The organism is Leisingera aquimarina DSM 24565 (genome assembly GCF_000473165.1).
GTDB classification, from domain to species: domain Bacteria; phylum Pseudomonadota; class Alphaproteobacteria; order Rhodobacterales; family Rhodobacteraceae; genus Leisingera; species Leisingera aquimarina.
This window is the reverse complement of the sequence record NZ_KI421504.1, coordinates 3,210,131-3,263,386: the sequence shown is the minus strand read 5'-3', so window position 1 is coordinate 3,263,386 and position 53,256 is coordinate 3,210,131. Positions and strand designations below refer to the sequence as shown.

65 protein-coding genes and 2 pseudogenes (1 of these 67 running past the window's edge) are annotated in these 53,256 nt (G+C 61.8%); 47 read left to right on the top strand and 20 right to left on the bottom strand.

The annotated features are described in order from the left end of the window. The 7 genes from dapA to AQUI_RS0120275 form a co-directional block, all read left to right on the top strand. Positions 1–87, top strand: partial view of a 4-hydroxy-tetrahydrodipicolinate synthase gene (dapA, locus tag AQUI_RS0120305; RefSeq protein ID WP_211236039.1) — the 3' end only. Its footprint begins 804 nt before the window's first position; the window shows 87 of its 891 coding nt (coding positions 805–891); the start codon falls outside the window, past its left edge; it ends in the stop codon at positions 85–87. A gap of 58 nt (positions 88–145) precedes the next feature. Then, positions 146–1,393, top strand: coding sequence for an NAD(P)/FAD-dependent oxidoreductase (locus AQUI_RS0120300; protein ID WP_027259145.1), 1,248 nt, complete (start codon positions 146–148; stop codon positions 1,391–1,393). Between the two features lie 13 nt (positions 1,394–1,406). Continuing rightward, positions 1,407–2,882, top strand: coding sequence for an aldehyde dehydrogenase family protein (locus AQUI_RS0120295; RefSeq protein ID WP_027259144.1), 1,476 nt, complete (start codon positions 1,407–1,409; stop codon positions 2,880–2,882). 5 nt (positions 2,883–2,887) lie between these two features. Beyond that, the gene (locus AQUI_RS0120290) at positions 2,888–3,901 is read left to right on the top strand and encodes a proline racemase family protein (protein ID WP_027259143.1); all 1,014 of its coding nucleotides are present in this window, start codon (positions 2,888–2,890) and stop codon (positions 3,899–3,901) included. A gap of 891 nt (positions 3,902–4,792) precedes the next feature. Next, positions 4,793–4,990 (top strand): hypothetical protein, encoded by a 198-nt coding sequence (locus AQUI_RS0120285; RefSeq protein WP_027259142.1) that lies wholly within the window; start codon positions 4,793–4,795, stop codon positions 4,988–4,990. 288 nt (positions 4,991–5,278) lie between these two features. Next, positions 5,279–5,653 (top strand): hypothetical protein, encoded by a 375-nt coding sequence (locus AQUI_RS0120280; protein WP_027259141.1) that lies wholly within the window; start codon positions 5,279–5,281, stop codon positions 5,651–5,653. A gap of 92 nt (positions 5,654–5,745) precedes the next feature. Continuing rightward, complete coding sequence (locus tag AQUI_RS0120275) at positions 5,746–6,159, top strand: hypothetical protein (RefSeq protein WP_027259140.1); 414 nt, start codon at positions 5,746–5,748, stop codon at positions 6,157–6,159. A 421-nt stretch (positions 6,160–6,580) separates the two neighbouring features. Here the strand turns inward: AQUI_RS0120275 and AQUI_RS0120270 are convergent, their stop codons facing one another. The 7 genes from AQUI_RS0120270 to AQUI_RS0120240 all read right to left on the bottom strand — a co-directional run bounded on the left by AQUI_RS0120270 (position 6,581) and on the right by AQUI_RS0120240 (position 9,752). Further along, complete coding sequence (locus AQUI_RS0120270; RefSeq protein ID WP_027259139.1) at positions 6,581–6,763, bottom strand: helix-turn-helix transcriptional regulator; 183 nt, start codon at positions 6,761–6,763, stop codon at positions 6,581–6,583. Beyond that, positions 6,760–7,449, bottom strand: coding sequence for a hypothetical protein (locus AQUI_RS0120265; protein ID WP_035920123.1), 690 nt, complete (start codon positions 7,447–7,449; stop codon positions 6,760–6,762). The genes AQUI_RS0120270 and AQUI_RS0120265 overlap by 4 nt, the downstream gene beginning before the upstream one ends. A 78-nt stretch (positions 7,450–7,527) precedes the next feature. Continuing rightward, a complete protein-coding gene (locus AQUI_RS28495; protein WP_035920121.1) occupies positions 7,528–7,971 on the bottom strand; it encodes a beta-sandwich lipoprotein in 444 nt (147 codons plus the stop codon). Positions 7,972–8,024: 53 nt separating this feature from the next. Beyond that, complete coding sequence (locus tag AQUI_RS28490; RefSeq protein WP_051371947.1) at positions 8,025–8,399, bottom strand: hypothetical protein; 375 nt, start codon at positions 8,397–8,399, stop codon at positions 8,025–8,027. After that, positions 8,399–8,656: a hypothetical protein gene (locus tag AQUI_RS0120250; protein ID WP_027259137.1), complete on the bottom strand. Its 258-nt coding sequence runs from the start codon at positions 8,654–8,656 to the stop codon at positions 8,399–8,401. The genes AQUI_RS28490 and AQUI_RS0120250 overlap by 1 nt, the downstream gene beginning before the upstream one ends. 230 nt (positions 8,657–8,886) lie before the next feature. Beyond that, the gene (locus AQUI_RS0120245) at positions 8,887–9,168 is read right to left on the bottom strand and encodes a hypothetical protein (RefSeq protein WP_027259136.1); all 282 of its coding nucleotides are present in this window, start codon (positions 9,166–9,168) and stop codon (positions 8,887–8,889) included. A 323-nt stretch (positions 9,169–9,491) separates the two neighbouring features. Next, positions 9,492–9,752: a helix-turn-helix transcriptional regulator gene (locus AQUI_RS0120240; RefSeq protein ID WP_027259135.1), complete on the bottom strand. Its 261-nt coding sequence runs from the start codon at positions 9,750–9,752 to the stop codon at positions 9,492–9,494. A gap of 319 nt (positions 9,753–10,071) precedes the next feature. Between AQUI_RS0120240 and AQUI_RS0120235 the strand changes: the two genes are divergently transcribed. Beyond that, complete coding sequence (locus tag AQUI_RS0120235; protein ID WP_027259134.1) at positions 10,072–10,395, top strand: hypothetical protein; 324 nt, start codon at positions 10,072–10,074, stop codon at positions 10,393–10,395. Between the two features lie 2 nt (positions 10,396–10,397). Here AQUI_RS0120235 and AQUI_RS28485 read toward each other — a convergent pair whose 3' ends face one another. Further along, a complete protein-coding gene (locus AQUI_RS28485; RefSeq protein WP_156916885.1) occupies positions 10,398–11,018 on the bottom strand; it encodes a BRCT domain-containing protein in 621 nt (206 codons plus the stop codon). A 412-nt stretch (positions 11,019–11,430) separates the two neighbouring features. On the opposite strand from AQUI_RS28485, the gene AQUI_RS28480 reads away from it, so the two are divergent. The 11 genes and pseudogenes from AQUI_RS28480 (at position 11,431) to tig (ending at position 19,461) form a co-directional block, all read left to right on the top strand. Continuing rightward, complete coding sequence (locus AQUI_RS28480; RefSeq protein ID WP_035920115.1) at positions 11,431–11,970, top strand: hypothetical protein; 540 nt, start codon at positions 11,431–11,433, stop codon at positions 11,968–11,970. Between the two features lie 201 nt (positions 11,971–12,171). Then, positions 12,172–12,612, top strand: coding sequence for a helix-turn-helix domain-containing protein (locus AQUI_RS29430; RefSeq protein ID WP_156916884.1), 441 nt, complete (start codon positions 12,172–12,174; stop codon positions 12,610–12,612). After that, positions 12,557–13,087: a hypothetical protein gene (locus tag AQUI_RS29425; RefSeq protein WP_156916883.1), complete on the top strand. Its 531-nt coding sequence runs from the start codon at positions 12,557–12,559 to the stop codon at positions 13,085–13,087. Before AQUI_RS29430 ends, AQUI_RS29425 begins: the two co-directional genes overlap by 56 nt. Then, complete coding sequence (locus AQUI_RS0120210) at positions 13,084–13,380, top strand: hypothetical protein (protein ID WP_035920114.1); 297 nt, start codon at positions 13,084–13,086, stop codon at positions 13,378–13,380. The genes AQUI_RS29425 and AQUI_RS0120210 overlap by 4 nt, the downstream gene beginning before the upstream one ends. 1 nt (position 13,381) lies before the next feature. Next, positions 13,382–13,966: pseudogene (locus AQUI_RS32070) on the top strand (DNA translocase FtsK); the annotation flags it as partial. A gap of 177 nt (positions 13,967–14,143) precedes the next feature. Then, on the top strand, positions 14,144–14,416 hold the full coding sequence (locus tag AQUI_RS32065; RefSeq protein ID WP_027259132.1) for a DUF2312 domain-containing protein: 273 nt from the start codon (positions 14,144–14,146) through the stop codon (positions 14,414–14,416). A gap of 19 nt (positions 14,417–14,435) precedes the next feature. After that, entirely contained in the window at positions 14,436–14,837 is a 402-nt protein-coding gene (locus tag AQUI_RS0120200; RefSeq protein WP_027259131.1) for a DUF1064 domain-containing protein, read from the top strand. A 111-nt stretch (positions 14,838–14,948) separates the two neighbouring features. After that, complete coding sequence (locus AQUI_RS30215; protein WP_245596951.1) at positions 14,949–15,416, top strand: phage tail protein I; 468 nt, start codon at positions 14,949–14,951, stop codon at positions 15,414–15,416. Beyond that, positions 15,323–16,167 (top strand): annotated as a pseudogene (locus tag AQUI_RS32305) (IS66 family transposase); the annotation flags it as partial. The gene AQUI_RS30215 and the pseudogene AQUI_RS32305, both read left to right, overlap by 94 nt. Positions 16,168–16,815: 648 nt before the next feature. After that, on the top strand, positions 16,816–17,934 hold the full coding sequence (locus AQUI_RS0120190; protein ID WP_027259130.1) for a porin: 1,119 nt from the start codon (positions 16,816–16,818) through the stop codon (positions 17,932–17,934). Positions 17,935–18,129: 195 nt separating this feature from the next. After that, positions 18,130–19,461 carry a trigger factor gene (gene tig, locus AQUI_RS0120185; protein WP_027259129.1) on the top strand — a complete coding sequence of 444 codons (1,332 nt, stop codon included), beginning with the start codon at positions 18,130–18,132 and terminating at the stop codon, positions 19,459–19,461. A gap of 68 nt (positions 19,462–19,529) precedes the next feature. Here tig and AQUI_RS0120180 read toward each other — a convergent pair whose 3' ends face one another. The 7 genes from AQUI_RS0120180 to rpsF all read right to left on the bottom strand — a co-directional run bounded on the left by AQUI_RS0120180 (position 19,530) and on the right by rpsF (position 23,579). Continuing rightward, entirely contained in the window at positions 19,530–20,213 is a 684-nt protein-coding gene (locus AQUI_RS0120180; protein WP_027259128.1) for an HTTM domain-containing protein, read from the bottom strand. Then, the gene (locus AQUI_RS0120175; RefSeq protein WP_035920113.1) at positions 20,210–20,656 is read right to left on the bottom strand and encodes a hypothetical protein; all 447 of its coding nucleotides are present in this window, start codon (positions 20,654–20,656) and stop codon (positions 20,210–20,212) included. The genes AQUI_RS0120180 and AQUI_RS0120175 overlap by 4 nt, the downstream gene beginning before the upstream one ends. 163 nt (positions 20,657–20,819) lie before the next feature. Then, entirely contained in the window at positions 20,820–21,290 is a 471-nt protein-coding gene (locus tag AQUI_RS0120170; RefSeq protein ID WP_027259126.1) for a lytic transglycosylase domain-containing protein, read from the bottom strand. 639 nt (positions 21,291–21,929) lie between these two features. Then, positions 21,930–22,169: a hypothetical protein gene (locus tag AQUI_RS0120160; protein WP_027259125.1), complete on the bottom strand. Its 240-nt coding sequence runs from the start codon at positions 22,167–22,169 to the stop codon at positions 21,930–21,932. Positions 22,170–22,345: 176 nt separating this feature from the next. Further along, positions 22,346–22,957, bottom strand: a complete 612-nt coding sequence (gene rplI, locus AQUI_RS0120155) for a 50S ribosomal protein L9 (RefSeq protein ID WP_027259124.1) — start codon at positions 22,955–22,957, stop codon at positions 22,346–22,348. Between the two features lie 12 nt (positions 22,958–22,969). Further along, on the bottom strand, positions 22,970–23,197 hold the full coding sequence (gene rpsR, locus AQUI_RS0120150; RefSeq protein WP_005852865.1) for a 30S ribosomal protein S18: 228 nt from the start codon (positions 23,195–23,197) through the stop codon (positions 22,970–22,972). Between the two features lie 28 nt (positions 23,198–23,225). After that, entirely contained in the window at positions 23,226–23,579 is a 354-nt protein-coding gene (gene rpsF, locus AQUI_RS0120145) for a 30S ribosomal protein S6 (RefSeq protein ID WP_027259123.1), read from the bottom strand. Between the two features lie 303 nt (positions 23,580–23,882). On the opposite strand from rpsF, the gene AQUI_RS0120140 reads away from it, so the two are divergent. The 3 genes from AQUI_RS0120140 (at position 23,883) to AQUI_RS0120130 (ending at position 25,653) form a co-directional block, all read left to right on the top strand. Next, complete coding sequence (locus tag AQUI_RS0120140) at positions 23,883–24,416, top strand: hypothetical protein (protein ID WP_027259122.1); 534 nt, start codon at positions 23,883–23,885, stop codon at positions 24,414–24,416. Between the two features lie 154 nt (positions 24,417–24,570). Then, positions 24,571–25,149, top strand: a complete 579-nt coding sequence (locus AQUI_RS0120135) for a YceI family protein (RefSeq protein ID WP_027259121.1) — start codon at positions 24,571–24,573, stop codon at positions 25,147–25,149. A 180-nt stretch (positions 25,150–25,329) separates the two neighbouring features. Next, the gene (locus AQUI_RS0120130) at positions 25,330–25,653 is read left to right on the top strand and encodes a hypothetical protein (RefSeq protein ID WP_027259120.1); all 324 of its coding nucleotides are present in this window, start codon (positions 25,330–25,332) and stop codon (positions 25,651–25,653) included. 161 nt (positions 25,654–25,814) lie between these two features. Here the strand turns inward: AQUI_RS0120130 and AQUI_RS0120125 are convergent, their stop codons facing one another. Then, positions 25,815–27,080, bottom strand: a complete 1,266-nt coding sequence (locus tag AQUI_RS0120125; protein WP_027259119.1) for a cytochrome b/b6 domain-containing protein — start codon at positions 27,078–27,080, stop codon at positions 25,815–25,817. 176 nt (positions 27,081–27,256) lie between these two features. Between AQUI_RS0120125 and fabD the strand changes: the two genes are divergently transcribed. From fabD to AQUI_RS0120105, 4 genes are all read left to right on the top strand, one after another. Then, a complete protein-coding gene (gene fabD / locus AQUI_RS0120120; protein ID WP_027259118.1) occupies positions 27,257–28,189 on the top strand; it encodes an ACP S-malonyltransferase in 933 nt (310 codons plus the stop codon). An 85-nt stretch (positions 28,190–28,274) separates the two neighbouring features. After that, on the top strand, positions 28,275–29,012 hold the full coding sequence (gene fabG / locus AQUI_RS0120115; protein ID WP_027259117.1) for a 3-oxoacyl-ACP reductase FabG: 738 nt from the start codon (positions 28,275–28,277) through the stop codon (positions 29,010–29,012). Positions 29,013–29,431: 419 nt separating this feature from the next. Further along, entirely contained in the window at positions 29,432–29,665 is a 234-nt protein-coding gene (locus AQUI_RS0120110; RefSeq protein WP_005982462.1) for an acyl carrier protein, read from the top strand. 242 nt (positions 29,666–29,907) lie between these two features. Then, the gene (locus AQUI_RS0120105) at positions 29,908–30,651 is read left to right on the top strand and encodes a 1-(5-phosphoribosyl)-5-[(5-phosphoribosylamino)methylideneamino]imidazole-4-carboxamide isomerase (protein WP_027259116.1); all 744 of its coding nucleotides are present in this window, start codon (positions 29,908–29,910) and stop codon (positions 30,649–30,651) included. Between the two features lie 113 nt (positions 30,652–30,764). On the opposite strand, the gene AQUI_RS0120100 is transcribed toward AQUI_RS0120105, so the two are convergent. Beyond that, entirely contained in the window at positions 30,765–31,673 is a 909-nt protein-coding gene (locus tag AQUI_RS0120100; RefSeq protein WP_156916882.1) for a PilZ domain-containing protein, read from the bottom strand. A gap of 342 nt (positions 31,674–32,015) precedes the next feature. Beyond that, entirely contained in the window at positions 32,016–32,888 is an 873-nt protein-coding gene (locus AQUI_RS0120095) for a PilZ domain-containing protein (protein WP_027259114.1), read from the bottom strand. Between the two features lie 618 nt (positions 32,889–33,506). Here AQUI_RS0120095 and fabF point away from each other — a divergent pair. Then, positions 33,507–34,772, top strand: a complete 1,266-nt coding sequence (gene fabF, locus AQUI_RS0120090; RefSeq protein ID WP_027259113.1) for a beta-ketoacyl-ACP synthase II — start codon at positions 33,507–33,509, stop codon at positions 34,770–34,772. After that, a complete protein-coding gene (mltG, locus tag AQUI_RS0120085) occupies positions 34,772–35,926 on the top strand; it encodes an endolytic transglycosylase MltG (protein ID WP_027259112.1) in 1,155 nt (384 codons plus the stop codon). The genes fabF and mltG overlap by 1 nt, the downstream gene beginning before the upstream one ends. Before the next feature lie 93 nt (positions 35,927–36,019). Here the strand turns inward: mltG and AQUI_RS0120080 are convergent, their stop codons facing one another. Beyond that, the gene (locus AQUI_RS0120080; RefSeq protein WP_027259111.1) at positions 36,020–36,418 is read right to left on the bottom strand and encodes a hypothetical protein; all 399 of its coding nucleotides are present in this window, start codon (positions 36,416–36,418) and stop codon (positions 36,020–36,022) included. Between the two features lie 331 nt (positions 36,419–36,749). On the opposite strand from AQUI_RS0120080, the gene AQUI_RS0120070 reads away from it, so the two are divergent. The 18 genes from AQUI_RS0120070 to AQUI_RS0119985 all read left to right on the top strand — a co-directional run bounded on the left by AQUI_RS0120070 (position 36,750) and on the right by AQUI_RS0119985 (position 51,360). Beyond that, the gene (locus AQUI_RS0120070) at positions 36,750–37,172 is read left to right on the top strand and encodes a hypothetical protein (RefSeq protein ID WP_051371942.1); all 423 of its coding nucleotides are present in this window, start codon (positions 36,750–36,752) and stop codon (positions 37,170–37,172) included. Beyond that, entirely contained in the window at positions 37,165–38,451 is a 1,287-nt protein-coding gene (locus AQUI_RS0120065) for a DNA-packaging protein (RefSeq protein ID WP_027259108.1), read from the top strand. Before AQUI_RS0120070 ends, AQUI_RS0120065 begins: the two co-directional genes overlap by 8 nt. 227 nt (positions 38,452–38,678) lie before the next feature. Next, positions 38,679–39,908 carry a phage portal protein gene (locus AQUI_RS0120060; RefSeq protein WP_027259107.1) on the top strand — a complete coding sequence of 410 codons (1,230 nt, stop codon included), beginning with the start codon at positions 38,679–38,681 and terminating at the stop codon, positions 39,906–39,908. Next, positions 39,901–40,125: a GTA head formation protein, RCAP_rcc01685 family gene (locus AQUI_RS0120055; RefSeq protein WP_027259106.1), complete on the top strand. Its 225-nt coding sequence runs from the start codon at positions 39,901–39,903 to the stop codon at positions 40,123–40,125. Before AQUI_RS0120060 ends, AQUI_RS0120055 begins: the two co-directional genes overlap by 8 nt. A gap of 26 nt (positions 40,126–40,151) precedes the next feature. After that, a complete protein-coding gene (locus AQUI_RS0120050; protein WP_027259105.1) occupies positions 40,152–40,715 on the top strand; it encodes an HK97 family phage prohead protease in 564 nt (187 codons plus the stop codon). A gap of 2 nt (positions 40,716–40,717) precedes the next feature. Continuing rightward, the gene (locus AQUI_RS0120045; RefSeq protein WP_027259104.1) at positions 40,718–41,899 is read left to right on the top strand and encodes a phage major capsid protein; all 1,182 of its coding nucleotides are present in this window, start codon (positions 40,718–40,720) and stop codon (positions 41,897–41,899) included. Positions 41,900–42,076: 177 nt separating this feature from the next. Further along, positions 42,077–42,676, top strand: coding sequence for a head-tail connector protein (locus AQUI_RS0120040; protein ID WP_027259103.1), 600 nt, complete (start codon positions 42,077–42,079; stop codon positions 42,674–42,676). Next, complete coding sequence (locus tag AQUI_RS0120035; protein ID WP_027259102.1) at positions 42,673–43,005, top strand: head-tail adaptor protein; 333 nt, start codon at positions 42,673–42,675, stop codon at positions 43,003–43,005. Before AQUI_RS0120040 ends, AQUI_RS0120035 begins: the two co-directional genes overlap by 4 nt. Beyond that, positions 43,002–43,409, top strand: a complete 408-nt coding sequence (locus AQUI_RS0120030; RefSeq protein WP_027259101.1) for a DUF3168 domain-containing protein — start codon at positions 43,002–43,004, stop codon at positions 43,407–43,409. The genes AQUI_RS0120035 and AQUI_RS0120030 overlap by 4 nt, the downstream gene beginning before the upstream one ends. A 46-nt stretch (positions 43,410–43,455) precedes the next feature. Further along, complete coding sequence (locus AQUI_RS0120025; protein ID WP_027259100.1) at positions 43,456–43,869, top strand: phage major tail protein, TP901-1 family; 414 nt, start codon at positions 43,456–43,458, stop codon at positions 43,867–43,869. Positions 43,870–43,871: 2 nt separating this feature from the next. Further along, positions 43,872–44,192: a gene transfer agent family protein gene (locus AQUI_RS0120020; protein WP_027259099.1), complete on the top strand. Its 321-nt coding sequence runs from the start codon at positions 43,872–43,874 to the stop codon at positions 44,190–44,192. Further along, positions 44,189–44,404 carry a rcc01693 family protein gene (locus AQUI_RS0120015; RefSeq protein WP_027259098.1) on the top strand — a complete coding sequence of 72 codons (216 nt, stop codon included), beginning with the start codon at positions 44,189–44,191 and terminating at the stop codon, positions 44,402–44,404. Before AQUI_RS0120020 ends, AQUI_RS0120015 begins: the two co-directional genes overlap by 4 nt. Further along, entirely contained in the window at positions 44,397–45,056 is a 660-nt protein-coding gene (locus AQUI_RS0120010; protein WP_027259097.1) for a phage tail tape measure protein, read from the top strand. The genes AQUI_RS0120015 and AQUI_RS0120010 overlap by 8 nt, the downstream gene beginning before the upstream one ends. A 17-nt stretch (positions 45,057–45,073) precedes the next feature. Further along, complete coding sequence (locus AQUI_RS0120005) at positions 45,074–45,706, top strand: DUF2460 domain-containing protein (protein ID WP_027259096.1); 633 nt, start codon at positions 45,074–45,076, stop codon at positions 45,704–45,706. Next, positions 45,703–46,590: a DUF2163 domain-containing protein gene (locus AQUI_RS0120000; protein ID WP_027259095.1), complete on the top strand. Its 888-nt coding sequence runs from the start codon at positions 45,703–45,705 to the stop codon at positions 46,588–46,590. Before AQUI_RS0120005 ends, AQUI_RS0120000 begins: the two co-directional genes overlap by 4 nt. Then, the gene (locus tag AQUI_RS0119995) at positions 46,587–47,141 is read left to right on the top strand and encodes a C40 family peptidase (RefSeq protein WP_027259094.1); all 555 of its coding nucleotides are present in this window, start codon (positions 46,587–46,589) and stop codon (positions 47,139–47,141) included. Before AQUI_RS0120000 ends, AQUI_RS0119995 begins: the two co-directional genes overlap by 4 nt. Next, on the top strand, positions 47,141–51,055 hold the full coding sequence (locus AQUI_RS0119990; RefSeq protein ID WP_027259093.1) for a baseplate multidomain protein megatron: 3,915 nt from the start codon (positions 47,141–47,143) through the stop codon (positions 51,053–51,055). Before AQUI_RS0119995 ends, AQUI_RS0119990 begins: the two co-directional genes overlap by 1 nt. Beyond that, positions 51,052–51,360 (top strand): DUF7742 family protein, encoded by a 309-nt coding sequence (locus tag AQUI_RS0119985; RefSeq protein ID WP_027259092.1) that lies wholly within the window; start codon positions 51,052–51,054, stop codon positions 51,358–51,360. The genes AQUI_RS0119990 and AQUI_RS0119985 overlap by 4 nt, the downstream gene beginning before the upstream one ends. A gap of 354 nt (positions 51,361–51,714) precedes the next feature. Here the strand turns inward: AQUI_RS0119985 and AQUI_RS0119980 are convergent, their stop codons facing one another. Beyond that, complete coding sequence (locus tag AQUI_RS0119980) at positions 51,715–52,053, bottom strand: TraR/DksA family transcriptional regulator (RefSeq protein WP_027259091.1); 339 nt, start codon at positions 52,051–52,053, stop codon at positions 51,715–51,717. A gap of 84 nt (positions 52,054–52,137) precedes the next feature. Here AQUI_RS0119980 and cysE point away from each other — a divergent pair, with 84 nt between their 5' ends. After that, positions 52,138–52,959: a serine O-acetyltransferase gene (gene cysE / locus AQUI_RS0119975; protein WP_027259090.1), complete on the top strand. Its 822-nt coding sequence runs from the start codon at positions 52,138–52,140 to the stop codon at positions 52,957–52,959. Positions 52,960–53,256: the final 297 nt, after the last annotated feature.

The window sequence follows — 53,256 nt, the reverse complement described above, 5'->3', positions numbered from 1 at the left end:
GGCGAATGCCGTGCCCCCTTGGGTCCGCTGACCGACGAAGAAAAGGCCGCGCTGAAAGAGGCGCTGGCACCGATCCAGGCTATGTGATCCGAAGCTCCGGGAGCTGCTTCGGTGGCTCTCGGACCCCACTTACAAGGTGCGCGTCATGAGCACATCGCAATCGACATCCACAATTGTCATCGGTGCAGGGGTGATCGGCGCCGCCATCGCCTATGATCTGCAAAAACGGGGCCGTTCCGTTACCCTGATCGACCGGGATGCTCCCGGCTCTGGCGCATCTTTCGGAAACATGGCGTCGATTGCGGTGACCGAGTTCATGCCAGTCGCGCGCCCCTCGACCTGGAAACAGATCCCGGGCTGGATGATGGACCCAGAAGGCCCAATCTGGGTCAGCCCGCGCTATATGCCGCGCCTGATCCCGTGGTTTCTGCGGTTTCTGGCGGCCAGCCGTCCTTCGGCGGTGCGCAGATTGGAGGCGGCCGGGGCGGCCCTTTGTGAGCACGCGCTGGCGGACACGCAGGCGCTGATGCGCGAGATCGGGATCGTCGATCAAATGTCGAATGCAGGGTGTCTGTCGCTTTACGCCAATGAAGCGGAATTCCAGGCGGACCGTGAGCGCATCGACATGCTGGACCGGTTCGGATTCGACTACGATGTGCTGGATGCACCCGCGATCCGTGCGTTGGAGCGGGAAATCACCCAGAAAATCACCAAGGCTGTCTTGTTGCCGAACAATCGGACCGTGGCTGATCCGCAGAAGATCGTTTTGCGCCTTGTCGAGCGGTTCGAGGGGTTTGGCGGGGTGGTGCGCCGGGCTGATGTCACCGGATTTGAACGCGACGAGCGGATCACCGGGGTCCGTTTGGGCGCGGGGGTCTTGAGAGCAGATGAGGTGGTCCTCAGCGCCGGGGCTTTTACGGCGCGGCTGTCCAAGCTGCTGGGTGAGCTGATGCCGCTGGAAACGGAACGCGGCTATCATACTCAGATCATGGCGCCGGGGATCGAGATGGCGCATTCCATCATCTGGCCGGCCAAGGCCTTCATGGTCAGCCCAACAGCAGATGGCATCCGGGTGGGTGGCACGGTTGAAATGGCCGGGCTGGATGCAGCCCCGGACTATCGGCGCGCGAAAATTACCGTGAGGCGCGCCCGCGAGGCGTTGCCGAACCTGAAGGTCGAAGATTTCACCGAGTGGATGGGACACCGCCCGGCTTTCCCGGACACCATTCCCGTGATGTCGGCCTCGGCCAAAACACCGGGTCTGTTTTATGCGACCGGGCACGGTCACCTTGGCCTGACCTATGCGGCGACCTGTGCCCATCTGATGGGGGATCTGATCACCGGTGGCCAACCGGCGCTGGACATGTCCCCTTACCGAATTGACCGTTTCTAAAGGATCGCAAACGATGCAAAACCACTTGTTCATCAATGGCGCCTGGGTCGCGCCCGCCTCCGGAAAAATGTTCGATGTCGTCGATCCTTCGGATCGAAGCGTGTTCCATCAGGTCGCGGCAGGGAGTGCCCGAGACATCGATGCTGCCGTCGAGGCCGCGCGCGCAGCTTTTGACCATGGCCCTTGGCCACGCATGACCGGTGCCGAACGCGCCACCATCCTGCGCAAGATGGCCACCGAGATTACGGTTCGTACAGATGAACTGGCCCACATGGAAGTCCGCGACAACGGCAAGCCCCTGCCAGAGGCCGTTTGGGACATCCAGGACACCGCCGGGTGTTTCCACTTCTACGCCGACATGGCCGAACGGTTCGACAACAGCGCCGAACAGGAAATCGCGCTATCCATGGATGAATTCAAGTCCAAGGCGGTCAAGGACCCGGTCGGCGTTGCGGGTGCCATCATTCCGTGGAACTTCCCCATGTTGATGGCGGCTTGGAAGGTGGCGCCGGCCCTGGCTGCAGGCTGTGCCATGGTTCTAAAACCCTCGGAGCTGACGCCGCTGACCGCACTGGAATTGGGCGTCATTGCGCAAAAGGCGGGGCTACCAGACGGTGTCCTGAACATTGTCACCGGTTTCGGTCCGGATGCGGGCCAGCCGCTGACCGAACATCCGGATGTCGACAAACTGGCCTTTACCGGCTCAGTTCCCACCGGATCGCGGATCATGGCCACCGCCGCGCAGGACATCAAAACCATCTCGCTTGAATTGGGCGGGAAATCCCCGATGGTGGTTTTCGAGGATGCCGATATCGCCGAAGCGGTGGAATGGATCCTTTTCGGTATCTTCTGGAACCAGGGCGAGGTTTGTTCGGCTACCAGCCGGGTGCTGATCCACGAGGACATCTATCCCGCACTGATGGAACGGCTGGTGGCGGAAACCCGGAAGATCAAGATCGGCCATGGGCTGGACGATGGTGTTCTGCTGGGCCCCCTGGTCAGCCCGTCGCAACACGACAAAGTGCTGGCCGCCATCGAAAAGGGAAAGGCCGAAGCCACCTTGGCCACCGGCGGCGGCGTTCCCCAAGGGCTGGAACACGGCTGTTACGTGGAGCCGACGATTTTCACCGACGTGCCCACCGATGCCTGGATCTGGAACGAGGAAATCTTCGGCCCCGTCGTTTGCATCCGCAGGTTTGCAACCGAAGAAGAGGCGATTGATTTGGCCAACGCATCGCGCTTTGGCCTTGGGGCAGCGGTTCTCTCCAACGATCTGGACCGGGCGGAACGCGTCGCTCGCGCCTTCCGTGCCGGGATCGTCTGGATCAACTGCTCGCAGCCAACCTTCACCGAAGCGCCCTGGGGTGGCTACAAACAGTCCGGCATCGGTCGTGAACTGGGGGAATGGGGCTTCAACAACTACCTCGAGACGAAGCAGATCACGACCTACGACCGCTCGTCCCCGTGGGGCTGGTACATCAAGGAGTAAGAACCATGCGGTGGAAGCGCACGCTGCAGACCGTCGATGTTCACTGTGCAGGTGAGATCGGGCGGGTCATCACCGGCGGTGTTCTGGACATTCCCGGCGACACAATGGCGGCCAAGCTGGCCCATATCAACGAAGTGGACGACAGCTTGCGCCGCTGGCTCTGTTCCGAGCCACGCGCCGCCGCCAACCATTCCTTCGTGCTGATCCCACCGGCCTGCCATCCGGAGGCCGATTTCGGCATGATTGTGCTACAAAACGATCAGGCCCACGCCATGTCGGGGTCCAATTCCATGTGTGCTGTCACGGCCATACTGGAAACCGGGATGATGGAGATGGTCGAACCGGAAACCGTGGTGACGTTGGATACGGCCGCCGGATTGGTGCAAGCGACGGCCAGCTGCAGGGACGGCAAGGTCACGGGTGTCAGTCTGGACATGCCACCCTCGTTCGTAGCTGCATCAGGCGAAGTGGAGACGGCTGAATGGGGCCGCGTGGCTTATGACTTGTGCTATGGTGGCGTGTTTTATGCACTGGTCGATGTGGATCAAATTAGGCTGGCAATTGCGCCGGAGAACGCGCGTGCGCTTGCCGAGATCGGCGTCACCCTGCGGGACCAGATTGCCGAACAAACAGCAATTACGCATCCCGAGATCCCCGAAGTGCACGGGCTGGCCTACGTGATGTTCCGCGCGCGGGAAGCGGACGGGGCTATGCGCCATTGCACGACCCTCAAGCCGGCTCGCGCCGACCGCTCGCCCTGCGGAACCGGCACCAATTCCGCTATGGCCGTGCTGCTCGCCAAGGGAGAGATCGGGCCGGGTGATGAGATCACGACGCGCTCGATCATCGGTGGTGAATTCCGCGCCGAACTCTTGAGAGAAGCACAAATCGGGCCTTTCAGCGGCTGTCGTGTACGCGTGACCGGTCAGTGCTGGATCTATGGCATGTCCCAGATCGGACTGGAGCCCAGCGATCCATTTCCGAGCGGATTTATTCTGTCGGACACTTGGGGTGGGTGACGTGGATCAGCTGATACGGGCTTCCTCGGTGCTGTTTGTCGAGCGCGCAGCATTTGACTGAATGGGCTCAGAGCCGCCATGTGCCGCTGCGGAGCAAACCCGTAATCCATGATCGCCCGAGTGTCCGCTTTTATCGAGGTGGCAGGATCGTTTCGCGCGCACAGCGAAAGGCCACTGTCCGCCCTTCTTACAGGTCACCTTCGCTGATGCAGCGCCGATTGAGCCCTTGCAGGGAACGGCGGGAAAGTCCCGCGATTCAGTCGTCGGTTCGCCTCGCAGCTACACCTTTCAAAATTTTTTCGTTGAGGGGGCTTCGGTTTTCTCAGAATAGCCAATGTAATAGTCATGAGACAAATCAACCAAAACAAAAATGAGAAAAATACTGGATTGGGAAAGCTATTTGTCCTTTGTGGAATGAATTCCGCGGCTATCTTCTCACATCGACTTCGGTTTTTTCGTAGGTTCCCATGTATTGCGTTCAGCGTGAAAACTAAGAGCTGGGGTACGGTTCGCCGTTTGATGGATGTGCTACATAGAGTGACATGTGCGTTTAGGTTCGGATCGAGGTTTCGGCTGCCAACCCGTGAATGCTTCGCCTGACCTCCCTTCTTGACACTCGCGGAGCCTGCAATCTGAGGAACTGCTGTGAAATACCCACAACTTATGAGGTGAAAAATGTCAAACTCAAGCCATCCTGCCGTTATCTACGCCCAGTCTGCAACAGCGAACCCTTCCGCAATTCTCTCCCAGATCCAGGATTGCGAGGACAGGGCTGCTGATGCTGGGCTGATGATCGAGTGCACTTTTCAGAAACATGGTTGCGGAGCAAACGGCGAGCACCCCGCTTTTCAATGGATGACGCAGTTTTTACGTTCACAGTAAGGAAAGAAAATGATCGTGCTTACGAGCGATGCCGCGCGGATCGCGCGGCGATTTCAACAGTATCAGGAAATCCAGGCTGCTTTTGACGAGATGAACGTAGAATGTTGTTCGCCCCTACCTCCACGTGACCAAGCTGGAATGATGAAGGATCTTTTTGAGGCAGTGGATCTGCAACAATTTGAACAGACTGGAACGAATAGCCAATAAAAGTTCAAAGACGGAACCTGACTGGCAATTTGAGCAGGCCAGCGTTGAGTTGGTATTAGTGGCAATCGAACCTGATACACCTATTCTGTGAGTGTTCTTAGTTTTCATATTTTCTTTGTTTTGGGCAGTTTTTTCGAAGCCCCAAACAAAGAACAATTCAAACCAAAAAATGTGACCAGCGAGAGACAGCAGCCTCTCCGAACCGACATTAGCGCAAACCCAAGAAGGAAATCAGGCGCCCTTGAAACCCGAGCAAGAAAGCGAGGGTGCTGCGAAGGAGAACGAAAAATGTTCGACTTACACCACGACCCCCTGAAAGATCTCAGGGATTTTTTCCACCTGAAATCGGAAGCTCTGCAGAATGCGTCCGTCCTGCTCGGTGGCCAGCCCGGAGTTCGTTGCGTTCAGGCGCTGTTGGATGATTTGGAAATCCAGCCAAAGCTGACTCGCAGGATGGAGCGTAATCTGACCAGCCTCTACGATTTGCTGACTCTGGAAAACGTTCACGATCCGGACCGAATCGAGGCGGCGTGTTTCGCCGAGATCGATCCAACCTCGCCCATTGTGGAAAACATCTGTCTTCTGTCGGATGAACTATCCGATCACCTGCGAATGTACATCTCAGCTCAGGTTGATGCTCCCAATGCGCTGAAGCCAGTATGAAACAGCAAAGCCGGGGTCTGCCTGCCCACCTCGGCTTCTTGAGAGACAATGATGTCCCATTTCAGTGACCACCTCAGCAAAGGAGATTTTCCATGGCGAACGCAATCAATGAGCAGCTCGAGCAAGCCGTTCTTTCATCAATAAGGCAAGGACGATGGCTCGCCGAGGGATGGGAGGAAGTTGGTATCCGTCCCGCCCACAACCTCCGTCCGTTCCTGCCGCAACTGTTGCAGCGTCTGAAAGATGGGGACCCGCTGGCCATTAACGATGAAAACGCGTTGGATCTTATGGTGGTAGAAATCAGGACTGCACTGAACGAGCTCAAGCCTGGTTATGGTGACCTGGCTATGCGTATCGATACCTCGGAACATCTGATTTTTGACGAGAATAGGGAAAGGCTCCGCCAGTTGGCTGAGAGGTGGAAGAGTTTTCAGCGTATTCGCAGGCAAGTTCGAGACCTGCAAGCTGCTATGAGACAGCTAAAACTCGCTCTGCGCCGTGTTTAACTGTCCCAAAAAATGCCAGGTTAGAGATTGCACGCAGTCAAGCGAGTTTCAGAATTCAGAGCGATTTACTCGTGAGCACATTGATGTTCACAAGGTGTTCCCAAATTCAAAGTAGAGTTCCTATCTGCAAGTTCGGTTGGGGTCGGAGGGATATTTCCGCCCGAGAAAAGCAAACGACCTGGAAACCAGGTCGTTTTTCTTCGTGCATGGCATCTTCAGGTAGAGCTGATTGGAGCTAAACCGGCGGTACATTTTCCAATTTGAAGGCTTCGATTCTCTCTTCCCACTCAAGGAGTGCATCAATTAGAGTGTTCGAACTTTCTCTCTTTAGGCGCACCATTTACTCTCAATAGAACCCTTGTTTTTATGGCGCGGTGCGCGAGGTGAATTTGCTGGTTCCCCAGATGGCCCCCCAGGCAAATCAGTATAGGGTTTCGGCTTCAAGCCAGGCTGTCACTTCCTCGATTTTGACCACCGACATGCCGTTGCGCTTGTAGATCGGGAAGCACTTTTCCTTTGCGCGCCGGTATACGGTCGCCCGGCTCATGCCGAACAGATCGCGGCGCTCTTTGATCCGGGCATAGATTTTCATTTGAGCGCTCATACTGCTGCCTCTTGCCTTCTGGCCCAGCCGCCCCACTGGTCGGCTGCGGCATTCATCATTCCTGGGAAAGACCGGCTGCGCAGGCGAGCACGTTCCGCGCTGGGCGGCATGCGGTGGATCCGGTTCCATTTTTTCCATTCGTCTGTGCCCCGCTCAGGCTCCGGCAAGCGCTGTGTCTCGACCAGCTGGGGCAATCCGCGAATATACCAGCCTGTTGCCTTGTACGTCGGTTCGCCGAACCAGTGCGGCTGCACCATCTGCGGCGCGGGCAGATCGGCAGGCATCCTGTCGCGAGCCAGGTCGTTCATTTCAGGGTTCTCGATGGCAACGCGCGGGATGGGTGCTGTCCAGCAGGCGGTGAAGATGCTGATGCCGGGTTCGAACTCAGCGCGCATGTCGTCCCAGCTTTTGCCCTTGGGCAGTTGTTTCGGCTCAGTCCACTTTCCCGGGCCGCTCATCCAGCGGCGGCCAGAGCGGCAGAGGCGGGTGCAGGGTGGGTGCATTACTGCGAGCAGGTCCCAGCCCTCAAATAGGATGCCGTCGCGAATGTCGCAGCGGATATGGGGGTTCGATCCGTCTTCGGCCGCCGCGATGTCGCAGGACCATACGTTATGGTTACGGTCAGAAAAGGTGCGGCGGGCGATGCCGGAAGTCTCGCAGCCGATCAGAACTTTCAGGGGCTTCATTTCGATTCTACCAGTGTTTCTGTGGCGCTGGGCGCGGCCGGTTCGTGAGTGGTGGCTGCCGCGCCAGGGAAAAGTGGGCTACTGGTTTGCCTCGGAAGCGTTCTCTAGCAATTCTTCGCCACTGGTGTGCAGGTCGATATCCGGGAGAAAGCTTTGGGGCTTCCATGTGATGCGAGTGTGGAAGGTCGAGACGTCCGCGCCCACTGCCTGCACCGCGAAATAGGAGAGGTTCTCAGAGCGTCCAAGGTAGTGCTTCTTGAAGTCCCCCACACCGTCCTTGCAGACGGCCGCCAGCTTTTGCGTGTAATCCTCGATGGAGCATCGCCCCAAGACCGAAACCACTTCGGTGTCTGTCCACGTATTGTAAAACACAATGTTGCGGATGATTTCGAAGTTATCGGCAGCTTTGGATAGGTTGCGGGATGCAATTACAGCGTCATCCTCGTTACAAGCGGCCAGGGTCAGTGCGGCCAGGGGCAGCGCGGCCAAGCCATAGGCTGAGATGGATTTCAGTTTCTTCATCTGCGTTCCTTTCGGCGGGTACCATCCCGCGGGTGTTCAAAAAGGGCCGGGGGCTAACCCCGGGCCAGTTGATGCGTCGGCAGGTTTCTGGCCTCGGCAACAGGGAGTGTTTTGGGCAACGGCGCCTGGCCGCTGTAGGGGCAATCGGGCCGCCCATCGGTCGCGCCCCGGGAGCCGTCGAGCGTGTGATGGAGCCGGGCCGAGCGGATCCACGCGTCCAGAGCGCTGGGCATGTCGTCGCCGCTGGCCGTGATGCCCAGCAGGGAGACGTGCCAGCGCACGGCATCGTAATCAAAGCGGTCGCTGGGATCGGCGCTGCCTGGGAAAACCTTGCCGCCCAGCGTCTGCAGCAGCATCGCCTGGCGGAACGGGCAGCGGCTTTGCATATCCTGCGCCGCAGCGTAGATTTCTTGCCGGGTGGGTTCCACTACTCAGCCCCTGCAGATCCGGAATGAGCCAGGCGCGCCTTGGCGATCCAGTTGTCGATTGCCTCGTCTTCGCCCGTGCCGGTGGCGCAGATGCCGTGCAGCTGGATCTCGACCAGCGCCTGCGCTGGAGCCTGGTAGGGGTAAAGTCCGCCGGTCTCGATCACGGCGCAGGCGACGGTGTCGCGGCGGTCCCTGCCGATCATACCGGCGATGGTCTCTGCAAACCGCGCGGCGGTGTCTGCTTGCTCTATCGTCATGGCGTGTCCTGTTCATTGGTGGCGCGGGCGAGAATTTGGAGGATTGCACCGCCCGCGCCGGTCCGCGCCGCAAGGCAGTGGCGCAGATGCTCAAGAGAAACCGGCGCGTGCAATCCTCCTTCAGGCTCCGGTTTGTCAGTTATTTTTGTGCGGGCGGGCCGCGTGGGGCCGGGCGGCAGGCCGCTCCGGCGGCGGTCATGATATCAGAGGGCATGACAGCGAATGCAGGGTCAGGCTGCATCGCGGCGCGGCACCGTGATATTCTTTTCCGCGATTAGGCTGCGCACCCTGGCGCCGACACGGGCGAGGGTCTGGTCGGTCGGCTCCGGCGCGGGTTCGGGCCGGTCAATCAGATGCGCGGCGCGCAGGCGGGCAGGGTCAAAGCCCTGGCCGCGCGCAGCCTTCATGGCGGCCCATGCGGTCGTGAACAGGGTGGTGTCGTCAAGGTAGTTCTCGGGCGATCCGGCAATCTGGCGGGCATCCCGAAGCACACTGTTGGTTTGGTCTTGCATTCAATCCTCCATCGGTTGATACCGCCATCGATAAGCCAAGCAAAATGCGTAGCTCAAGATAAAAACTAAACAAAATGCTTAGTTCGCGTTAGTGCCAGGTCTACGATTTAGCGCAGCTATTGCCGGTGGGGGATTCTGAGATTGCAGATTTGGCGCAACTCATTGGTGGTCAGAGGCCAGTTGACCCCCGAAAACATCTCTAGCTGATGCGGAATAAGACCAATGAATACTGACGACGAAAGGTTCTTGCGGTTGCTAAAAGAGGCTCGCAAGCGTTCGGGGCTGCCCTTGGATTTCTGGGCTGATCTTACGGAAGGGTTGGATTACAGCTCTTTGGAGATTCTGGTGGGTAGGTCTTCGATCTTCCCGAAGTACATGAACTCGAGCGGCAAGCCGTAGCGTTTCCTTAACTTTTTGGCGGCGGTCAGGGATAGTTCACGCTTTGCGTTCTCGAAGGGGCCGTAGCCCTGTTCGGTCATGCCTGCCCGCTCCGCAAACTCCTTCTTTGAGAGGCCGAGTATCTCCCGGACCCGCCTCAGGCGCGCTGCTACGGCTTCAATATGGTCTTCCTGGTCTTCCAGCATGTTCAATATCTACCCTTGAAGCTGAATTGCAGCACTGAACAATTTGCGTATTTATAAACTAAACGTAATGCATAGTAACTGTACGCATGAATGAAGAGAATAGACCCCAGACAGTTGCTGAATTCCTCGAGGTATCTGACCGTGCCCAGTTTCAAAAGGAGACTGGGTTTTCGGTCCAGCTTGTCACACGCGCAAAACGTGTCGGCCTGTTTCCGGCTCACTGGTTTTGGAAGGTTCGCGAATACTGTGACAGGAGGGGAACCAAGGTTCCTGAGCACCTTTTCAAAGGCCATCCCGACGCCAGTGGAGAGGAAGCCGCATGAGCCGCCCCCGCCTGACCCTAATTGTGAACAATGATGTGCCATGCCCTGACACTGGGGCAGGCGCTGGGCAAACGTCTTGGTCAAAACAATTTGACCCCTACGCCCTGAAGGTCAGCGCGCCTGACCTATGGTCGAGCTACTTCCGCGCCCGGTTTCACAGTCCGCGCGAGGTCGCGCTGTTCTGCGACGTATCATTCCAGACCGCGTTAAACTGGTGGGGCGCCGTCACAGCCCCCACCAGCCATATTGCGCTGCTTGTCATGCTGACCGACCCCGCCGCGCCGGAGTTCTTCGGCCAGGCGATGGAGCGGGCGGCGTGACCTTACTCAAGCATAGCAAGGAATTCAGCTTCCGAAATAGTGCGAATGCCAAGTTCGGCGGCTTTGGCGGCTTTGCTTCCTGCGCCTTCTCCGCAGACAAGAAAATCGGCCTTCTTTGTAATATTCCCGTACACCTTCGCACCGTTCTCTTCCGCCGCTCGTTTGGCCTCTGTGCGGCTCAGCTTTTCAAACGTTCCAGAGAAAACCACTGCCGTGTTCGCGAGTGGGCGCTTGTCATCAGGATCAAAGCCATTGGTCGCGGCGCTAACCACGGGGGTGCTTTCTGACGGCTGCTTCTGAGAACCCTGCATGATCCGCGCCACGCCTTTTTTGATTCTTTTCAATTCGGCTTGCGCGTCTTTGAGCGCCTGCTCCTGTTGGCGCATCCGCGTGATTGCCTCTTCAAGAGGGGTGCCGGAAATGAGTGCGGGAACGGTTTTTACATCGTGAGTGGCGCGAACAACGTCACGGCCATCACCATCAATGATGGCCAAGCGGTGCTTGCAGTAGCTGCCCATCGCCGCAGCAGGGCAGGTGCAGGTAAGTGCCGGGCCATTGCTCTCCTGGGTTACCGTCACGTTGTACATGTTTTCGCTGGATCTGCTCTCAATCAAAAATTCCAAGATGCGCTCCTTTCTTGTGTGCAAAGCAAGGGGGGTAGCGGGTCGCACGTGCGAGGTGCGGCCCGCAATCAATCGGTTAAATCTGTCCGTCCGTTATCCATCAGGGGTTGCGTGGGGCAAGTGGTGGCGAGCAGCTGCCGCACCAGAGATTTCATTCTGCACTTTCCTTCCTTGGGTGCGGGATGAAACAGCGCGGCAGGGGTCGAGACCTGCCGCGCATCACCGGACAAGCGCCGGGAGAACCTGCCGCTGGGCATCACGGGACAGCGGAACAACAAGACAGCACTGACAACCGGACCTGGCGCGCCCCTCAGGGGGAGAATTTAGCCGGTAGGTGCCGTCACCGGGGCGCAAGCAGGCGCCAGAGGCGGGTTCACCCGTCACTGCCAGTTATTCAGCAGAGGGCAGGCTAATGGGGAAGCGCTGTTCTTTCCAGCGTCGGAAAAATGACGCCTACCTGACCTTTGACAAGCGGACCTATCCGCCGCTCTTCCGCCATCTGGCACCGCGCGTGAAGTTCTGGGAACCGTGCGCGGGCCGGGGTGACATGGCCCTTGAACTTATGGCCCAAGGGCACGAGTGTGTCGTCGCTACCGACATTCGGCCGCAGGATGAATGGATCTTCCGCGCCGATGCGCTGACCGCAACGCCGGAAGAGATCCGCGCCACCGGTGCCGAGGTGATCATTACCAACTCGGCTTGGACGCGGCGGATCCTGCACCCGATGATTGTTCAGTTTTCGGACGCGCTGCCGACATGGCTGCTGTTCGATGCTGATTGGGTTCATACCGCCCAGGCACAGGCGTATCTGCCTCGTCTTCGCAAGGTCATATCCGTAGGCCGCCTGTGCTGGATCGAGAACACCAAACAGACCGGCAAAGACAACGTTGCGTGGCATCTGTTCCAAGAGCCAGATAACGCGCCCACCGAGTTCTACGGGAGGGCGTCATGACCGACCTTATCGTCGCCAGGGTTGAGCGCCTTTGCCTGCTGACGGACGCGCACAAGGCCCGCAGGGGCCACCGCAGCACCGCGCGCATCATGAACGCCTGAATGTCGTCACGGCCCACATAGCGGCTGCTGATGGCGACACAGGCCCCGCAGGAGCCGCCAAGCGCGCTGGGCGCAATCAATCGAGCAGCAGGAGAGAAAGATGAGCCAGCGGATCAGAATCCGACGGCGGTCAGGGTACTCCACAATTCCAAACGCCGTCATTCGTGACACGTCCATCACCGCCGAGTCGCGGCTGATGCTCTGTTACATCATGTCGTGCAGTGAGGAATGGGTTTTCTACCGTGAAAAATCCATGGAAATCCTTGGGTGCAAGAAAGACAAATATCAGCGCATCATTCGCGAGCTGAAAGCAGCTGGCTACCTGATCATCCGCCCCAAACAGGGAGCCGATGGGCGCCTTGATGGCTATGAATGGGAAGTGATCGATGAGCCGTCAGCACACGATAGTGGAGAACAAGCGGGGAACGCACCACAAGATGTAGTCGGGGCGTCTTCGCACCGTGAGCCGGAAAAACCGGCCCCCGGTGAAATTGCCGCTGAAACTGGTCACCGTGAGCCGGAAAAACCCGCCCGCCGGTAAAACCGGCCCCTTAAGAAAGAACAACAAACAAAAAGAAAAACAAATAAGTTGCGCGGCTGACGCCCCGCACAAATCCGATTTTGATTTTGATGGTTTCTTTGGTGAGTTCGTCAGCGTCTATCCCCGGATGGGTGACCACGAGGAGACCGAGGAATCGCTGAGAGAAGCGCTAGGCGCCGGTGTTGAACCGAAAGAGATCCTGGCAGGGGCCCGGGCCTATGCCGTCGAGCAGGTCGGCAACAAGCCGCGTTTCATCAAGTATTCCGAGAACTGGATCGACGAGAAGCGCTGGCGCCAGCACGTGACCGCTCCGGTCGAAACCGTTGATCCGCAGAAGGTGCTGGAAGCACGGGCCCAGGAAATCCGGGACCGCAAGGCTTGGGCGCGGACCATCAAGCCCAGTCAGGCGGGCGAACGCATCGCGGCCGGGTTGGTGACAGCGGCGGAATGCCAGGCGGCGGGGATCAACGTATGAACAGCCCGCACCTCGACCCGGCCACCCATGGCACCAAGTTCGGCAAGATCACCGTCACCGTAGATCTGGACCTTGGCGATTGCATTATCATCGCCCCGGGCAAGGGCCTGGTCGGCCAGGAGGTGCCCAGCAGCAAGCGGTTCAACAGCCTCGACGAGATCGCCGGGGCATACCGCACTCAGTGCCAGCTCGCCGCCTCCGCCGCGGACAAGCACCCGAACGCCCAGGACATGGCCAACGCGCTCAAGTTCGCTGGCCGGAAGCTGAAAGACCATCAGGAAAGGAAGCGGTAGAATGCTCGATTTCGACGAGGCACCAGAAGGATACAACGAATGGGTGAAGTCTGGGGCGGCCGGTGCCTCCGCTCACGCCATCACCGCGCATCTGGTAGGCGCAGGAAGCCAGGACGGCAGCTATCCGCTCGATGCGGGGGACTTTGGCCGTTGCGAGAAACTGCTCGACATGGTGCCCAGCCTGCGCGGCGAATTGCACCGCATGGCCGAGGTCAACGCTTACTGGGCGGCGCTGGCGGCACGCTGGGAAGAAATCCGGGGTAGCTCTGAAAGGACTGCGCTGATTAAGGAAATCGTTCAGCCGCTTCAGAAGGCTGATCCGGGGCATATTACGTTTGGTGCTGGCGCGCACGTCCGCGTCGGCGCGAATTCCTTCCAGGGGAAAGACGCGGCGCCCGCCGCTGGCCAGCTCAATTCCGAAGGTGACGCGCTCTATTTCCGTGCCGCTGCAGTGGTGGTGAAGGAACAGAAGGCCAGCACGTCTTACATCCAGTGCAAACTTTCCATCGGCTACAACAAAGCTTCACGGCTCATGGAAAGGCTGGAAGAGGCCGGGATCGTGTCTGTCGCCGACAAGGTGGGCAAGCGTGAGATCGCCACTGTTGAAGCCATCCTGGATGCCATTGCATTGCAGGCTGCCATTCCGAAAGACGCTGACCGCGAAACCGTCGTGCAGATGCTGGCGGCAGCTTCTGACGATATCGCCTCCCGAGCACTCAAGGAAAAGCATGAGGAACAGCGACAGAAGAGCGGTAAGCCCAAGATGAAAGCCGACCCTGATTTCGAGGACGCGTCGAATTCCACATATCGGGCCACCGCCAGCGAGCTGCGCCAGTTCATTGAACGCTTTGAACGCCTGGACGAGGAAAAGAAGACCATCGCCGAACAGCAGAAAGAGGTGATGGCAGAGGCAAAGGCGCGCGGGTACGACACCAAGGTGATGCGCAAGATCATCGCCCTGCGGAAACGCGACAAGGACGATATCGACGAAGAAGAGGCGGTGCTCGAAATGTACAAAGAAGCGCTGGGCATATGAGGGCACCATGACAGACTGATTGACAGCAGAGCAGTACCGCAAGGAGCTGGAAGGCACACAGGAGCAGGATAAGCGCCGTGTGCGGGGAACCAAGCGCACCACCACACCAGACGGCATAACCCACGACAGCAAGACAGAGGCCCAGCGCTGGGCGGAACTGCTGCTCCTGCAAGAGGCAGGCGATATCTGCGGTCTGCGTCGCCAGGTGGAAATCCCGCTGCAAGGTAGGGATGGCCCCGTCATGACGGACAGCGGAAAGAAACAGCGCGTTTACCGGGCTGACTTCACCTATGTCGACAAACGGCTTGGCTGTGCCGTGATCGAGGACCGCAAGGGCCATGAAACTGAGAAATTCAAACTCGTGAAGGCCATTCTTGCGGCCCAAGGCATCGAGATCTTTATCACCAAGGCGAAAGGCTGACGCATGGGGGTGGTCGAGGATCTGAAGGCAGAGAACAAGCAGCTGCGCGGACTCTTGGATCAGGCGCAACGCGCTGGGCGCCCAGCGTCGCAACGTCCAGCACCGGCAGAGGTGGCCGCACAGCTCGATTTGCCGGATGTGGTGCGTTACCCCCTGGCCGAGTTCGCAGAGGGCAGCGGTACGCGCTGGGCGCTAGGCAGCGAGGGCTTGCCCGGAACCCTGAACGCCTGGACGTGCCCGGCGCATCTGCTGCCATGGCTGGCGCAAACCTGGGGCGTCGACCTGTGGTTCGACGACTGGCCAGAGAATACGCAGCGCCGGGCGATTGCCGAAGCGCCGAGGCTGCAGCGCCAGAAAGGCACCATGGCCGCGGTGCGGGGCTATCTGGACCTTGTGGGCGCGAAAGTGACTTACACTCGCGGTCCGTCCGATCTGGCTTTCGCCGGTGGGCTGACCGATGAGCAGCGCGCCGATTGGCTGGCTCGCTTGCCAAGCTCCAGAAGCAAGCCTTCGGGAAGTCATCAGAGAAGATCGAAAGGGAGATCGCCCAGCTCGAACTGGCGCTGGAAGACCTGCTGATCGTAACCGCCGAACAGCAAGACGAACCGCCCGAGGAGGAGGATGCCGAGCCTCCCGCCACCGATCCCGGGACCGCCGAGGTGCGCCCCCGTCGCAGGCCGCGGGTGTCGGACGAGACACCACTTGAACGCCGTGAGCTTGATCCCGGCACCTGCTGTCCCGATTGCGGGGGTGGTCTCCGTGTGGTCGGCGAGGATGTGAGCGAACTGCTCGACATGGTCGCTGCGCAGATGAAAGTCATCCAAGTCGCGCGGGTGAAGAAGTCCTGCCGCCGGTGCGAGAAGATGGTGCAGCCCGCCGCCCCGAGCCGCCCCATCCCCGGCAGTATGGCCGGGCCTGCTGGCTCACGTGCTGGTCTCCAAGTTTGATGGCCACGTGCCGCTCTACCGCCTCAACGAGATCTACGCCCGCATGGGTGCGGCCGGGGCATGAAGGTGCTTGAGCCGGTCATCGAAAGGATAGAAGCCGAGGTCATGGCGGCACCGTTGCTCCACGCTCCCTCTCGGCAGCATCCTTCGGATGCGCTTGCCGGGCAATGGATGACACACCGATCTGCGTCCTGGATCGGTCCCGCCGGGACCGCGGCCTGGGCAAAGGGGTCAAGCAAGGCCGGGGCTGGGCCTACGTCTCGGATCAGAGGCCCTGGGCCGGCACGGCGCCGCCCGGCGTGGTCTACCGCTTCTCACCAGACCGGAAAAGGGAGCGCCCCCGTCAGCATCTCCAAGACAGCGGCGGCACCCGGGACGATGACGCAGCGGGCGCCAGCGACCCAAGTTATTACTACGCCAAGATCGGCTATGAAAATGAGTGGTTCAACTGGGGGAAAACCGGTGTCGGAGTGCATTACTATGACGGCGAAGACTTCAATGTCACCGGGTCCAGCGCCAAAGGCTGGGGGATCGGTGCGGTTCAGAAGGTCGAGAACCTCAATACCGATATCTACCTGACCTATCAGATGTATGAATATGAAGATGCGGCAGCGACTTATCAGGATCTGACCACTTGGGTCCTGGGCGCACGTTGGAAATTCTGATCCAGCGAGGCGCAGCGCATTGAAATGCCCCGGTTGTCCGGGGCGTTTTTTGCCGGTCGCCGCGGCGCTGCCCTGTGCAAAAATGAATGCAGTATTGAGCGTATGCGCAGGGTTGCAGAAATTGCATGGCCACTCTGATCCTGACGATTGGGTGAAAGTGACCTTCTTCACCTAACGCATTGTCCGTAAGCGGTTTCTTGCAGGCTGAAAATTGCTGTAGGCAAAAACTCGCCTATTCATTTTCTCTGATCCCGGGGTGAATTTTCAACCCTGAAGCGGCGGAAAAACGCGTGATAGCTCCTGGCTCAAGCAGCGGTCTCAGGGATGGAGAGACCTGCTGCTGACGGAACAGGAGACCTGAAGATAATGAGCATTAAATTTGCAGCGCGAGCAGGCGCGGCCTCTTTGGCAGCAGCGCTTGCAGCCCCGGCATTTGCGGGCCCGACTTACACCAATGACACCGGCGGCAGCTTCCGCTGGTACGGGCAATTCAACCCGTCGTTCCAGTCCTTTGATGACGGGCAGGATGACTTTAACCGCCTGGTGGACAACGAGGCATCCAATTCGCGCATCGGTTTCGAATTGGAGCAGGCCTACGGCGAGAATACTCTGCGGTTCCGCTTTGAGACCGCTTTCGGGTTTCGCGGGTCTGACGGGGTCAGCCAGCTGACCACTGGTGATAACGTAAGCTGGGACCGCACCAACATCCGCCATGTTGATTTCCAGTTCGACACCGCCAGCTATGGCCGCTTTTCCGCGGGTCAGGGCTCGATGGCAACCGACGGCATCACCGGCGCGGATTTCTCGGGCACTGGCCTCGGCGCCTCCAACTCTGTTGCCGACTCCGCCGGCGGCTATGCTTTCCGCACCACTGGCGGCGCTCTCAGCGGTGTGGATATCGGTGATGCCTTCACCGATCTGGACGGCGGCCGCCTTGGCCGGGTTCGCTATGACACCCCGGAACTTGCGGGCTTTACCCTGTCCACCTCTTACGGCACTGACGTGCTGAAAGACGCAAACGACCGCGAAAGCTATGACGTGGCGGTGCGTTGGGCCAATGATGACGCTGCCGGCTTTGCCATCGACAGCGGCATCGGCGCATCCTGGACAGAAGAAACCGGTAAAGCCGACCAGCGCGATATCTCAGGCTCGTTTGCGGTGCTGCACAAGGCTACCGGGCTGTCGCTGAACTTGGCTGCGGGCGAGCGCGACATTGCAGGCACCTACGCCTACGTCAAGCTGGGCTACAAGGCGGATCTGATCTCGGCGGGCTCTACTGCGTTCTCGGTTGATTACTATGACGGCTCGGACATGGTCACCACCGGTGACAGCGCCGAGTCCTGGGGCGTGGCCGCGGTCCAGAAGATCGACGCATACAATGTAGAAACCTATCTGGCCTACCGTGACTATTCCTATGCCGATACCAGTGCTGCCACCTATCAGGATGCCAATGTGATCCTGGCCGGCGCCCGCTGGAAGTTCTGAACCTCCCTCCCTCGGTTGCAGAACGGAAACACGCCCCTTTGCGGGCGTGTTTTTCTTTTGCGCGGCCCGGAAATCCGCGGGATTGCGCGCGAAACCGGCAATGCCTCTTGCGCCGCGGCGCCTGGGGAAATAGAAGACCGCAAATTGTCTGGGGGCGCCTGCGCGCACGCGCCCCGAATCTCTATGGGGTATAGGATGCAGGTCACCGAGACGCTGAACGAAGGTCTGAAACGCGGCTACGCCATCACCGTCACGGCTGCTGAGCTGGACGCGAAGGTCAACGACAAGCTCGTCGAAGCACAGCCGGAAGTCGAAATGAAAGGTTTCCGCAAGGGCAAGGTGCCGATGGCGCTGCTGAAAAAGCAGTTCGGCCAGCGCCTGATGGGCGAAGCCATGCAGGAAGCCGTTGACGGCGCCATGAACAAGCACTTCGAGGACAGCGGCGACCGTCCGGCGCAGCAGCCCGACGTGAAAATGACCAATGAAGATTGGAAAGAAGGCGACGACGTCAACGTCGAGCTGGCCTATGAGGCACTGCCGGAAATTCCCGAGGTCGACTTCTCCGGCGTTGAGCTGGAAAAGCTGGTTGTGAAGGCCGAAGAAGAAGCCGTCACCGAAGCGCTGACCAACCTGGCCGACACAGCCAAGGAATTCGAAGCCCGTGAAGAGGGCGCAGCAGCTGAAGACGGCGACCAGGTCGTAATCGACTTCCTGGGCAAGATCGACGGCGAAGCCTTTGAAGGCGGCGCAGGCGACGATTACCCGCTGGCACTGGGCTCCAACTCCTTCATCCCCGGCTTCGAAGAGCAGCTGATCGGCACTAAAGCCGGTGAAGAAAAAGACGTGACCGTGTCCTTCCCGGAAGAATACGGCGCTGAGCACCTGGCCGGCAAAGAAGCTGTCTTCACCTGCAAGGTGAAAGAGGTGAAAGCCCCGAAAGCGGCTGAGATCAACGATGAGCTGGCGGCCAAATTCGGCGCTGACGATCTGGACGCCCTGAAAGCCCAGATCACCGAGCGTCTGGAAGCCGAATACGCCGGTGCCGCCCGCGCGGTGATGAAGCGCGCGCTGCTGGACCAGCTGGACACTCTGGTCTCCTTCGATCTGCCCCCGTCGCTGGTCGAGGCCGAAGCCAAGCAGATCGCGCATCAGCTGTGGCACGAGGACAACCCGGAAGTCGAAGGCCACGATCACGCCGAGATCGAAGCCACCGACGAGCACAACAAACTGGCCGAGCGCCGCGTGCGCCTGGGCCTGCTGCTGGCCGAGCTGGGTCAGAAAGCCGAAGTCGAAGTGACCGACGCCGAAATGACCCAGGCGATCATGGCGCAGGCGCGCCAGTATCCGGGCCAGGAACGCCAGTTCTTTGAATTCATCCAGCAGAACGCCCAGATGCAGCAGCAGCTGCGCGCGCCGCTGTTTGAAGACAAGGTTGTCGATCACATCGTCGAGCAGGCGAAAGTTACGGAGAAAGAAATCTCCAAGGACGATCTGCAGAAAGCTGTCGAGGAGCTGGACGAGGAGTAATCCTCTCAGCCCTCAGCATTACGGAAAGGCCGCCCATGGGGCGGCCTTTTTCGTTTGCGCGCAGGTGACTATAGAACAACCCGTTCCTGCAGCCATAACAAGGACGGGTAGGCGGCCAGCCAGATCCAGAAGAACCGGTTCAGCCCGAACAGGCAGGCATTGGCCAGATGGAACAGCGCTGCGGTGAACAGCGCCAGGACCAAAGCCTCGCGGCTGAACAGGGCCAGCGGAAACAGCACCTCGAACAGCATCACGGCCCAGCCCATGGCCCACAGCAGCCGTGGGCGGTCCGCCAGCCCGCGCAGGTCCTCGCTGACCGGATAGGCGGAGAAGCGGAACACGTCCTGAAGCGCGCGGCCGGAACGCCACTCCGGGTTCACGATCTTCACCTGGCCGGAAATGAAGTAGCAGATCACCAGCTGCCCGGCGAGATAGGCGAACGCATATTCCTGCCACTGTTCGGACGGCAGCCAGCGGGCTGCAGTAAGGCAGCAAAGAACCAGAAGGCTCATCTTGTCGCTGCCGCCGTTATAGGGGCCTTGGAACCGCTGCAGGATCAGCAGGCCCAGACCGAGCAGCCCCAGCAGCACCCAAGGTGTGGCAATGCCGAACAGCAGAAGCCCGGACAGCAGGAGGCGCGGTCCGTAAATCACCTGTTCATTCCGGAAGCCCGCCAGATGTTCGGCGCTTTGCTGCAGGAAGGCAAAAGCCAGCAGAATTTCAGTTGTGCGCAGGGCCAGCTCCAGGCTCATGCGGATGCCATCCCGGCAATCAGAAACGGGTCGGATTGGTAGGTGACAGCCTTGACCAGCCGGCCGTCCTCATTGCGGTCGGTGAAGACCAGCCGGAATTGCAGATAGGGCAGGCAGGCACCGGGCGGCAGCGTGCGCTCCAGCTCGGCGGAGATGCGGCGCAGGATTTCCTGCTGGCTGTGGCTGCTTGGGGTTAGCGTCAGCCGTTCTGCGCAGCTGACCACGAACAAGGTTTCGTTCCAGCGCGGGTTCCACAGCATCCGGCAGGCCATTGCCCAAGGCGTCAGGTACTGCGGGCGGGCCCTGAATTCATGCCACTGCGCAGCAACGCCTGTGGCCGCGGCAAGCATAGCCCATTCCACCCGCGGCGACGGGTCGACCGATTTGAAGAAACGCCAGGACGGAATCAGCGCGGGCAGCAGGAGGTTCAGCAAGGGCAGCATGGCGCCAGTAAACCGAAGAACGGTTAGAATTCTGCTAAAACCCCGGCTGTTTCACGGCGCAGGGCTCCCGCCCGTCCTTGATACCTTTCTGCGAAAGGCACCGCGTCCCGTTGGGCCGGGCAGCGCCCCGCCGGGCGCTGCGGCCGTCTGCGGCGCCGGGGGATCAGGGGCGCAGGCCGGTTTCCTTCAGCATGCCGCGGCGCTTGGCCTCGTGGTAATAGCCGCGCGAATAATGTTTGACGGCCTGGTCCTGGCTGCCGTCGGAGATCAGCCAGGCACCGCGCAGATATTTCACCGAGAATTGCAAGTTGGTGTCAGCATCCAGCAGATCCTTGGGCTTGCCCCTGAACCCCATCGAGCGCGCGGTGGCAGGAAGGATCTGCAGCAGCCCGTAATAGGGCCGGTTCACCGCATGGGGCCGGTGAGTGCTTTCGCGCACGGCCAGCCGGTGCACCAGGCTGCGCGGCACCTCGTAATGATCGGCCCAATAATTGATCTTTTGCCGCAGTTCGGGTGTTTCATTGGGAAAGAGCGGCGGCGTGTGCTGAACCGCCTTGGGAGGCGAAGCTGTGCCTGCGCAAGCCGCCAGAACAGCGGCGGCAAAAAATGAAATCAGAAGGTTCCGGCGCGTCATGCAGCCTCCGAAAGCAGGGGGGTTGAACGCAGCTTAACCGCATTGCAGCGGGCTGCAACGGTTCCCTGCCGCCGCTGCGCTGCAACCGGCAGGGAACCGCCAAACCTGTTAGGGAGTCTGCCGCGCAACCAGGCCCGGGCGATACCTCCCAGACTGGATCAAACTTTAATCATTAGACATTTGTTAAATATGGCTCCCTACTACATATTGAGTATGCGCATTGAGGCAGAACCAACCCTCAGGGCAGTTAGCCCCTCACGCCTGTGGGGCTGCTGACCAAATCGGGCAGAGGGGACCGCGGCTGTTTCCCAACTTTTCCGCGGTCCCTATAAGCGCCGGGTAACTCTTGAAACACGCATCCGCCTCAACTGATGCACGAGGCGCCGGTCATCGGATGGCCGCGGTTCTTCCTGCAATTGATGTTCACAATGTGCTGGCTGCACTCTTTGCCAACCGTGCTGTCTGCCGCTCCGAATACCCTGCGGATGACAGCGCCTGCATCAGATCTTGCTTGGCCCGGCGCCTAGCCGTCGTTCAACGCCATCCAGGCAGCGCTGGAACAGGTCCGCGCCAAACCGGGCAGCTGCTGGTCCGCTCACAGGCGTGCGCCTTTGCCGCGCTTTATTGATCTTTGGACTGTCAGCCTGGCGGCATTCCAGAGTATGTCCTGCCGGACCGGAGCCCGTCCCGGGAAGCGGGCTGCCCAGCAGATCCCGGAGGCGCGAAAAACCCGCTTCCAGGTTTGATCATCCCCTGCGGCACCGGGTCGGAAATCGCCTCGGTTTTGAAGACCGGCGTGTCGAACCTGTGCCCGCGCAGCAGCCGGAACAACAGCCGGCGGCGCAAGGCCAGTTCCTCTTGCTCCAATGATTTTTCCATATCACGTCCCCGTTTTTCTCTCTCCCGGCACCATCCTGTCAAAGGAGGGCAAACAGGAGGTTTATGGGGGAGGTGTATGTTTCTACAACTTAGGGCATCTTTTCAAACTGTTAAGGTAAAAAAGAAAAGGCCGCTCAATCGAGCGGCCTTTTCCGTGTTTCCCTGATCCGGCTGGATCAGTTGGTTTCTTCGCCAGCGGCGTCAGCAACCGGCGCGTCGTCGTCGTCTGACGCAGCGGAACCGATATCGTCGAACAGTTCGGAGATCTCGTATTCAGCAGCGGCTTCCTCTTCGGCGGCCAGCTCCTGGATCGATTTACCGGATGCCTGCAGTTCGGCTTCTTCAACCGAGCGGGCAACGTTCAGATTGATGACGGCTTCGACTTCCGGGTGCAGTTTCACGGAGACCGAGTGCAGGCCGAGGTATTTGATCGGAGCGATCAGGACGACCTGTTTCTTGTCAACGGTGAAACCGTCCGCGGTTGCGGCATCGGCTGCGTCGCGCGGAGTGACCGAGCCGTACAGCGCGCCCGCGTCCGATGCGGAGCGAATCACGATGAACTGCTGGCCGTCCAGCTTCGCTGCCAGAGCCTCGGCCTCTTTTTTGGTTTCCAGGTTGCGCGCTTCCAGCTGCGCTTTCTGGTCCTCAAAAGAGGCGATGTTGGCCTCAGAGGCGGTTTTCGCCTTGCCCTGCGGCAGCAGGAAGTTGCGGGCGAACCCGGGCTTCACGTCAACGACGTCGCCCATCTGGCCCAGCTTTGCAACGCGCTCAAGAAGGATAACTTGCATGTGCTTATCTCCTTACTTCACGGCGTAGGGCAGCAGGGCGAGGAAGCGGGCACGCTTGATAGCACGGGCCAGCTCACGCTGCTTCTTGGCCGAAACGGCGGTGATGCGCGACGGCACGATCTTGCCGCGCTCAGAGATGTAGCGCTGCAGAAGGCGGGTGTCTTTGTAGTCGATCGCCGGTGCGTTGTCGCCCGAGAAGGGGCAGACTTTGCGGCGGCGGAAAAACGGTTTGGCTGCCATGGTTTAGCGTCCTTTTCTCAAGCTAAGATCAGCGGCGCTCGCGACGGGTGTCGCGTTCATCGCGTTTCTGCATCTGGACCGAGGGGCCTTCCTTGTGCTCGTCGACCTTGATGGTCAGGACGCGCATCACGTCGTCATGCAGACGCATCAGGCGTTCCATTTCCTGAATGGCGCCGGCAGAGGCGTCAGTCTTCAGGAAGGAGTAATGCCCCTTGCGGTTTTTGTTGATCTTGTAGGCCATCGTCTTGACGCCCCAGTACTCCTGCTCGACCAGCTTGCCGCCGTTGTCGGACAGAACAGCACCGAAATGTTCGATGAGGCCTTCAGCTTGCGAGTTGGACAGGTCCTGACGCGCAATCATGACATGCTCATAGAGTGGCATGCGAACTCCTGTTTGTGTCTAGGCGCATTTCATAGAACGGGCATCAAAGCTTCCGCTGCCCGGTCACGAGAGGCTGCGCGGATCGAAAATGTCGCGGAAGCAGGGCCTCCTATACAGGCTGCGGCTGAAAGAGCAAGGCAAAAGGGCGGTTTCAGGCCACCGGCAGCCGCCGCCGCCGCAAAACCGCAAGGCCGCCGCATTGATGCCGCAAAACAGGTCTTCACTCCTTAACGAAGCCTTAACGCGGAAAGCAGCCGCGGTGCCGGCGCATCCGGCAGGGGCAGCTTGAGAAAGGGCAGTCGAATGGCAGTGACAGATCAAACCCCGCCGCAGTTAACCCGCGCCCCTGTGGCCAATGCCTTGGGCGCGGTGGCGCGCGCGGTGCCGCTGAGCTTGCGGCTGGAAGCAAACTGGAAGCTGCGCGTTGTTCTGCTGCGGGTGCTGGGGGCGGCAATGATCCTCAGCTCCACCGGGCTGTGGCTGGTTCCGGGCGCGGGTGCAGATCCCGAGATGAACCTGATCCGGATCGGCATCTCGGTGGTGTTTCTGCTGATCGGGCTGGTGCTGATGACTGCGCACGAGCCCGGCAGCCGCCCCGAGGCGTGCTTTGATCCGGTGCGCCGGGAGTTGCGGGTGCTGAAGCGCGATGAGCGGGGCCGTCCGCGCACCGTGTTGCGCCGCAGCTATGACACGCTGGGCGGGGTGCGGCTGACAGCGGCAACGGTGCAGATGTATGAAACCGACGGCAGCCTGCTGATCGAGCTGCCGATTGGCTCCGCTGCACTGCGCAGCCAGCTTCGCGACCAGCTGAGCGGCGCGGTGCGGATCCTGACCTGACCCCTCATCGCATTCGCGCGAGGCAAACCCGGCTGCCTTTCAGCCGGGTTTTGTGTTTGCGCGCACACAGATAGTGTTGGTTTTTGCGGGCTTCCTTTTTGGCGCCGCGCGCCGCATCTGTAGCCTCATGATTTATTCTGACGGAGCCTTTCCCATGAAAACGACCCTGTTCGCTGCCGCCCTGGCTGCTGTTGCCGCAACCGGCGCTGCTGCCGCCCCGGAAAAATACGTGCTGGATTCCAGCCACAGCCAGATCTTGTTTGACTACAATCACCTGGGCTACTCGACCACCTACGGCCTGTTCTCGGGTTTTGAAGGCGAGATCATGTTCGATCAGGAAGATCCGGCAGCCTCCAGCGTCTCGGTGACCATGCCGCTCAGCATGATGTTCACCGGCTGGCAGGCCCGTTTCGACCATTTCATGACCAAGGATTTCTTCGACGCAACCGAAGACGAAACTGTCAGCTTCACCTCCACCGCGATCGAAGTGACCGGCGACAACACCGCCAAGATCAGCGGCGATCTGACCCTGAACGGCGTGACCAATCCGGTGGTGCTGGACGCCAAGCTGAACCAGTCCGGCGATCACCCGATGGCGAAAAAACCCTGGGCCGGGTTTGACGCCACCACGTCGGTTCTGCGCTCGGAATACAACCTGGGCCAGTTCGCACCTTTCGTCAGCGACGAGGTGAACATCAAAATCTCAGTCGAAGCGTTGAAGGCCGACAGCTAAGGCTCAGCCGCTGCTGCGCAAGGCTCGCCGCCAGCTCCTCCGGGGCTGGCGGCGTTTTGTTGTCGGCCACCGGTCCAGCAATGGACCCTCCCCAAAGCGTGACAGGAGTTCATTGGAGTTTTCCCAGGCATTGCGGCAGGCTGTAGCCGGCCCCTCCGGCCGCTTAAGAAAGGAGGCACCATGTTTCGCCTAGGCTATTTCGTGTCAGCCGGTGCGGCATTGGCCCTTGCTGCCAATCTGGCGTTCACACCACCGGCCGCCGCCCATGATTCAGGCCGTGATACCGCCCGCGCCATTGCCGGGCTGATCGCTCTGGGACTCATCGCAAAGAATCTGAATGACCGTAATGACCGCCACCGCGGCTACACGCATTCATATCAGCCGCGCACCTACTACCGGACCCATCGCGGCCACGGCCATTACGCCGGCCGCCACCGGAACCATGACCGCGGCATACACCGCCACCGCACCCGTCACGGCGGCTACTACCGGCACCGTCACTGACATCCGGATGCGGTAAAACCTGTTGAGCAGAAACAGACCGTCTGAAACGGCACAGCGCCGCGCGTCAGCGCGGCGCCCGGCCCAAGGCTGCCAGGGGGATCAGCCCGCTGATCACCCGAAGGCGCGGGAGGGCGCCGGCCCCGGATCGAACAGCGCCCGGATCACTTCGCCCGTTTGGCTTCCAGCTCCACCTGCACATCAACGGCAATCCCCAGAGAGCTTTCATCCGGCAGGCTTTTGCCAACGCCGAAATCGAGACGGTCCAGGGTCAGCGTGCCGGCCATTTTTGCCGTGTCTCCCTGCAAATCCAGGCTGAAGGGCAGGGTGACTGGCACCGTCTGCCCCTTGATGGTCAGGGTGCCGGCTGCTTGATACCCCACGGCCAGCTTTTCGATATCCGCCTTGAACAAGGCGGTCGGGAAATTGGCGCCGTCAAAGTAATCGGCGCCCATGGCCTGACCGGCAACCGATCCCAGCTCCAGAGTCGGGATCGACACTGTCACTTCCACATCACCCGCGGGTCCCGGACCAGCAGTTTCATCAAAGTTGATCACGGCGGTCCACTCGCCGAAGCTGCCCGAAATGACGCTGCCCATCTGGGTGACAGACAGGCCCAAATTGCCGGATTGGACCGCCCAGGTTCCCGTTGCCGCAGGGGCCGCAGCCACTACCGGGGCCATGATGCCTCCCGCACCGAGATCCTGCTTCTCGGCCTGGCTTTGACTCTGCCCGCCATAGACACCAATTACTGCGCCGCCCCCCAAGGCACCTGCCCAGGCCGCCAGCGCCGCCAGCACCGGCACCAGACTGTGGGTTTGCGCGGGCGGCTGCGGCAGATCTGCGCGGCCCGGCAGCATCCGGCGCAAAGTTGCGTCACGGTCAATCACATGATGTTTCAGCGCCCCGGCAATATGCAGCCCCAGCGCGGCGGCCAGGGTCCAGACCAGCACCCTGTGCAAGCCTCCGAAAAAACCCGCCATGTGGTCGGATTTCGGCACAAACGGCAAGCTCTGCCCGAACGGCCACCAGATCGGCGCAAAGCCGGTGGTCGCGGCATGATGGATCCAGCCCGACAGCGGTACCGCCACCAGCGAGCCGTACAGCAGCCAATGCACCATCTCCGCCGCCAGCGCCTCCGCCTTGCGGTCCGGATGCAGCAGGCCGGGTTTCGGCTGGCTCAGTGCCCACAGGATCCGCAAAAGCGCGGTAAAGAATACTGCGACGCCAATGGTCTTGTGCAGCGAGAACAATAGGGTGGCCCGTTCAATCACCGCCTGGCTGCCGTCAAACCCGGGTCTTTGGATTTCATAAGCCAGCTCATTGGCGGCATACCCCAGCGGAAAGGCCGAGAAAATCAGCAAGGCGGTCAGCCAGTGGAAACTCTTGGCGACACTGCCGTAAGAGGTGAACGTGTTGGCACGGGACATTGGCGCGCATTTCCTTGTCAGATTCCGGTGGCTTTAACCTAACTCCGAGGGGCTGCGTTGCAACGGCAGGGTTTGTCAGCCGGCGCACAGCCTTGGTGCGCAAAGTGCGGCTTTGCTTGTACGCAGGGGAAAGGCCCGTTAAATCAGGCAAAACGTTAAAACAGACGAGGTCTTCAATGACGATCGCATTTGTGTTCCCGGGACAGGGTGCCCAGACCATCGGTATGGGCAAGGCGCTGGCCGAGGCATATCCGGCTGCCAAAGCCATCTTTGACGAGGTGGATGACGCTTTGGGTGAAAGCCTGAGCCAGCTGATCTGGGAGGGCGACATAGAAACCCTGACCCTGACCCAGAACGCCCAGCCCGCCCTGATGGCCACCTCGATGGCCGCCATGCGCGCCTTGGAAGCCGAAGGCGTCACCATTGAAAAAGCCTCCTTTGTGGCCGGCCATTCCCTGGGTGAATATTCAGCGCTGGCTGCGGCGGGGTCGATTTCGGTGGCCGACACCGCACGGCTCCTGCGCACCCGCGGCCTCGCGATGCAAAGCGCCGTGCCGGTGGGCGAGGGCGCAATGGCCGCGATCCTCGGCCTGGACCTCGAGGCCGTGCGCGCCGTGGCCGAGGAAGCAGCCCAGGGCGAGGTCTGCCAGGCCGCCAACGACAATGACCCCACCCAGGTTGTGGTCTCCGGCACCAAGGCCGCGGTGGAACGCGCCGCGGTGATCGCCAAGGAAAAAGGCGCCAAACGCGCGGTGATGCTGCCGGTCAGCGCCCCGTTCCACTGCGCTCTGATGCAGCCCGCTGCCGACGCCATGGCCGAAGCGCTGGCCGGTGTGGACATCAAATCGCCGGCTGTGCCGCTCATTGCCAATGTGCGCGCAGACGCGGTGACCAGCCCGGATGAAATCCGCGCCTTGCTGGTAGAGCAGGTAACCGGTTCCGTGCGCTGGCGCGAAAGCGTGCAGGTCATGGCGGCCAAGGACGTGACCGAGTTCTGGGAGATCGGTGCCGGCAAGGCGCTGTCCGGCATGATCCGCAAGATCGACCGCGCGCTGGCCTGCCGCCAGGTGGGCAGCCCGGAAGACGCCCAGGCCGCCGCTGCCGGGTAACCGGAATTTTGCAAAAATTCCGGCCCGTTTTCCGCGCCGGAAAACGGCGCCCGTTGCGGGCCGGTGCTTTCATAAAGGAAATGACATGTTTGATCTGACTGGCAAGAACGCCCTTGTGACCGGCGCTTCGGGCGGCATCGGCGGCGACATCGCCCGCGCGCTGCACGCAGCCGGCGCCACCGTGGCGCTGTCCGGCACCCGCGAAGAGCCGCTGAAGGCATTGGCTGCAGAACTGGGCGAGCGCGCCCATGTGGTGACCTGCAACCTGTCGGATGCGGAGTCGGTAGAGGCCCTGCCGAAACAGGCGGCTGCCGCCATGGGCTCGGTCGATATCCTGGTGAACAACGCGGGCATCACCCGCGACAACCTGTTCATGCGCATGAAGGATGAGGAATGGCAGAGCGTGCTGGACGTGAACCTCACCTCCACCATGCGGCTCTGCCGCGGCGTTCTGCGCGGCATGATGAAGGCGCGCTGGGGCCGCATCATCAACATCTCCTCTGTGGTGGGCGCCACCGGCAACCCGGGGCAGGGCAACTATGCCGCCTCGAAGGCCGGCATGGTCGGCATGTCGAAATCGCTGGCCTATGAGGTCGCCAACCGCGGCATAACGGTGAACGCGGTTGCCCCGGGCTTTATCGCCACCGCAATGACCGACAAGCTGAACGATGGCCAGAAAGACGCGATCCTGACCCAGATCCCGGCGGGCCGCATGGGGGAATCGAAGGAAATCGCCTCAGCCGTTCTGTACCTGGCCAGCCAGGAAGCAGGCTATGTCACCGGCACCACGCTGCATGTGAACGGCGGTATGGCAATGATCTGACCGCGGCGTCAACCGCTGCATCCCCAAGCCCTGCAGCACGGTTGCGGGGCTTTTTCACGTTTGCAGCAGGAAGCCGAGGAACAGGCACCCGATCAGCTTTCCCCGGCAAGCAGTTGAAATACTACCGAATTGCGAAAAAAATCCCGCCGCGCCCTTGCAAGCCCTTGATTGCGGCGCCATCTGCACGCTTCATAGCCGCGCGATGCCGGCTGCCGCCGTTGCCGTGACCAAGCGAAATCGTTTGCCTTGGCCGCGGTCTATGTTATAGGCGGCCCGTATCCACGCTGGTATTTCCTAGCGGAAACGCCGCACTGTCCCCGCCTGCCGGGGGCTACACCGCCCGCTCCGGGCAACAACCACGCCGCCCGCACGGGCAAGGGCAGAACTGGGCAGAGTGCCCTGAAAGACGAGGAATAGACATGAGCGACGTCGCAGACCGCGTAAAAAAGATCGTTGTTGAGCACCTGGGTGTAGAAGAAGACAAGGTCACCGAAAACGCTTCCTTCATCGACGATCTGGGCGCAGACAGCCTGGACACCGTGGAGCTGGTGATGGCGTTTGAAGAAGAGTTCGGCATCGAGATCCCGGACGACGCAGCCGAAACCATCCAGACCTTCGGCGACGCGGTCAAATTCATCTCCGAAGCGTCCTAAGCCACGCTTCCGGAGAACCGGACCTGGCGGCGTCTTCCCATCGGGGAAGGCGCCGTTTTTCGTTTGTCCGGCAGGGTTCTGATTCCCATTTTACCAGAAATATTGCGGGGTGCTTGTTTGCGCTATCAAGCGGCGGCCCGGCCGCGCCGCAATTGTTCCATAAATCGTCATGATACGGCGTTCCGGCGGCGTCGTTCCGTGCTAATCTCTTCGTAAGAGGCAAAACTTAGGAGATAGGCATCATGATGATTTACCCCACTATGGAGATTCAGAACGGCCGCTGCGTGAGCCTCGAAAAGGGCCGCCTGGATGAGCCGATGATCTGGCATGTGGATCCGGTGGAAACCGCCAAGGGCTTTGCGGCCGCCGGGGCGGAATGGATGCATGTGACCGATTTCAACGCGATTGAAGGCGATCACTGCAATGAGGAGCTGATCAGCGACATCATCCGCGGTGCCGGCATTCCAGTGCAGCTGGGCGGCGGCATCCGCTCGCGCGAGCATGCCGAGCATTGGATCGACAAAGGCGCAGGGCGCGTCGTGATCGGCACTCTGGCCGCGCGCGATCCGCAGCTGGTTCAGGAACTGGCCAAACACCACCCGGACCAGATCGTGCTGGCCGTGGATGTGTACCAGGGCCAGGTGATGACCGATGGCTGGCGCCAGTCCGGCGCAATCTCTCCCGAGGACTTTATCGCGGCGTTTGATTCCGCGCCGCTGGCGGGAATCATTGTCACCGATATCGACAGCGATATGTCGGATCTCGAAGCCCAGCTTGGCCTGATTTCCGCCCTCGCGGAAAAAGCGCGCACGCCGGTGATCGCCAATGGCGTTGTGCGCAGTTCGGATGACGTTTCGCGCCTGAAATACGTCTATAACATTTCCGGAGCGATGGTTGGCCGGGCGCTGTTCCGCAAAACCGTGACGGTCGAAGAAGTGCTGGAAGTGGCCCGGCCCGAGGCTGAGCCGGTGGCAGAGTTCCAATAAAACAAACGCCTGCGGATTTTGGTTCGCAGGCGTTTCCGCTCACGTTGCGTCCCCCGCTTGGGGCGCGCGGTACCTAAGGCGGGGATCCGGAAGGCTGGCAGCATGTTGCGAATTCATGCTTGGGTGGCCGCGGGTTCCTGCTGCTCCTCAACCGCCTTATTTGAGTTGAGCAAGGCTTTCAGGTCGGCACGAAGCAGTTTTGCTTTGAATTTGACGCCGAAGCAATCGGCGTTTTGCCAAAGAATCTGCGCGTCAAAGGACGCTACGCCGGGCACCGAGACGCATACATCCTCTTTGATTTTGAACTGCGGTTCCTGGGACTGTTCCAAAACCCGGATTTTTGCGCCCACCCGGCTGATGTCCACAATTTTTGCAGGGTACCGGCGTTGGTTGCAGTGCAAGGTGCAAGGCCGCGCGCAATGGTAACGGCGTGTCAGCCGCAGGCGTTTGCGCTTGACCCTCTCTGCTAAAAACAGACCAGCGGCGCCGAGAAGCAAGGTTAGGAGAATACTGGCAATGGCCGTCGTTCGCCGGAACGGCAGCAATTGACCAAGGCCTGCCTTTGCCTGGCCGGTTTGCAACTCTTTTGGTGCGAAATCGCAAGGCAAGGGAATGACTTGGCTGGAGAACTCCTCTAGCAAGACCTGTGCGCCAAGCCGTCTCGCACTGATTTCCGCCCGTTCCCGTCCATGGAGCCGGTAAACTTCGAGCAGGCCTTTTTGTTGTGTGATCAGCCTCATGGTAATCGGTTCATAGGCGCCCATGCCCGCCCGCCGCATGCGCATGCGCATGCGCAGCGGAACGGTGGGGTGGTCCTGCATCCAGTGGCGAAGCTGCCTGGCCTGTCCATCTTCTTGGCCGGATTGCAAAAACTCCAGGAATTGGCGCATTTCATGCTGCATGAATGTAAGATCTGATTGCAGCATGCAGGTTGCCCTGGAAGTCGCAGCGGCCATGCCGGCACTGCCGCAGACCACAGCCGGGGCAATAGATAATGCGATAATCAATGGCCAGTGTTTCAATACAGGATCCTTCCGGTCATAGGAGGAAGCGCAGTCGCGGTGTTGGATGTAATAGAACCGCTAAATGGATAATCGGATACCGTTAACACCCGCTATGCGGGTGAGAAATTCATCGTAAAACCGGTAACCCCGTCCGGGGTTGCACATCATGGCTTGTGACACTGGCCAGTGACTCTGGCTTTGGAACTGAAGGGGCCTGCAATGCGCGTGCCGATTGGCTGGGCGGTGCGGGACACGTCAGGTTTGTGCGTCTTTTCCAGGCGGGTGCATTTGGAATGGTCGTTGAATGGCACAGTTTCCGTGCTGGTCCCGCCGGATCGCACAGCCGGCACGCCGAGGCCGTTAAGCCCCGAGCCGCACCTCTTCGCGCAGGCCGTCGCCCTGAAGCGGAAAGGCCTCCAGCAGACGGTGCAATTGCATGAAGTTGAAGTCCTTGGAGAATTGCACGCCGCAATAGCCGGCGGTTTGCCAGCGGACCTGGGCCTCCATGGTATAGCCGCCGAAATTAAGGGTCACCCGCCCTGAGATTTCGCAGGGGCTGTCGGGGCGCACCTTGGCACCAGCGCGGCTCAGATCGACCAGGTGGGCCTGGACGGTCCGGCCGCCCGCCTGCAAAACGCAGGGAACCGCGCAGGGATAGCGTTTGGTGCGGCGGATTTTGCGGATGCCGATCCGGTCCAGGAAATACAGTGCACTGCCGCCCAGAACCAGAAAGGACAGCCAGGCAATTGCGGCATTTCTGATCTGCTGCTGCTGTCGCGCGTCAGAGGCGGCCACAGCAACCAGCTTGCTGCCGTTTCCGCTTTCCTTCACTTGGTCGCAGGGCAAAGCTTCGACACGGGTTCCGAATTCAGACGCCAGCACCGGGGTTCCCAAATGACGCGCGGTTTCCAACGCGGCGGCCCGGCCCTGGCTGGAGAGGATTTTCAGCAGGACCTGCTGCTGCTTCAAAAGCTCCTCCATGCTGACAGCGGCGGATTGAATGCCGACCGCTTTCATCCGCTGCCGCATCGGCGCGGGCGGGTTTGTGCTGATCCAGCTGCGCAGATGCTGCACATAGAATGCACTCTGACCAGTGTTGAGGTAGGAGAGGAACCCCTTTGAGGCCCGGTGCAAGTTCGACAAATCCTGATGCACAGCGCAGCTTGCAACTGCGCGCTCCGGCAGCAGGCCAATCACCAGTAGAAGTACAGTTGTCGGGAGCCATTGGCGCATGGCGGGGTCGTTCCTTTATGCCTTTGGACTGAAAGAATGGCGTAAAAATGCAAATGTGCCGTTAACGCCGACGGCTTTTCGGGGCAGTCAAGAGCGCAGGAACGACGGCACAGGCAGCCGCCGCAGTGATGTTCCGGAGGCCAGGGACGCCTCGAAGCTTGAGTACCGGCGGCCTTTGCTTTGAGTTTCCCCAAAGGCGGAATATTGCCGGTCTCTGGCGGCTGGACGGCACCCGGATCTGAACCGCGGCTGGCAAGGGCGGGAAAAACAGAATGAACCCGGCGGAGCAGGGACGCCAGTTAAGTCAGGGCACAGATGGCCGGTGAAGCGGGCACAAGCAATGTGCTGTCAGGATAGCGGGAAGAAAAAGACGGGCTGGAGGCAAAATGGCCCAGACCTCCAGCCCGGTTTTGGCAATCCACGAGGACGGGTGCCAAGTTCTGTTATCATCGTAATATCAACCTAGAGGGTATTTGTTAATAAAAAATTCCACCCCCGCAATTCTTCCGTAAAACGCACATTGCGCATGGCGGCACTGCAGATCAGCCCGCTCTTGCACCCAGCCGCCTTTCCAAGCTATTTGAACGGACGGATTGCCGAGGCAAAGGAGAGCAAGGAATGCGTCGAGTAGTTGTCACCGGTCTGGGCCTGGTTACCCCGCTGGCCAGCGGAGTCGAAGAAACCTGGTCCCGGTTGCTGGACGGCCAGTCGGGCGCGGGTCCGATCACCCAGTTTGACGCCGAAGCCAGCGGTGTAACCACCACCTATGCCTGTGAGGTTCCGCGCGGTGATGGCTCCGAGGGGACCTTTAACGCGGATGACTGGGTCATCAAGAAAGATCAGAAGAAGATTGACGACTTCATTCTCTATGGTATCGCTGCTGCCGACATGGCGGTGCGCGACGCCGGCTGGACGCCCGAGGATGAGGAAAGCCGTCTGCGCACCGGCGTGATGATCGGCTCTGGCATCGGCGGTCTTTCCTCCATCGCCGACACCGCTGTGATGATCAAGGAGAAGGGCCCGCGCCGCGTGTCGCCGTTCTTTATTCCAGGCGCACTGATCAACCTGATCTCCGGCCAGGTCTCGATCCGCTTTGGCTTCAAGGGCCCGAACCATTCGGTTGTGACTGCCTGCTCGACCGGCGCCCACGCCATCGGCGACGCGGCGCGGCTGATCAAATCCGGCGATGCCGACGTGATGATTGCAGGCGGCGCCGAGGCGGCGATCTGCGAGATCGGTATCGCCGGCTTCAACGCCTGCAAGGCGCTGTCCACCAAACGCGCCGACGACCCCAAAGCGGCTTCGCGCCCCTATGACGCCGACCGCGACGGGTTCGTGATGGGCGAGGGCGCCGGCATCGTGGTTCTGGAAGATTATGAGCACGCCAAAGCCCGCGGCGCCAAGATCTATGCCGAGGTGCTGGGTTACGGCTTGTCGGGCGACGCCTACCACATCACCGCGCCGTCCGAGGACGGCGAAGGCGGCGAACGCTCGATGAAGGCCGCCCTGGCGAACGCCGGGCTGGAGCCTTCGGCGATCGACTATATCAATGCCCACGGCACCTCGACCATGGCTGACACTATCGAACTGGGCGCCGTGGAGCGCCTGCTGGGTGATCACGCCGCCAATGTTACCATGTCCTCGACCAAATCGGCCACCGGCCACCTTTTGGGGGCCGCCGGCGCGATTGAGGCGATCTTCTCAATCCTGGCGATCCGCGATCAGATTGCTCCGCCGACCATCAATCTGGACAACCCGGCCGTTGAGACCCCGATTGACCTGGCCCCCAACGCCAAACGGCCGCGCAAGGTTGAAGTGGCGCTGTCGAACTCCTTTGGCTTTGGCGGCACCAACGCCTCGGTGATCTTCGGAAAGGCCGGCTGATGTGGCGCAGCCTCGCCTCCAACATGCTGACAGTGCTCATTGCGGCTTTGTTTCTGCTGGGCGGCCTGATCCTATGGGGCAAATCGCAATACACCGCTGAAGGGCCGCTGGAGACAGCGATCTGCCTGCGGGTCGAGCGGGGCTCGAACATGGCACGGGTGAGCCGCGACCTGGAAACCCAGGGCGCGGTTGCCTCCGCTGCCATCTTCCGCCTCGGCGCCAAATACAGCGAGAAAACCGGCCAGCTGAAGGCCGGCAGCTTCCTGGTGGAGCCGGGCTCCTCGATGGAGCGGATCATCGACGGGATCACCCATTCCGGCGCCTCAACCTGCGGCACCGAGATTGTCTACCGTATCGGCGTGACCCGTACCCAGGCCGAGGTGCGCGAGCTGGACCCGGCCACCAGCAAGTTTGTGGAAAAGGCGGAATTCATCCTCGGAGAGGATGAGGTGCCCGCGGCATACACCGAGACCCGCCAGGAGGCCGACACCCGTTACCGGATTGCGCTGGCCGAAGGCGTGACCAGCTGGCAGGTGGTTGAGGCGCTGAAGGCCATGGACGTGCTGGATGGCGACCCGGGCGAACGCCCCGCCGAGGGTCTGCTGGCGCCTGACAGCTATGAGGTCACCCCCGGCACAGACCGTGCCGCCGTTCTGGCTGAGATGCAGGAGCACCAGCAGCTGCGCATCAACGCCGCCTGGGAAAGCCGGTCCGCAGACGCCGCGGTCGGCAGCCCCGAAGAAATGCTGGTCCTTGCCTCGATCATCGAGAAGGAAACCGGTGTCGCTTCCGAACGCGGTGTGGTCTCCTCGGTCTTCACCAACCGCCTGAACCGCGGCATGCGGCTGCAGACGGATCCGACTGTGATTTACGGCGTCACCAAGGGCGAGGGAACCCTGGGCAGGGGCCTGCGCCAAAGCGAGCTGCGCAAGGCCACGCCCTGGAACACCTATGTGATCGAAGGCCTGCCGCCGACCCCGATCGCCAATCCTGGCATGAAAAGCCTGGAAGCCGCGGTGAACCCTGAGGCCACCGATTATGTGTTTTTTGTTGCTGATGGCACAGGCGGCCACGCCTTTGCCGAGACCCTGGACGAACACAACCGCAACGTTGCAAAATGGCGCGAGATCGAAGCCCAGCAGCAAAACAACTGAGGCTGAGGCTCGCAGACCGTTTATGGAAAGGGCGCCTTTGGGGCGCCCTTTTTGATGACAGGCCCAGGAACGGCCCGTATGGGCAGGCTGGTGTCAAGTATAGATGCAGATGTAGAAATTGGTCCCGCTCTGGTAGCCGCCGCACTTGTCATAGAATTCAATGGTTGCCTTGACGGTTTTTCCAGCCAGAGAGCCGAACTGCGAGCTCAGATCCACCGGTTGCATCGGCGTCACCACGCCGGAACAGCCGTTGCTGTAGTCATGCGAATATGTAGCGGTGTTCTCCGGATCGCTTTGATCCGTCATGGTCAGTTTGACCACATCGTCAACGGAGGTCTGGCCCTCGCCTCTGCGGCCGCCTGACATCACGATTGTGGCGTTTGCCGGAATGTTCACATAGTGGAGTGTGGCATCATAAAAGATCTTTCCGGCATCCCCCGGGACAGGTGTCGACTCCTGCGCGGTGGCAATCTGGTAATTGGTCCAACCCATGTGCGGTTCCTCGTTATCAAAAATGATGTTGCTGCACGGTGCTGTGCAGGCTTGACGTTACAATCTAAGATTGCATTTCGGAAAGAGTGTTTTTGCGGAAGATGCGCATTATTTGAATTGCCTCGGTTCTATAGCCGCCCATCTCTGTATTCCCCTTTTTCAATGGCTTGGATGGTCTGTTCAAAAAGCGCAGCACCAACAGCGCCGGCCGCAGCCTGTTGCGGCCCCACCGTGCGCTGCTGCTCATGCAATTCTTGACAGCCACAGGTAAATCGTGTATAGGTTGAGCTGCAGCTGGAAGAAACATGGACGGCCCCGGACCCCTCCGACGGTGGCCGCCGCTCTTTCTCTTGTGCGGACAAAAACGCATGAGGCAGACAATTTCATGACAGATCATCCAACAGACCAGGATAGCGCCGCCGTTCTGACACGGCAGGTGCATTACACCGCCGATCTCCTGCGATCCCTGCAGGACAGCATCCACCGCCTGCGCAACGAGGCGGAAGAGCTGCGCGAACAGCTCGACGCACAAGGCGCCGACGAAGCGGCCGGCGCCAAAAGCCAGATCAGCAAACTGGAACAGCTGATCCGCGATTGCCAGAAAGTGGAGAGACTCCTTGCAGAACAATGCACCGAATTCGCCCGCATGCTCAAATCCGAACATGAACTCGATCTCGATGCGGCGCGCGCAGCTGTCGAGCGCGGACTTACTAGCCTGCGCGCCGCCCTCGCTCCAGAACTGGTTCTTGAATGAGCTGGACCGCAAGTCGCTCTGCGCGCTGCCGCATCTTTTTGACATCTGGGCGCTGGATCACCAGCGCCCGCCGCCGGGGGGCTGGCGCGCCTGGGTGATCCTGGGCGGCCGCGGCGCAGGCAAGACACGGGCAGGGGCCGAATGGATCCGCTCGCTCGCCGAAGGGCCTTGCCCGCATGATCCCGGCACCGCAAGGCGCATCGCACTGGTGGCGGAAACCTACGACCAGGTGCGCGATGTGATGATACATGGCGACAGCGGCATCCTGGCCTGTTCGCCGCCCGACCGCCGCCCCAAGTGGAAAGCGTCCGAGCGCAAGCTGGTCTGGCCCAACGGGGCGGAGGCGCAGGCGTTTTCCGCCCACGACCCGGAGGCCCTGCGCGGTCCCCAGTTCGATGCTGCCTGGGCAGATGAGCTGGCCAAATGGAAAAAGGGGCAGGAGAGCTGGGACATGCTGCAGTTTGCCCTGCGGCTGGGCCAGGACCCGCGGGTCTGCGTCACCACCACGCCGCGCAATGCGCCGGTGCTGAAACGGCTGCTGGCCTCGCCCAGTACCGTCCAGACCCACGCCGCGACCGAAGCCAACCGCGCCAATCTTGCACCGTCGTTCCTGGTGGAAGTGCGCGCGCGCTATGCAGGCACCCGGCTGGGCCGGCAGGAGCTGGACGGGGTGATGCTGGCCGATGTACAGGGCGCGCTCTGGACCACTGCGGCGCTGGCTGATGCGCAAGTGGCAGAGGCGCCGCCGCTTGACAGGGTCGTGGTCGCCGTCGACCCGGCGGTCAGCGCAGGTAAAGGGTCCGACGCTTGCGGGATTGTGGTGGTCGGCGCCGTCACCCAAGGCCCGCCGCAGGACTGGTGCGCCTATGTTCTGGCGGATTGCACCGTGCAGGGCGTGGGTCCGCTGGCCTGGGCACAGGCCGCAATTGCCGCCCGCGATGCCCATGGCGCCGACCGGGTGGTGGCCGAAGTCAACCAGGGCGGCGCGTTGGTGGAAACCGTGCTGCGCCAGGCCGATCCGCTGGTGCCGTTCCGGGCGCTGCACGCAAGAAAAGGCAAATCGGCCCGCGCCGAACCCGCCGCGGCGCTCTATGAACAGGGCCGCGTCAAACATCTGCCGGGGCTGGGAGGCCTGGAGGACCAGATGTGCCTGATGACACCCCAAGGCTACCGCGGCAGCGGCTCACCGGACCGGCTGGATGCACTGGTCTGGGCCTTGCATGAGTTGATCATTCATCCGGCGGCGAAACTGAAGCTGCCGCAGGTGCGGGTCTTGTAGACACAGCCCGGCCTCGGGCTGGGGAACCGCAAAATGGAAGCTCGGAGATGGCAGCGTGCAACGCTGCCATTTTCAATTTTTACAATGGCTTACGGTCAGGTGTTGCGCCCCCTGCGTACGCACCGCTGGCCAAATCTTCAGGCCTGTCTGCCATTAATGGTCCTCAGCAAAGGCGCAACAGCCCCACCGGCACCGGCGCCACAATCAGCAACCATGAGGAGCGGACAATGGTCTTTGACCTGCTGCGGCGCAACAAGCCCGAACCCCCGGAAACCGCCCTGGAACAGAAGGCCAGCCAGACCGCCCGCGTGGTCTCCTGGCAGGGCGCAGGCCGCACCGCCTGGAGCCCGCGCGACAGTGTATCGCTGACCTGCAGCGGCTTTGCCGGCAATCCGGTCGGCCATCGGGTGATCCGCATGATCGCCGAGGCCGCCGCCGCGGTGCCGCTGGTGCTGCAGGACAGCCGCCAGCGCTATGACAGCCACCCCTGGCAGGCACTGCTGGTGCGCCCCAACCCCGCCCAGACCCAGGCCGAACTGCTGGAGGCGCTTTATGGCCACCTGCTCTTGTTCGGCAATGCCTACATCGAGGCGGTGGCAGCAGAGGACGGCATCCCGGCAGAGCTGCATGTGCTGCGCTCAGACCGGATGAACGTGGTGCCGGGGCCGGACGGCTGGCCTGCGGGTTTTGACTATGTGGTGGGCGGGCGCAAGCACCGCTTTGCCAACGACCCCGCCCAATCCCCGATCTGCCATATCAAGAGCTTCCATCCCCAGGATGACCACTATGGCCTGTCATCGCTGCAATCCGCGGCCATGGCGATTGACGTGCACAACGCCGCCTCCCGCTGGTCCAAGGCGCTCTTGGACAACGCAGCCCGTCCTTCCGGTGCGCTGATCTGGAAGGGTTCCGATGGCCATGGCCGCATGTCCGACGAACAATTCCGCGTCCTGAGCGACGAGATTCAATCAAACTTTCAGGGCGCCAAGAATGCCGGCCGCCCGATGGTGCTGGAGGGCGGGCTGGACTGGAAACCGATGGGCTTCTCGCCCTCCGACATGGAATTCCAAAAGACCAAGGATACCGCCGCCCGCGAGATTGCACTGGCCTTCGGGGTGCCGCCGATGCTGCTCGGCATTCCGGGCGATGCGACCTATGCCAATTACCAGGAGGCCCATCGCGCCTTCTACCGGCTGACCGTGCTGCCCTTGGTCTCCAAGGTCACCGCAGCCCTGGCTGATTGGCTGACCGGCTGGACCGGCGAAGTCCTAACCCTGAAACCCGACCTTGATCAATTGCCCGCCTTGGCGGCCGAGCGCGAGGCGCAGTGGCGCCGGGTTGCCGCCGCGGATTTCCTCACGCCCGCGGAAAAGCGGCAGCTGCTGGGGTTGCCCGCACAAGCCCCGGGCGAATGCCAGGCTGAGGGCGGGCAGGCGGAGGGCGGACAGGATGACTGAGCACCCGATGCACGCCTTCGATTGTTCACCGGGATTGCGCCTGTCCGCCCATGAGAGGGTAGCCCAGATCCAGAACGAGGCGGTGAACCGTCGCCTCGACCGGATCGAACAGATGATGGAGCGGCTGGAAAAACGTCTCTGGCTCACCGTTTACGGTGTCGCCGCGGTGATCCTGGCGCAGGCCTTTCAATCCTTCTTGACGGTTCAATTGCCGTAACAACAACAACTTGCGAGGCAAATATCATGCAGGGACCACCCCGGCTTGAACATAAATTCGCACGCTTCGGCGAGGATCTCTCGCTGAAGGACGCAACAGAAATCAGCGGCTACGCCAGCCTGTTCGGCCAGACCGATCAGGGCGGCGATGTGGTGGTGCTCGGCGCCTATACCGCGTCCCTCAAGGCGCTTCAGGATCAGGGCCGCACAGTCAAGATGCTGTGGCAGCACGACCCGGCGCAACCCATCGGCGTCTGGGACGAGGTGCGCGAGGACAAGCGCGGGCTTTACGTCAAGGGCCGCATCCTGACCGCCACCCCCAAGGGCGCCGAAGCCGCCGCGTTGATCGGGGCCGGCGCGATTGACGGGCTGTCAATCGGCTACCGCACCGTGAAATCCACCCGCGGCCAGGACGGCACCCGAAACCTGACCCAGGTGGAGCTGTGGGAGGTGTCGCTGGTCACCTTCCCGATGCTGCCCGCGGCGCGGGTGGCGGGTAAATCCACCGGCCTGGATGCGGAGGCCGAGGCGCTGCGCGCACTGGCAACCGGCCTGCGCCAGATCACCAGTGACCTCAAGGCAGGACAATGACCATGAACAACCCAGACCACCCCGGCGCCACCGGGGATACAGCGCCCCTGGCGCATGAAGTGAAACAGGCTGTCACCGGCTTTCTTCATGAATTCAAGGGGTTTCAGAACGACGTGCAATCAAGGCTGAAACAGGCAGAAGAGCGAGTGAACATGCTGGACCGTAAGACAATCTCACAGAGCCGTCCCCATCTGGCAGCCAGCCAGGACGCGGGTGCGCCGCATCAAAAGGCGTTCAACGCCTATCTGCGCAGCGGCGATGACGACGGCCTGCGCGGCCTCGAACTGGAAGGCAAGGCAATGTCCACCGCCGTGGGCAGCGACGGCGGCTATCTGGTCGACCCGCAGACCTCGGAAACCGTCAAGGCGGTGCTGAACGCCTCCGCCTCGATCCGCGCCGTGGCCTCGGTGGTGCATGTGGAGGCCTCGTCTTATGACGTGCTGATCGACCACAGCGAAATGGGCGCCGGCTGGGCCAATGAAACCGGCCCGGCGGCGGAAACCTCCACCGGCAATATCGACCGCATCTCGATCCCGCTGCATGAACTGAGCGCTTTGCCCAAGGCGTCGCAGCGGCTGCTGGACGACAGCGCCTTTGATATCGAGGGCTGGCTGGCCGGCCGCATCGCCGACAAGTTTTCCCGCTCGGAGGCCGACGCCTTCATCAACGGCGACGGTGTCGACAAGCCCCGCGGCTTCCTCGACTACACCGTGTCCGAGAACGACAGCTGGAGCTGGGGCAACCTCGGCTACAAGGCGACTGGCGTGGACGGTGAAATTGGCAACGGTGACGCGATCATCGACCTGGTCTATGCGCTGGGGGCGGAATACCGCGCCAACGCCACCTTCATTCTGAACTCCAAGACCGCAGGAATGCTCAGGAAACTGAAAGACGCCGACGGCCGCTTCCTGTGGTCCGATGGGCTGGCCGCAGGTGAACCTGCGCGGCTGATGGGCTACCCGGTGCTGATCGCCGAGGACATGCCGGATCCGGCCGCCAACAGCTTTTCCATCGCCTTCGGCGACTTCCGCGCCGGTTACACGATCGCCGAACGCCCGGACCTGCGTGTGCTGCGCGACCCGTTCAGTGCCAAGCCGCATGTGCTGTTCTACGCGACCAAGCGTGTCGGCGGCGACGTCAGCGATTTTGCCGCGATCAAGCTGATGAAATTCGGCGCGAGCTAACGCTTTGCGCTGATGGCGGACCGGCAGACCGGTCCGCCGGCGGGCATGCACCCCACAGTCCTTTGCCGTCCAGCTGCTCCCCTCCGTCCGAGCGGCAAGGGATGGTGCATGCCCGCCGAACCCCACCCGGACAGCAGATCAGGGCCGCAACAGGGGAAGGCCCGCAGGAGTAAGATGATGATGCTGAGCGAAGTGACACCCGTGCCCGAGGCCGCCCTGCCGCTGGCCCAGTTCAAGGCGCATCTGCGTCTGGGCACCGGCTTTGGCGAGGACAGCCTGCAGGACGAGGTGCTGTTTGGCTTTCTGCGCGCCGCCCTGGCTGCAATTGAGGCAAGGACCGGCAAGGCGCTGATTGCACGCGAGTTTGAACTGGAAATCCGCCACTGGCGCGACCGAGTGCAGATGATCCTGCCCATCGCCCCTGTGCAGGCGGTATCCGGGGTTGTGATGCGCGACGCAGGCGGCACCGAAACCGTTCTGGACGCCACTCTTTATCACCTGGAGCGCGACAGCCAGCGCCGGCGCCTGCGTCCGGCCGGCAGCCTGCTGCCCGCAATCCCGGCAGGCGGTCTGGTGCGGATTTCCCTGCAGGCCGGCATGGCCGCGGATTGGGGCGGCTTACCCGCCGATTTGGGCCAGGCAGTGATGCTGCTGGCTGCGCATTACTACGAATACCGGGCCGACACCGGGCTGCATGGCGGCTGCATGCCGTTTGGCGTCACCAGCCTGATCGAACGCTACCGCAGCCTGCGGCTGACCTTGGGAGGCCTGGCATGAAGCGCCCCCCGAAACTCACCCGCAAGCTGGTGCTGGAAGACCCCCAGCGCAGCTCCGACGGCGCCGGCGGTTTTACGGAAACCTGGGTGGCGCTTGGCACCCTCTGGGCTGAAGTGAAGCCCCTGAGCGGCCGCCTGAGCGGCGATGGCCTGTCTTTGCAGAAATACCGGATCACCCTGCGTGCCGCACCTGAAGGTTTTGCATCCCGCCCGCGTCCGGACCAGCGTTTCCGCGACATCAACAGGCTGTACCGCATTGATGCAGTTGCGGAATCTGATCCGGACGCCCGCTGCCTCACCTGTTTTGCGGTTGAGGAGGTGAGCGGATGACTTATGCCATCGCTGGCGGGCTGCAATCCGCTGTCTACACCCATCTGACCGGAGACGCGGGCCTGACCGCGCTGGTCGGCAGCGCCATCTATGACGCCATCCCCGCAGGCCCCTTGCCGCAGACCTATGTGGCGCTGGGGTCGGAGGAGGTGCTGGACCGTTCCGACAAGTCCGCGGGCGGCGCCGAGCATCGGTTCTTCATCACCGTCACCACCGACACCGCCGGTTTTGCCGGCGCCAAGGCCACCGCCGCAGCCGTCTGCGACGCGCTCGTTGGTGCCTCGGTGCCGCTTACCCGCGGCCAGCTCACGGGCCTCTGGTTCGACCGGGCCAAGGCCGAACGGCTGAATACCGGCGGCAGGCAGATCACCCTGCGCTTCAGGGCGCGGGTGGATGACGTCTGAACCTTACATTCTTTGTGAAACCAGTTGAAATACATGGAGAAACCCCATGACAGTTCAAAACGGCAAGGACCTCTTGGTCAAAGTGGACATGAACGGCGCAGGCCTGTTTGAAACCATCGCCGGCCTGCGCGCCACGCGGATCAGCTTCAACGCCGAAAGCGTCGATGTGACCAGCCTCGAAAGCCAGGGCGGCTGGCGCGAGCTGCTGGCAGGCGCTGGGGTGCGTTCGGCCAGTATTTCCGGCTCCGGCATCTTCCGGGACGAGGCGACCGACGAACGCGCCCGGCAGTTGTTTTTTGAAGGCCTCACGCCCGAGTTCCAGGTGATCATCCCCGACTTCGGCATCGTGCAGGGGCCGTTCCAGGTCACCGCGCTGGAATATGCCGGCAGCCACAACGGCGAGGCGACCTATGAGCTGTCGCTCGCCAGCGCCGGCCAGCTCAGCTTTGCGGCGGTCTGACCATGGTGAATCCGCAGGCAGGCGAGGCGGAATTGCTGGTAAACGGAACTCCTTACGCGCTGAAGTTGACCCTTGGCGCACTGGCAGGCCTTGAGACCGCGCTGGAGGAAGGCACGCTGGTCGATCTGGTTCAGCGGTTCGAACAGGGCCGGTTTTCCGCCCGCGATGTGCTGGCACTCTTGGCAGCCGGTTTGCAGGGCGGTGGTCATTCCATCAGCCATGGCGATCTGGCATCCGCCAGTATCACCGGCGGCCCGATGCAGGCGGCGCGGGTGGCGGCGGAACTTTTGGTGCGCAGCTTTGCCGTGCCGGAGAGCAAATGACCGCGCTCGACTGGCCCGCCCTGATGCGCGCCGGGATGGCGGGGCTGAAACTGCTGCCGCGCGACTTCTGGCAACTGACCCCTGCGGAACTGCGGCTGATGCTGGGTGAGGCCGCTGCAACCCAGCCCCTGGACCGGGACCGATTGGCAGCCCTGATGCAGGACTTCCCCGACATCCCCGGCCCACAGGAAAAGGAGACAACAGATGACTGACTCATCCTCGATGGCAGAACTGGAATTGCAGGGCGATGCTTTGGGAGAAGCGCTGGACGGTGCCTCCGCAATGGCCTCGGCCTTTGCAGAAGTGCTGGGGCGGGTGAAGGAGGGTTTCTCCGAGACCGGCCGTGACGCCCAGATTCTGGACCGAAGCCTTTCCAAGGGGTTGCGGCGCGCTTTTGACGGGCTGGTGTTTGATGGCGACAACCTGTCGGAGTCGATGGATACACTCGCGCGCTCGATGATCCGCACCACCTATAACGCCGCGATGAAGCCGGTGACGAACCGCATGGGAGGGCTGATTTCAGACGGTTTCGGCAGCCTGATCGGCAGCATCCTGCCCTTCGCCAACGGGGCAGCCTTCAGCCAGGGCAAGGTGATGCCCTTTGCCAAGGGCGGCGTCGTTACCGGACCCACAACTTTTCCGATGCGCGGCGGGACCGGGCTGATGGGCGAGGCCGGGCCGGAGGCGATCCTGCCGCTGACCCGCGGCGCTGATGGCTCGCTTGGCGTCCGCAGCCAGGGCGGCGGCGCTGTCAATGTGGTGATGAATGTCTCCACCCCCGACGTCAAAGGCTTTGAACGCAGCCGCAGCCAGATCGCAGCACAGCTGTCCCGCGCGCTGAACCGCGGCGGGCGCAACCGTTAAATACGGAGGGTAAACAAATGAATTTCCATGAAGTCCGCTTTCCTGCCTCGCTCAGTTTCGGCTCCGTTGGCGGTCCGGAACGCCGCACCGATGTAGTGACGCTCGCCAACGGGTTTGAAGAACGCAACACCCCCTGGGCGCACTCCCGCCGCCGCTATGATGCCGGGCTTGGTTTGCGCGCGCTGGAGGATATCGAGGTGCTGATTGCCTTCTTCGAGGCGCGTCAGGGGCAGCTTTACGGCTTCCGCTGGAAGGACTGGAGCGATTACAAATCCGCCCGGCCCAGCGCCGCGGTGGCGTTTGACGATCAGGAAATTGCAACGGGCGATGGCAGCACCGTAACGTTCCAGCTGATGAAGACCTACCGCTCCGGTGAATTCACCTATCAGCGCCCGATTTCGAAACCTGTGGCGGGCAGCGTGCGGGTGGGCATCGAACAGGATGAGCTGCGCGAGAGCGTCGATTACGACCTCGACACCGCCACCGGCCTGATCACCCTGGCGCACCCGCCGGAGGTTGGTCTCAGCATCAATGCCGGGTTCGAATTCGACGTGCCGGTGCGGTTTGATACCGCCAGCATCCAGACCAGCGTGGCGTCGTTCCAGGCCGGAGAGGCACCAGCGGTGCCGGTGGTGGAGGTGCGGGTATGAGTAGTCTTTCCAAGGAGTTGCAGAACCATCTTCAGTCAGGCATCACAACTGTCTGCCGCTGTTGGGCCTTGGAACGGCGCGATGGAACCGTGCTGGGCTTCACTGATCACGACTGCGTGCTGTCGTTTGATGGCGTCGACTTTCAGCCCGGCAGCGGGTTGACCGCGCGGGCGGTGCAACAGGCCACTGGCCTCTCGGTCGACAACACCGAGGCGCTGGGGGTGCTGAGCGACGCTGCCGTGCGCGAGGAGGATATCGAGGCAGGCCGCTTTGACGGCGCCGAGGTGCGCTGCTGGCTGGTCAACTGGCAGGATGTCTCGATGCGCTGGCTGCAGTTCCGCGGCTCCATCGGCGAGATCCGCCGCGCGGGCGGCGCTTTTGAGGCAGAGCTGCGCGGGCTGACCGAGACGCTGAACCAGCCGCTGGGGCGGATCTATCAGAAGCCCTGCACGGCGGTGCTGGGCGATACCGCCTGCCGGTTTGACATGCAGACGCCGGGTTATGCCGTGGAACTGGATGCTGAAAGCGTGGAACGCAATGAAGTGTTCCGCTGGGAGGCATTGCCGGGGTTTGAGCCGGATTGGTTCACCGGCGGGCGGCTGTCGGTGCTGAGCGGTCCGGCTGCGGGATTGTGGGCCGCCGTGAAGGCGGATCAAGCCAAGGCCGACGGGCGCCGGATCACCCTGTGGGAACCGATCCGCGCGGCAGTGGCGCCGGGTGACACGGTCCGGCTGGAGGCCGGTTGCGACAGACGCATGGAGACCTGCCGGCTGAAGTTCAATAACCTGCTGAATTTCCAGGGCTTCCCCGATATTCCGGGCGAGGACTGGGTGATGGCGGTGCCGCGCCAGTCCGGTATGAACACCGGCGGGAGCAGGCGATGATCCGGGTGGTGACAGCGGCGCGGGGCTGGATCGGCACGCCCTATGTGCATCAGGCCTGCTGCCAGGGGGCGGGCTGCGACTGCCTGGGCCTGATCCGGGGCCTGTGGCGGGAGCTGTACGGGTCCGAACCCGAAGCGCCGCCTGCCTATACGATGGACTGGTCGGAACCGCAGGGGGCCGAGGCACTGTGGCAGGCCGCGGCGCGGCATCTGGTGGCAAAGCCGCTGGAGGAAGCAGCTGCAGGAGATGTGATCCTGTTCCGGATGCGCGAGGGATCGGTGGCCAAGCATCTGGGGGTGCAGTCCGAAACTAGCATTCAAACCGGCGAGGGCAGCGTCCGGCCACGGCTGGGCGAGAAGCGCCAGCCGTCATCCACTGACGGGACGGGGGCGGACGGACGCTGCCTGGCCTTCGGCCAGGCGGGACAGGCAAGCGATGGCCCCGCCTTTATCCACGCCTATGCCGGCCACGGGGTTGTCGAAAGCCCGCTGAGTCCGCCCTGGCAGCGCCGCATCGTGGCGCGGTTTCACTTCCCGAAGGAGCTGATCTGATGGCAACCATTCTTATTTCTGCCGCGGGTGCTGCGATTGGCGGCACCATTGGCGGCACCGTGGCGGGGCTGTCCTCGGCAGTGATTGGCCGCGCGGTCGGCGCTACCCTGGGCCGGATGATTGACGAGCGGCTGCTGGGCAGCGGTGCCGATCCGGTGGAGACCGGCAAAGTTGACCGCTTCCGCCTGACCCAGGCCAGCGAGGGTGCGCCCATGACGCAGGTCTATGGCCGGATGCGGCTGGGCGGGCAGGTGATCTGGACCTCGCGGTTTCTGGAAACCTCCCAGACCAGCGGCGGCGGTGGCAAGGGACGTCCCAGCCAGCCGCAGGTGACGAGCTACAGCTATTCCGTCTCATTGGCGGTTGCGCTGTGCGAGGGCGAGGTGGCCCATGTCGCCCGCGTTTGGGCCGATGGCGAAGAAGTGGCGCCGAAGGATTTGAACATGACCGTTTATAGCGGCACCGCGGACCAGCTGCCCGACCCGGTGATGGAGGCGATTGAGGGGCCGGGGCAGGTGCCCGCCTACCGCGGCACCGCTTATGTGGTGATGGAAAACCTGGACCTTGCGCGTTTTGGCAACCGGGTGCCGCAGTTTTCATTTGATGTTCTGCGCCCCGAACAACCAGCCAGCAGCACCCATGCTCTGGACCTGGGCCAGCTGGTGCAAGGGGTGGCGCTGATGCCTGGCACCGGTGAGTACGCGCTGGCCGCGGATGTGGTGCAATACTCCGGCGGGCCCGGGGATGCCAAGCCGGCCAATGAGCATACGCCCTCGGGTCTCAGCGACCTCAAGACCTCGCTGAACGCCTTGGAGGCGGAGCTGCCGGCCTGCGGTGCGGCTTCCTTGATTGTGTCGTGGTTTGGTGGCGATCTGCGGTGCGGGGACTGCACGCTGAAGCCCAAGGTGGAACATAAGGATGCCGAAGGAAACATGGCTTGGTCCGTCAGCGGCGTCACCCGCGCGGCGGCAGAGGAGGTTTTGAAGGAAGACGGCGAGCCGCTTTATGGCGGCACCCCGGCGGATGCCTCGGTGATCCAGTCGATCCAAGAGATGCAGGGCCGCGGCCTGCGGGTGATGTTTTATCCGTTCATCCTGATGGATCAGGCAGAGGGCAACGTGCTGCCCGATCCCTGGACCGGCGGTGCCAGCCAGCCGCATCTGCCCTGGCGCGGACGGATTACGTTGTCAGCTGCTCCCGGGCAGGCCGGTTCCCCCGATGGCACCGCTGCAGCGGAGGCGGAGGTCGCGGCGTTCTTTGGTACAGTCACCGCAGCGGATTTCACCGTGGGAGACGGCAGCGTGGCCTATACGGGGCCGGACGAGTGGAGCCTCAGCCGCTTCATCCTGCACAATGCTGCACTTTGTGCAGCGGCGGGCGGGGTTGAGGCCTTCTGCATCAGCTCCGAGATGCGGGCGCTGACGCAGATCCGCGGCGCCAGCGGTTTTCCCGCGGTTCAGATGCTGAAGGCACTTGCAGCTGAGGTGCGCGCGCTTCTGGGGGCGGGGACCAAGATCGGCTATGCCGCCGACTGGTCGGAATACTGGGGGTATAAGTCGCCGGAGGGCGACCGCTATTTCCATCTGGACCCGCTGTGGGCGGATGAAAACATCGACTTCATCGGCATCGACAATTACATGCCGCTGTCCGACTGGCGTGAAGGTGAGGATCACCTGGACGCGCAATCCGGCGTGCCGGCGATCTATGACCCCGAATACCTCAGCAGCAATGTCGAGGGCGGCGAGGGGTTTGACTGGTATTACCACTCCTCCGAAGCCCGCGAAGCGCAGATCCGCACCCCGATCACCGATGGTGCGCATGATGAACCTTGGGTCTGGCGCTATAAGGATATCCGCAGCTGGTGGATGAATGACCACCATCAGCGTATCGGCGGGGTGCGGCAGGCGGTGCCGACAGAGTGGGTGCCGCAGTCTAAGCCCATCTGGTTCACCGAGCTTGGCTGCGCCGCCATCGACAAGGGCACCAATCAGCCCAACAAGTTTCTGGACCCGAAAAGCTCGGAATCGAAACTGCCGCGTTATTCCAACGGGTTGCGGGACGATCTGATGCAGATTTCCTATCTGCGGGCGTTTCTGGGCCATTGGGGCGAAGCGGCAAACAATCCGCTGTCAGAGGAATACGGAGGGCGGATGCTGGATATGTCCAACGCCTATGTCTGGGCCTGGGACGCGCGGCCGTTTCCGGTCTTTCCCAGCCGGATCGAGATCTGGAACGACGGCGAAAATTACCTGCGCGGCCATTGGCTGAACGGGCGCGCCGGGCAGCGCACGCTGGCCTCTGTGGTGGAGGAAGTGTGCCACAGGGCAGGGCTTTACGACATTGATGTTACCGGGCTTTACGGCGTGGTGCATGGGTATGTGAACCCGGATGTCGCGGACGCCCGCGCGGTGCTGCAACCCTTGATGCTGAGGCACGGGTTTGACGCGGTGGAACGCGACGGGGTTCTGATGTTCCGGATGCGCAAGGGCAGCGGGGCCAAGGCGCTGAAGCTGGAGCATCTGGCCGAGAGCGAGGAAATGGACGGCAGCCTGGAGCTGGCCCGTGCCGGCGAGGCGGAGCTGGCGGGCCGGGTGCGGCTGCGGTTCACCGAATTGGGCGGCGATCATGCGGCCGGATCGGTTGAGGCGGTGCTGCCGGATGAGGCGACACATAGCGTCAGCCAGAATGAGCTGCCGCTGGCGCTGACCCGGGCCGAGGCGCGTCAGGTGGTCAGCCGCTGGCTGGCAGAGGCGCGGATTTCGCGCGATGCGGCGCGGTTCTCGCTGCCGCCCTCGATGCTGCATCTGGGGGCGGGGGATGTGGTCTCCCTGCCGGTGGAAAACGGCGAACAGCTGTACCGCATTGACCGGGTGGAACAGGCCGAGGCGCAGATGGTCGAAGCGGTTCGGATCGAACCCGGCGTCTACGATCTGGCCGCAGTGGCCGAGGAGCTGCCGGGGGTCAATGCCTTTGCCGCCCCCGGGCCGGTGCTGCCCCTGTTCATGGATCTGCCGCTGATGCGCGGCGATGAGGTGCCGCATGCGCCGCATCTGGCGCTGACCGCGGCGGCCTGGCCCGGCAGCGTTGCGGTCTACGGCTCCGGGGCGGATGAGAATTACGCGCTGGAGCAGGTGATTGCCGCGCGGCAGGTGGTCGGCGTCACGGAAACGCCGCTGTTTGCCGCCGGGGCCGGGCGCTGGGATCTGGGCGCGGATCTGCAGGTGAAGCTGATCTCCGGTTCCTTGGAAAGCCGCACGGCGGAGGCGGTGCTGAACGGCGCCAATGCCGCTGCGATCGGCGATGGCACATCCGGCAATTGGGAGCTGTTCCAGTTCCGCGAGGCGGAGCTGATCGCGCCGCAGACCTATTTGCTGCGGGGCCGTTTGCGCGGCCAGCAGGGCAGTGATGCGCTGATGCCTGAGGTCTGGCCTGCGGGATCTTTTGTGGTGCTGCTGGATGGCACGCCGATGCAGATGGAGCTGGCGCCGGAACAGCGGCGCCAGCTGCGGCACTACCGGATCGGGCCCGCACGGCGGGCGCTGGAGGATCCGTCTTATCTGCACCGGCAGGAGAGTTTTGAGGGCATTGGTCTGCGCCCCTATGCGCCGGTGCATCTGCGCCTTGGCGGGGGGCTTGGCAGTGACTTGAGAGCGACGTGGATCCGCCGCACAAGGATCGAGGGCGACAGCTGGGAGCTGGAGGAGGTGCCACTGGGTGAAGAGAGCGAATCCTACCGCATCCGGGTGATGCGCGGGTCCACGGTGCTGCGGGAGGCAACCTCTGCCACGCCGGAATGGGCCTATCCGGCGGTGTCGCAGGCCGAAGATGGCGCGCAGGCGGGGGATGTGCTGGAAGCGGCGCAGCGGTCGGCGCGGTTCGGCGCCGGACCGGCGGCGCGGGTTTTGCTGGGATGATACACCCGGTGCTGCCCGGAGATGTGTCGGCGGTGGCGCGCGCCTTGCTGGCGGTTCGGGATGCGGACCGCCTGCGCCTGTGCCGTAGGATCTTTGGCGGTGCGTCGGAGGCAGCGGCTTATACGGGGCTGACAGGCCGCCTGCACCCGCGCTGGGGCGACGGGAGTTTGAGTGCCGCGGCACGAAGGTTTGATCTGGCCTCTGAGCCGTTTCTGGATGATCCGGTCTATCTCAACTGCTCCCGGCTGGTGCTGCGGGAACTGGCGCGGCATCTCCGTATCGCAGGAGTGGCTCCCGCCCGCTGATCCGTGCAGGAAACCTGCCCGGCCAGCCGTTGGGCGCAGCGCCGCCTGCCGGCGGCGCGGGTGCGCGCGCCCTGGCAGACTGGCGGGGTCAAGGAGGACCGCAGGTCCCCGCGCCCTGACGCGGCTTGTCCTTGAGGCTGTCAGGCTGGCGGTACACTTGGGCAGGCGTCTTGAGGACGCAGAATGCGCCCTCAAGGGCTTCTCAGCAAAGTCTATTGGCCAAGAGAGGCGGCACTTCCTCTGGATTTCTGGTTGAATAATGACAGCTGAAATCAAGTCTCCAAGCCGCGCGCCGCAGGCGCGCGGCGCCGGTCGTTTCGGGCAAAGCCCGAAGCGAAATACCTCTGTCCGCCGTTACCCGGATGCGCAGGAAATGCATTTGAGCGCTGCCGGGTCCAACTGCAGACGCTTCAGGGCGATGTCGCCGCCGCAGTCTTCGCAGTACCCGTACCCGCCGTCGTCCAAGCGGGAAAGCGCGGCCTTGAGGCGCAGGGTTTCCAACTGGCGGCGGGCGGCCTGCGCTTTGGCCATGGCCTGCATTTGCAGGGCGTCCATGCGCGACAGGCGGCCGACCATCTGTTGATCCAGCTCCACCACACCCTGCGCCTCCGCGCCAAGGGCATCCTCTGCCGCCAACTCTGCCAGGCGGGCGGTGATCTGCTGTTTCAGCGCAGCCTGATCGGACTCATTCATTTCAAAAATATGCCTCATCACGGGTTTGCGTTTGCTGCAATCCACCTTAGATGGGTAGTCTGGGCGGAGAAAGGACGTTGACCCATGGCAAAAACACAGCAAGCCGTTACTCCGGTGGATCCCGTATGGGACCGCATCACCCGCGAAGCTGAGGAGGCCGTGGCCACCCAGCCGCTGATGGGCGGGCTGGTCCATGCCTGTATTCTGCACCACAAGACGCTGGAAAAGGCACTGTCCTACCGGATTGCTGCCAAGCTGTCCTCAAACGAGATGTCGATGACAATCCTGCGGGAAATTGTCGATGACGCCTATGCGGACTGCCCCGAACTGGTGGAGGCGGCGCGTGCCGACCTGATGGCGATCAACGAGCGCGATCCGGCCAGCCACCGGCTGCTGCAGCCGATCCTTTACTTCAAGGGGTTTCAAGCCGTGCAGGCCTACCGGGTCAGCCACTACCTGATGGAGCAGGGGCAAAAGGATCTGGCCTATTTCTTTCAGATGCGCACGTCCGAGATCTTTGGCATCGACATCCACCCCGGTGCCCGCATCGGCAAGGGGATCATGATCGACCATGCCCATTCCATCGTGATCGGCGAGACCGCGGTGGTGGGAGACAATGTGTCGATGCTGCATTCGGTGACACTGGGCGGCACCGGCAAGGAAGAGCAGGACCGCCACCCGAAGATCGGTGATGGGGTTCTGATCGGTGCCGGGGCCAAGGTTCTGGGCAACATCAAAGTGGGCCATTGCAGCCGCATTGCTGCCGGGTCCGTGGTGCTGCAGGAAGTGCCGCCCTGCACCACGGTTGCCGGTGTTCCGGCGAAGATTGTCGGCGAGGCGGGCTGCGATCAGCCGTCGGTCAATATGGATCAGGTGGTGCCTGCAGGGTCTCCTTCGGCAGAGTGAGACATCTGGTGCCGGCCGTGGGATTTGAGTATTTATGAAAAGATGAAGGGGGCGGTCCGGCGCCCCTTTTTTGCGTCAATAGCGACGGGTAAGTACCTGGGAATTATACTCCTTTCTCAGACGGACCGGCCTGGTATCCTGCTGCTTCCGGGCCGCGGGCGGGCATTTGGTTCTGCTTTGGACGGAACGCCTTGAACATCTGTCTTCCCATGCGCGGCTACGGTGGCCTCTCCTTGATCGGCGGAGCGAGGATGGGCATATGTTTGGGGCGTCTATTGCAATCTGAGCACACAGGAA

What these genes read in the sequence shown, in the direction of transcription:
- AQUI_RS0120300 (WP_027259145.1), top strand. Translation starts at nt 146, where the DNA reads ATGAGCACATCGCAATCGACATCCACAATTGTCATCGGTGCAGGGGTG.
- AQUI_RS0120295 (WP_027259144.1), top strand. Translation starts at nt 1,407, where the DNA reads ATGCAAAACCACTTGTTCATCAATGGCGCCTGGGTCGCGCCCGCCTCC.
- AQUI_RS0120290 (WP_027259143.1), top strand. Translation starts at nt 2,888, where the DNA reads ATGCGGTGGAAGCGCACGCTGCAGACCGTCGATGTTCACTGTGCAGGT.
- AQUI_RS0120285 (WP_027259142.1), top strand. Translation starts at nt 4,793, where the DNA reads ATGATCGTGCTTACGAGCGATGCCGCGCGGATCGCGCGGCGATTTCAA.
- AQUI_RS0120280 (WP_027259141.1), top strand. Translation starts at nt 5,279, where the DNA reads ATGTTCGACTTACACCACGACCCCCTGAAAGATCTCAGGGATTTTTTC.
- AQUI_RS0120275 (WP_027259140.1), top strand. Translation starts at nt 5,746, where the DNA reads ATGGCGAACGCAATCAATGAGCAGCTCGAGCAAGCCGTTCTTTCATCA.
- AQUI_RS0120270 (WP_027259139.1), bottom strand. Translation starts at nt 6,763, where the DNA reads ATGAGCGCTCAAATGAAAATCTATGCCCGGATCAAAGAGCGCCGCGAT.
- AQUI_RS0120265 (WP_035920123.1), bottom strand. Translation starts at nt 7,449, where the DNA reads ATGAAGCCCCTGAAAGTTCTGATCGGCTGCGAGACTTCCGGCATCGCC.
- AQUI_RS28495 (WP_035920121.1), bottom strand. Translation starts at nt 7,971, where the DNA reads ATGAAGAAACTGAAATCCATCTCAGCCTATGGCTTGGCCGCGCTGCCC.
- AQUI_RS0120250 (WP_027259137.1), bottom strand. Translation starts at nt 8,656, where the DNA reads ATGACGATAGAGCAAGCAGACACCGCCGCGCGGTTTGCAGAGACCATC.
- AQUI_RS0120245 (WP_027259136.1), bottom strand. Translation starts at nt 9,168, where the DNA reads ATGCAAGACCAAACCAACAGTGTGCTTCGGGATGCCCGCCAGATTGCC.
- AQUI_RS0120240 (WP_027259135.1), bottom strand. Translation starts at nt 9,752, where the DNA reads ATGCTGGAAGACCAGGAAGACCATATTGAAGCCGTAGCAGCGCGCCTG.
- AQUI_RS0120235 (WP_027259134.1), top strand. Translation starts at nt 10,072, where the DNA reads ATGAGCCGCCCCCGCCTGACCCTAATTGTGAACAATGATGTGCCATGC.
- AQUI_RS28480 (WP_035920115.1), top strand. Translation starts at nt 11,431, where the DNA reads ATGGGGAAGCGCTGTTCTTTCCAGCGTCGGAAAAATGACGCCTACCTG.
- AQUI_RS29430 (WP_156916884.1), top strand. Translation starts at nt 12,172, where the DNA reads ATGAGCCAGCGGATCAGAATCCGACGGCGGTCAGGGTACTCCACAATT.
- AQUI_RS0120210 (WP_035920114.1), top strand. Translation starts at nt 13,084, where the DNA reads ATGAACAGCCCGCACCTCGACCCGGCCACCCATGGCACCAAGTTCGGC.
- AQUI_RS32065 (WP_027259132.1), top strand. Translation starts at nt 14,144, where the DNA reads ATGAAAGCCGACCCTGATTTCGAGGACGCGTCGAATTCCACATATCGG.
- AQUI_RS0120190 (WP_027259130.1), top strand. Translation starts at nt 16,816, where the DNA reads ATGAGCATTAAATTTGCAGCGCGAGCAGGCGCGGCCTCTTTGGCAGCA.
- tig (WP_027259129.1), top strand. Translation starts at nt 18,130, where the DNA reads ATGCAGGTCACCGAGACGCTGAACGAAGGTCTGAAACGCGGCTACGCC.
- AQUI_RS0120180 (WP_027259128.1), bottom strand. Translation starts at nt 20,213, where the DNA reads ATGAGCCTGGAGCTGGCCCTGCGCACAACTGAAATTCTGCTGGCTTTT.
- AQUI_RS0120175 (WP_035920113.1), bottom strand. Translation starts at nt 20,656, where the DNA reads ATGCTGCCCTTGCTGAACCTCCTGCTGCCCGCGCTGATTCCGTCCTGG.
- AQUI_RS0120170 (WP_027259126.1), bottom strand. Translation starts at nt 21,290, where the DNA reads ATGACGCGCCGGAACCTTCTGATTTCATTTTTTGCCGCCGCTGTTCTG.
- AQUI_RS0120160 (WP_027259125.1), bottom strand. Translation starts at nt 22,169, where the DNA reads ATGGAAAAATCATTGGAGCAAGAGGAACTGGCCTTGCGCCGCCGGCTG.
- rplI (WP_027259124.1), bottom strand. Translation starts at nt 22,957, where the DNA reads ATGCAAGTTATCCTTCTTGAGCGCGTTGCAAAGCTGGGCCAGATGGGC.
- rpsR (WP_005852865.1), bottom strand. Translation starts at nt 23,197, where the DNA reads ATGGCAGCCAAACCGTTTTTCCGCCGCCGCAAAGTCTGCCCCTTCTCG.
- rpsF (WP_027259123.1), bottom strand. Translation starts at nt 23,579, where the DNA reads ATGCCACTCTATGAGCATGTCATGATTGCGCGTCAGGACCTGTCCAAC.
- AQUI_RS0120140 (WP_027259122.1), top strand. Translation starts at nt 23,883, where the DNA reads ATGGCAGTGACAGATCAAACCCCGCCGCAGTTAACCCGCGCCCCTGTG.
- AQUI_RS0120135 (WP_027259121.1), top strand. Translation starts at nt 24,571, where the DNA reads ATGAAAACGACCCTGTTCGCTGCCGCCCTGGCTGCTGTTGCCGCAACC.
- AQUI_RS0120130 (WP_027259120.1), top strand. Translation starts at nt 25,330, where the DNA reads ATGTTTCGCCTAGGCTATTTCGTGTCAGCCGGTGCGGCATTGGCCCTT.
- AQUI_RS0120125 (WP_027259119.1), bottom strand. Translation starts at nt 27,080, where the DNA reads ATGTCCCGTGCCAACACGTTCACCTCTTACGGCAGTGTCGCCAAGAGT.
- fabD (WP_027259118.1), top strand. Translation starts at nt 27,257, where the DNA reads ATGACGATCGCATTTGTGTTCCCGGGACAGGGTGCCCAGACCATCGGT.
- fabG (WP_027259117.1), top strand. Translation starts at nt 28,275, where the DNA reads ATGTTTGATCTGACTGGCAAGAACGCCCTTGTGACCGGCGCTTCGGGC.
- AQUI_RS0120110 (WP_005982462.1), top strand. Translation starts at nt 29,432, where the DNA reads ATGAGCGACGTCGCAGACCGCGTAAAAAAGATCGTTGTTGAGCACCTG.
- AQUI_RS0120105 (WP_027259116.1), top strand. Translation starts at nt 29,908, where the DNA reads ATGATGATTTACCCCACTATGGAGATTCAGAACGGCCGCTGCGTGAGC.
- AQUI_RS0120095 (WP_027259114.1), bottom strand. Translation starts at nt 32,888, where the DNA reads ATGCGCCAATGGCTCCCGACAACTGTACTTCTACTGGTGATTGGCCTG.
- fabF (WP_027259113.1), top strand. Translation starts at nt 33,507, where the DNA reads ATGCGTCGAGTAGTTGTCACCGGTCTGGGCCTGGTTACCCCGCTGGCC.
- mltG (WP_027259112.1), top strand. Translation starts at nt 34,772, where the DNA reads ATGTGGCGCAGCCTCGCCTCCAACATGCTGACAGTGCTCATTGCGGCT.
- AQUI_RS0120080 (WP_027259111.1), bottom strand. Translation starts at nt 36,418, where the DNA reads ATGGGTTGGACCAATTACCAGATTGCCACCGCGCAGGAGTCGACACCT.
- AQUI_RS0120060 (WP_027259107.1), top strand. Translation starts at nt 38,679, where the DNA reads ATGGTCTTTGACCTGCTGCGGCGCAACAAGCCCGAACCCCCGGAAACC.
- AQUI_RS0120055 (WP_027259106.1), top strand. Translation starts at nt 39,901, where the DNA reads ATGACTGAGCACCCGATGCACGCCTTCGATTGTTCACCGGGATTGCGC.
- AQUI_RS0120050 (WP_027259105.1), top strand. Translation starts at nt 40,152, where the DNA reads ATGCAGGGACCACCCCGGCTTGAACATAAATTCGCACGCTTCGGCGAG.
- AQUI_RS0120045 (WP_027259104.1), top strand. Translation starts at nt 40,718, where the DNA reads ATGAACAACCCAGACCACCCCGGCGCCACCGGGGATACAGCGCCCCTG.
- AQUI_RS0120040 (WP_027259103.1), top strand. Translation starts at nt 42,077, where the DNA reads ATGATGCTGAGCGAAGTGACACCCGTGCCCGAGGCCGCCCTGCCGCTG.
- AQUI_RS0120035 (WP_027259102.1), top strand. Translation starts at nt 42,673, where the DNA reads ATGAAGCGCCCCCCGAAACTCACCCGCAAGCTGGTGCTGGAAGACCCC.
- AQUI_RS0120030 (WP_027259101.1), top strand. Translation starts at nt 43,002, where the DNA reads ATGACTTATGCCATCGCTGGCGGGCTGCAATCCGCTGTCTACACCCAT.
- AQUI_RS0120025 (WP_027259100.1), top strand. Translation starts at nt 43,456, where the DNA reads ATGACAGTTCAAAACGGCAAGGACCTCTTGGTCAAAGTGGACATGAAC.
- AQUI_RS0120020 (WP_027259099.1), top strand. Translation starts at nt 43,872, where the DNA reads ATGGTGAATCCGCAGGCAGGCGAGGCGGAATTGCTGGTAAACGGAACT.
- AQUI_RS0120015 (WP_027259098.1), top strand. Translation starts at nt 44,189, where the DNA reads ATGACCGCGCTCGACTGGCCCGCCCTGATGCGCGCCGGGATGGCGGGG.
- AQUI_RS0120010 (WP_027259097.1), top strand. Translation starts at nt 44,397, where the DNA reads ATGACTGACTCATCCTCGATGGCAGAACTGGAATTGCAGGGCGATGCT.
- AQUI_RS0120005 (WP_027259096.1), top strand. Translation starts at nt 45,074, where the DNA reads ATGAATTTCCATGAAGTCCGCTTTCCTGCCTCGCTCAGTTTCGGCTCC.
- AQUI_RS0120000 (WP_027259095.1), top strand. Translation starts at nt 45,703, where the DNA reads ATGAGTAGTCTTTCCAAGGAGTTGCAGAACCATCTTCAGTCAGGCATC.
- AQUI_RS0119995 (WP_027259094.1), top strand. Translation starts at nt 46,587, where the DNA reads ATGATCCGGGTGGTGACAGCGGCGCGGGGCTGGATCGGCACGCCCTAT.
- AQUI_RS0119990 (WP_027259093.1), top strand. Translation starts at nt 47,141, where the DNA reads ATGGCAACCATTCTTATTTCTGCCGCGGGTGCTGCGATTGGCGGCACC.
- AQUI_RS0119985 (WP_027259092.1), top strand. Translation starts at nt 51,052, where the DNA reads ATGATACACCCGGTGCTGCCCGGAGATGTGTCGGCGGTGGCGCGCGCC.
- AQUI_RS0119980 (WP_027259091.1), bottom strand. Translation starts at nt 52,053, where the DNA reads ATGAATGAGTCCGATCAGGCTGCGCTGAAACAGCAGATCACCGCCCGC.
- cysE (WP_027259090.1), top strand. Translation starts at nt 52,138, where the DNA reads ATGGCAAAAACACAGCAAGCCGTTACTCCGGTGGATCCCGTATGGGAC.